The following is a 55,792-nucleotide window of genomic DNA, read 5'->3' as shown; positions in this document are numbered from 1 at the left end:
ACCGCCACCCTAGCCCTCGCCGCACTCGGCAGCGCCGCCCACGCCGCCACCACCCTGACTGTGTTCATGGGCAGCCAGCAGCGCCCCGAGATCTTCCAGCCCATCTTCGACCGTTTCGAGAAGCAGAACCCCAACGTCAGGATCAAGATCGAGACCGGCGGCGCCACCAGCGAAGCGCAGAACCAGTACCTCACCACCGTGCTGGCCGCCAAGGACAACACCCTCGACCTCTTCCTGATCGACGTGGTCCGCACCGCCACCTTCGCAGCCGCCGGCTGGGCTGAACCGCTCGACGCGTACCTGCCCAGCAAGGACACGTACCTGAAAGCTTTCCTGCCCGGCCCGGTCGCTGCCGCCAGCGTCAGCGGCAAGCTGTACGCCATGCCCGCCTTTACTGACTCGCAGTTCCTGTACTACCGCAAGGACCTGCTCGAGAAGTACAAGGCCAAGGTGCCCAGAACCTGGGATGAACTCGCCGCAACCGCCGCGCGCATCCAGAAGGCCGAGGGCGGGAGCCTCCAGGGCTTCAACTTCCAGGGCGCGCCCATTGAGGGGACCGTGTGCAACTTCCTGGAGATGACCTGGACGGGCGGCGGCAGCGTGGGCGACGTCACGGGCCCCGCCGCGAAACAGGGCCTGGGCTTCCTCGTGAACGCCGTGAAGACCAAGCTGGCCCCCGCCGCCAGCGCTGAGATGAAAACCGACGACTCCCGCCAGCAGTTCCAGGCCGGGAACGTCCTGTTCGGCCTGAATTGGAGTTACGCCTGGGCGCACTTCCAGGGCAACAGCCCCCAGCCCACCAAGGTCAAGGGCGACGTGGGCGTCGCTGCGCTCCCGGCCTTCGGGAAGAACGCCACCGCCACCTGCACCGGCGGCTGGGAATGGGGCCTGAACGCCTACAGCCGCAACAAGGCGACGGCTGTGAAACTCCTGCAGTTCATGGCCAGCAGTGACGTGCAGAAGGAAATGGCCGTCAAGGGCGCCTACCTGCCCGTGCGCAAGAGCCTGTATAACGACAAGGCCGTGCTGACCGCCAACCCGCACTTCAAGGCGCTGTACCCGATTGTCACGAAGGCCCGCCCGCGTCCCGTCACGCCCGCCTACCCGCGTGTCAGCGAGATCATCCGCAACAACGTCTCGGCCGCCGTCGCGGGCAGCAAGAGCGTGGACGCCGCCCTGAACGACATGAAGCGTGACCTGGAACCCCTGCTGAAGTGACTCGGATTCCGTCTACTTCTTTGACAGATCGGCACTTCACCGATCTGCCAACTCTACGCCCGGAACCCTCACCGCTCCCTCTCGCATCCGCTCGGATTGAACGGTTTTTACACACCATTCAATCGGAGTCCGTATGACCCCACCCCTGAACTCCTCTCCCTCCCGCCGGGTTCGCCGTGAACCCGGCGAGGGCCTGCTGGCCTTCTTCCTGCTGCTGCCGGCGGCGACGCTGCTGCTGGGCGTGCTGCTGTTCCCGATGCTGACCACCTTCCGCGACAGCCTGTACCTGAACAAGCTGACCGAACCGTGGCTCACGGGCTTCGTGGGTGTCAAGCAGTACGCGCAGATGCTCGGCGACGCCCGCTTCGGCGCGGCGCTGCGCAACACGCTGTTCTTCGGCGTGCTGACGGTCGGCGGGTCGTTCCTGGTGGGCGTCCCCATGGCGCTGGCCGCGCACCTGCCCAGCCGCGCGCGGGACGTGGCCCGCGTGGCCCTGCTGCTGCCGTGGGCGATGCCGCCGGTCATCACGGGCCTGATCTTCGCGTGGCTGTTCAACGCGCAGTACGGCGTGTTCAACGACCTGCTGGTGCGCGCGGGCTTCATTCAGGAGCCGCTGCGCTGGCTCAGCACGCCCGGCCTGAGCGTCCTGGCGATGGTCCTCACCATCGTCTGGAAGACGAGTTCCTTCGTCGCGCTGATCGTGCTAGGCGGCCTGCAGGGCATCCCGAAGGAGATGATCGAGGCGGCGCAGGTGGACGGCGCGACCCCCACCCAGACGTTCTTCCGGGTGATCCTGCCGCTGCTGGCCCCCAGCCTCGCCGTGGCGTTCATCTTCCGCACCATCAGCGCCGTGCAGGTCTTCGACATTCCCTACACCTTCATCCAGCAGGCACCCGCGCAGGGGCTGCTGGAGACGCTCGGCGTGTACATCTACCGCACGGGCATCGAGTTCCTGGACTTCGGGTACGCCGCCGCGCTCAGCGTGGCCCTGTTCGCGCTGAGTCTGGCCGTGACGGCCGTGTACGTCCGCTTCGTGCGGGACGGAGGCAACTCGTGAGTGGCGACACCAGCCCCCAGCGCCTCACGCCCGCGCAGCGCGCCGGGCGGTACGCCGCGCTGGCCGCCCTGATCGTCGGCGGGTTCTTCCCGTTCATCTGGATGGTGCTCACCAGCCTGAAATCAGAGGGGGAACTCCAGAAGTTCCCGGTGCAGTACCTCCCGTCGAAGCTGGACTTCAGCAACTACGCCCGGGTGTTCAGCGAGCAGCCGTTCGCGCAGTTCTTCCTGAACTCCCTGACCGTCAGCCTCCTGAGCACCGTGCTGTGCATCGCCGCCGCCGTGCCCGCCGCGTACGCCCTGGCCCGATTGAACCTGCGCGGACGCGGCCTGCTCATGACCGCCGTGGTCACGTTCAGCATGCTTCCGGTCGTCAGCCTGCTCGTGCCCATGTTCCGCCTGATGCGCGGCGCGAACCTGCTGAACACCTACCCCGCGCTGATCCTCCCCTACGCCGCCCTGAGCCTCCCCATCGGCATCCTGACGCTCGTGGCGTTCTTCAGCGCCATCCCCCGCGACCTCGAGGCGGCCGCCATGGTGGACGGCACCACCCGCGTCGGCGCGCTCACCCGCGTCGTCCTGCCGCTCTCGACGCCCGGCGTCGTCACGGCCGCGCTGCTGGTGTTCGTGAACTCCTGGAACGAATTCCTGCTCGCCCTGAGCTTCAACACCAAACTCTCCATGCGCACCGTGTCCGTCGGCGTGACCCTCTACCAGGGCGAATTCGCGTTCCCCTGGCCGCTGATCGCCGCCGCCGTCGTCGTCGCCACCGTGCCCCTCGTGCTGCTGATCGCCATCTTCCAGCGCCGCTTCGTCGCGGGCCTCACCGCAGGCGGCGTGAAGGCATGAGTGAGGGTGTGCTGCCCGATTCGGCTCAGCTCCTCACGACGCTGGGATCGTGGACGCCAAGAGCGACGGACCTCCTCTCCAACGAGGGAAATATTCTCCACGCCGTCGCGCTGAGTGCCATCCTGTGGCCGCGTTTCATTGAATTCGAGGAGCACGTCATCAGGGCAGACCGCTTCGATCTAGAGAACTTTCGGCAGTGGCAGGAGAGTACCGGCCACAAACGGCAAGCCATCGAGAGCGTCCTGAATCACGTCCACATCTACGATCTGCTGCCCTCAAACGACGAGGCACCTCTAGAAGCCTACGAGTACCTCGCTCAGGTGCTCCTGCGCACCTGGAAAGCCGCGCTGGGCGAGCAGCATCCCACACGTCAATTCCAGTTCCACTACGCCACTGAGCCTGACGAGTACGGCCCCACCGTCTACGTCTGGCAGACCCTGTCAGGAGCCCCCTCATGACCAATCCTTCCCAGTCCGAATTTCTATGGTTTCTTCAGCTGTCGCGTGACGGCGAGTTCATCGGCACGAAGGAGAAACCGCCGCGTAAGCCGACCCTGGCGTACCTGCAGTCGCTGATCAGCACGGCGGGCGAGGCGGGCTTCGAGGCGCTGCTGACCGCCACGAACTACCACAGTGAGCACGAGAACTACACGGCGGCGGTGGCGGCCCTGGCGCGCAGCGCGCCGACCGATCCGGCGCTGCTGATCGCGGTGCGGCCCGGGATGTTCCACCCGGCGATGTACGCGAAGATGCTCGCGACGCTGCAGAACCTGTTCCCGGGGCGGGTGCGGGTGAACATCGTGACCGGCAGCAGCCCGGCCGAGAACGCCATGTACGGCGACCGCGAGGATCACGGCAAGCGGTACGAGCGCACGCGGGAGTTCATGCAGATCCTGCGGCAGCTGTGGACGGCGCCGCCGCCGCAGTCGTTCAGCAGCGACCTGTACGCCTTCGAGAACGCGGTGCTGGACCCGGCGCCCGTGCAGCCGATCCCGCTGTACTTCGGCGGGGCGTCCCCGGTGGCGCAGGGAATCGCGGCGGATCTGGCGGACGTGTACCTGATGTGGGGCGAGCGGGAGGACATGCTTGCCGAGCGGCTGGCGCAGATGCGGGCGCTGGAGGCGCAGACGGGCCGCCCGCTGCGCTACGGGCTGCGCACGCACGTGATCGTCCGCGAGACGGAAGCCGAGGCCCGCGAGGCGGCCGAGCGGCTGATCAGCCGCGTAGACCCGGACGTGCGGGCGGCGTTCGTGGCGAGTCACGCGCACGTGGACGGCGTGGGCCAGAAACGCCAGATCGACATGATGAAGGGCCTGGACGCGGACCTGATGGTCGAACCCGGCCTGTGGGCGGGCGTGGGCATGGCCCGCAGCGGCGTGGGCGTCGCCCTCGTCGGCGATCCGCAGCAGGTGGCCGCGAAGATCCGCCGCTACGAGGACATGGGCTTCAGCTCGTTCATCTTCAGCGGGTACCCGCACCTGGAGGAAGCGCGCCGCTTCGGGGAGCTGGTCATGCCGCTCCTGAAGGGCGGGACGCGCGAGGAACGCGCGATTCACACGGACAAGGTCGCGCCGGTCGCCTGAACTGCCCTGCTCCTCCCCCCTTGTGGGGGAGGTCGGGTGGGGGGTGGCGGGCTGCGCCCGCCGGATTCAGCTGGCGCGCAGGATGACGTGTTCGAGGCGTTCGGCGACGTTCACGAGGTGGTCGCCGAGCCGTTCGAGGTTGCGGGCCATGCGGCCGGCGGTGAGGGCGACGTCGGTGTCCTCGGGCCGTTCGAGCAGGCGGGTGAGGCTGGCGCGCTGCATCTGTTCGTACAGCGCGTCCACCTGTTCGAAGTCCAGGCGCATGACGTCCCGCGCGGCGGTCAGGTCGCGTTCGGCGAAGGCGTACGAGAGCCGTTCGAGCATCTGCGTCAGGAGGCGCACGAGGGGCAGGGCGTCCTGGAGGGTGGCGCTGCGGGTGCGGGGCGCGAAGGTTTCCAGGTCGCGGGCGACGTTGAAGGCGTAGTCGCCCACACGCTCGAGGTTGGTCAGGCTGCGGAAGACCATCAGGTGGAAGGCAAGGTCGTCCTCGGTCAGCGGGGTGGCGAAGGCCTGGAGGCACAGGTCCTCGAGTTCGCGTTCCAGGGCGTCCGTCTCGGCTTCGAGGCGTTCGGCGCGGGCGGTGAGCCCGGCGAATTCGGCGCGTTCGTTGGCGTCGCGCACGGCGTCGAGCTGTTCGAGGGTGATGCTGAGCATCCGCAGGAAGCGCGCGGTGATGGTGGCCGCGCTGCCCGGCGTGGGTGTGCCGGGCGCGCGGTGTGGGGTGGGGTGTGCGCCGCCGTCCATGCCGCCCAGTATGGCGCTGCGTTGTGATGAGGTGGTCAAGGCGGGCGTGACGGGGCGCTTACCGATGCGGGGTCCTGGGTCAGCGGTGGGCGCGGACGGGTCCGAGCGGGGTGAGCCCGGCGGCGCGCAGGGCAGCGCGCAGGTCGTCGGGGGTGGCGCTGGCGTCGTGGGGGCGGGCCTGGAGGGTCAGGTCGCCCAGGCTGGCGACGGGCCAGGCCTGGAGGGTCCAGCCGCTGAGGTGGGGGATCTGGCGGGTCGGGGCGATGACTTCCAGGCTGTACAGCGGGGCGGTGGGGTCGGGGAGGAGGGGGGCGTGCAGGTGGGTGGGGGTGGTGCGGTGCAGGGTGGCAGTCATGGGGTGGACCTCGTCGGGGGCGCGGCCGGGGGTGGCCGGTGATGTCTTCAGGGTGCGCCTGTGGGGGCTGTTCTGACCATCGGTGTGGGCGCTGTCCCCCTCCACTTGTATCGGTTTTCCCGATGCGGGTTCATGGGTGTGCGGCCTACACTGGGGTATGACCCGCGAACGCCCCTCCTCCACCGGCCTGCCGTCGCTGGCGCAGCTGCGCGCCCTGCTGGCGGTGACGGACGCCGGCGGCTTCAGTGAGGCGGCGGCGGAACTGGGCGTGTCGCAGTCCACGCTCAGCGAGGCGATCAGCAAACTGGAGGCCCTGGCGGGGCGGCCGCTGCTGCGGCGCAGTCGGGGGGGCACGCAGCCCACCCCGGCGGGCGAACGCATGCTCGTGCATGCGCGCGCGGCGGTGCAGGCGGCCGGGGACGCACTGCTGGCCGCGCAGGAGGACACGCAGCTGCGCGGCGTGCTGCGCGTGGCGTCGTTCCGCTCGACGGCCACGCACCTGCTCCCGCCGGCACTCGCGGCGTTCCGCGCGCGGCACCCTGGCGTCACGGTGCGCCTGCTGGACGGCGAGGTGGACGGCGGCGGTGAGGACCTCGTCCGGCGCGGTCAGGCAGACGCCGCGATTGTCATTGAGGACAACTGGACGGATCTGCGCCTGACCCCGCTGGTGCTGGACGAGTACCTGTTCGTGGCCCCTGCGAGGCGCGGCACGCACCCGGTCACGCTGGAGGATTTCAACGGTCCGCTGCTCATGGCGCCCGGTCCGAACTCCTGCAACCTGCGCGTGATGGGCTACCTGCGCCGCAGTGGGATGGAACCCAACCCGATCACAGAGATCACCGAGGACAGCGTGATCATGGGCATGGTGGCGCACGGGCTGGGCGTCAGCGTCATGCCCCGCCTGGCGCTGGCCCCACTGCCCGAGGGCCTCGTGGCGCTGCCCCTGCCGGAGCGGCTGATGCGGCCGCTGGCGCTGGCGACCCTCCCGCACCGCGCGAACCTGCCCGTGATCCGGGCCTTCACGGACGCCCTGCTGGACGCGCTGCGCCGCCCGGGCGTGCCTGCGCCGCAACCGGCGGCGGCCTTGCCCGGCGGGGCTTCTCTGCTACATTAGGCGCATGACGACCCTGTGTTGCACCCCGTAGCGGCCCACGCAGCTCAGCGTCCGTGACCGCGCCCCCTTACTGTGTGGCGCGGTTTTTTCTGTTCCCTCAGCTTCTCAGGAGACCCCATGACCCAGCGGCAACCCGATCCGAACATCGTTCTGCACGACACCCTGACCCGCCAGAAGGTGAAGTTCGTCCCCACCACGCCCGGCCGGGTGGGCATGTACTTGTGCGGCCCGACCGTGTACAGCGACGCGCACCTGGGCCACGCGAAGAAGGAAGTGGCGTTCGACGTGATCCGCCGCGCTTTCCAGCACTTCGGGTACCAGGTGCGCTACGTAGCGAACATCACCGACGTGGGCCACCTCCAGAACGACAGCGACAACGGCGAGGACAAGATGCTCGCCCGCGCGCGCCTGGAACAGCTGGAACCCATGGAAGTCGCGGACAAGTACATGTGGTCCTTCGTGCAGGACATGGAAGCCCTGAACGTCTTGAAGCCCAGCATCAACCCCCGCGCCACCGGTCACATCGTCGAGCAGATCCGCCTGATCGAGGAACTGATCGCCCGCGGGCACGCGTACGAATCGGCGGGCAGCGTGTACTTCGACGTGCGCAGCTGGCCCGAGTACGGCAAACTCTCTGGTCGCAGGCTGGACGATCAGGAGGAAGGGACGCGCGAGGCGGTGCGGGAGGAGAAACGCGACCCGCGAGATTTCGCGCTGTGGAAGAACGCCGAACCCAGCCACATCATGCGCTGGGAGTCCCCCTGGGGCGTGGGTTTCCCCGGGTGGCACATCGAGTGCTCCGCCATGAGCCTCAAGTACCTCGGTGAGGGCTTCGACATTCACGGCGGCGGCCTGGACCTGCAGTTCCCGCACCACGAGGCGGAGATCGCGCAGGCTGAGGCGGCCGGGCACGCCTTCGCGCGCTACTGGATGCACAACAACATGCTGACCATCGGCGGCGAGAAGATGAGCAAGAGCAAGGGCAACTTCCTGACCATTCAGGACGTCCTCGCGCAGCACGACCCGATGGTGGTGCGCTTCCTGCTGGTCGGCAGTCACTACCGGTCCATAACGGAATTCAGCGAGGCCGCCTTCGAATCCGCCCGCAGCGGCTACCGGCGCCTGACCGAGGCGCTGCACGAGATCGAGCGCCGCCTCCCAGCGGCCCCCGCCGGGCAGGACGCCGCACTGGACGCCAGAATCGCCGAGCACGTCCAGTCCTTCGAGAATGCCATGCGCGACGACTTCAACACACCCAAAGCGGTCGCTGCGCTGTTCGGCCTAACCACGGACATGAACGCCGCCCTGAACGCCGGGCCCGTCCCGCGGGGCAGCCTGGAACGCGCCCGGGCCGCCTACCGGGACCTGGGCGGAAACGTCCTGGGCCTGTTCGCCGAGACGGGCGCACCCGCGCGCGGGCAGGACGACACCCAGGTCGTCAGTGCCCTGATGGAACTCGTCCTGAAAGCCCGCCAGAACTACCGCATGAACAAGCAGTACGCCGAGTCCGACGAACTGCGCGACACCCTGGCGAAGGTGGGCGTGACCGTGGAGGACACCAAGGACGGCCCCCGCTGGAAGCGCTGAGCGCCCCCGGCACCCCGAGTGGGCCGCGGACGTGCTGAAGGTGAACCCGCGCCTGTACGCGCGCTCATCTGCCCGGAAACGCGCGCGGTACACTCCGGATCATGCTTCCACCCCTCGTCAAACAGGTGCTCGACAACTTCAACTTCGACGTTGACCCGAACCTGAGCCGCGAAGAGAACATCGAGGACGTCATCAAGAGTGCCGCGCTGCTGGCCGGTGCCATCAGCGTGGAACCCATCCCGTTCGCGGACATTCTCCTGATCACCCCCGTCCAGGCGAAGATGGTGCTGCACATCGGCAAGATCTACGGGCACGACGTCACGCCCGAACGCGCCGTCGAGATCGCGCGGGAACTGGGCGTCACCGTCGCGTATGGCCTCGCCGCCCGGCAGGTCATGCGCGGTCTCGCCAAACTGGCCCTGCCACTCATCGGAGGCCTGATCACCGCGCCCGCCGTGTACGGCTGGACCTTCGCGCTCGGCCGCCTCGCACAGAATTACTTCGAGCGACGTACCTACGGCCTGCCTGACAGTCGGCAGGCCCAGGTGCAGGTCGTTCAGGAAGCCAAACGGGACGCCAAGAAGGTATTGCCTACCGCGCAGGACTTCTCGGACCTCGCCAGTGAACTGCGCCGCCGCGCCGAACAGAAGAAATAGGGCAGTTCGTCCAGCGTCCAGTGGGCCGGCGGGCCTTGAGGTGGTTGTCTGTCCAGCCCGGAGGTCAGGTGTTCGCACCCGGGGCAACGGGCCTCTGCCGGGCAGGACCCGAAGTCATCCCAACCGTTGACGGCCCGCCCGTCAACTTCAAGCTGCATTAACACGGGAGGCGCGCCGCTGCACTCGGCGCGCCCCCCAGCATGCCCTTTATTGCAGGTCGAAATCGATGACGGGGGGTTTCGTATCGGCCGCGGGTTCCGGAGCGCGCTGCACGTTCGGTATGGCGACGGGAGCTGTGCGGTCCAGGGGCTGGTGGGGCTGTCCGGGCTTGACCCACTGGGTGGTGACGGCGGGCCCGCCGAGCCGCTGGGGGGGTTTGGGCGTGGCGGCGTGCCGCGCGGCGCGGAGGATGCCGTCCACTTCCTGGGAGCTGAGGAGGCCTTTGGTTTCGAGGAGGCTGAGGATGCCGAGGACGGTTTTGCGCAGGAATTCAGCTTCCACGGCCGGGTCGCGCGTGGAGTCCTGGGTGGTGGGGTCATTCTTGCTGGTCATGCGGCCCAGGGTAGCGCGCGGGTGCTCCCCACGCGGTGACATCGGCGCGTTCCGGGGGCCGGGCCGGGAGGGGGCGCGGCTTACCGCTCGGGTGGTATCCTGCCCAGTGTCTGAAAGCGTGGTGTGAATGGTCACCCACACGGCATAACGTTCGCCCTAGTGTGTTGGCGAGACGGGGCTGAGACGTCGAGGAGGATTGGATGTACCGAGGAAGAGAGGGGCAGTGGGCCTTCCTGCTTCACCGCCTGTCGGGGCTGGCGATTCTGTTTTACCTGATGCTGCACGTGTTCAGCATCGGGTCGTTCATATTCGGTGAGCGCTTCTACATGGCGATTCACGAGACGTACGATCTGTGGCCGTTCCGGGTGGGGCTGCTGTTCGTGACGGCGGGCGTCGTGTATCACGCGTTTAACGGTCTGCGCATCATCGTGATGGACTTCACGGGCTTCGGCGTGGCGTACCAGCGTCAGATGTGGTACGGGGTGCTGCTGATCAGCGTGCTGGCCTTTGTCGGGGCGGCGTGGACGCTGTACCCGCGTCTGGTGGGGGGGTACTGATGATCCGCGCGAGAACCCTGACGGACGCGCGGCAGCAGTCGCACAGCAACTCGGAGCTCAACTGGTGGATCTTCATGCGGATCAGCGGGCTGATCCTGGTGTTCCTGATTCTGGGGCACATCTACATGACGTTCATTCAGGTGAGCGAGTCGGACGCGACGTTCGACGCCGTGGTGAACAAGCTGGCGAATCCCGCGTGGAAGTTCTACGACTGGCTGATCCTGGCGCTGTCGCTGATGCACGGCGCGAACGGCGCGCGGTACTCCATTGAGGATTACGTGCGCAGCCGCCCGAACCGCGCGTGGGTGAAGGGCGTGTTCTTCACCGTGATCGCGCTGCTGCTGGTGTTCGGCACGGTGGGCCTGTTCTCCATCTGAGTTCTTGTTCTCCGCTGCCTGCGGGCGGCTGGTAAAGGAAGTTGACTATGCATCATCGTTATGACGTTCTGGTGGTGGGTGCGGGCGGCGCGGGCCTGATGGCGGCGCTGTACGCCGCGAAGGGCAACGTGAGCGTGGCCTGCATCAGCAAGCTGTACCCCACGCGGTCGCATACGGGCGCGGCGCAGGGCGGGATTGGCGCGGCGCTCGGGAACGTGCAGGAAGACCACTGGGAATGGCACATGTTCGACACCGTCAAGGGTGGCGACTACCTGACTGACCAGGACGCCGCCGAGGTGTTCGCCAAGGACATCATCGACGCCGTGTACGAGCTGGAGCACATGGGCCTGCCGTTCTCCCGTACGCCGGAAGGCAAGATCGCGCAGCGCAAATTCGGCGGGCACACCCGTGACTTCGGGAAGGCCGCCGTGGAGCGCAGCTGCTACGCGAAGGACCGCACGGGTCACATGATCCTTCAGACCCTGTACCAACAGAACGTGAAGGCGGGGACGACGTTCTTCAACGAGTTCCACGTCACGGATCTGCTGATCGAGGATGGCCGCTGCCAGGGCCTCGTGGCGTACGAACTGAGCACCGGTGAGCTGCACACCTTCCACGCGAAGGCCGTGATTCTCGCGGCGGGCGGCTACGGGCGCGTGTTCAAGATCACCTCGAACGCCCTGACCCTGACGGGCGACCTGATGAGCATCTACTACCGTAAGGGCCTGCCGCTGGAGGACATGGAGTTCTACCAGTTCCACCCGACTGGTCTGGCGAAGCTGGGCATCCTGGTCACGGAAGGCATCCGCGGCGAGGGTGGCATCCTGCGCAACGACAGCGGCGAGCGCTTCATGGAACGCTACGCGCCGACCATCAAGGACCTCGCGCCGCGTGACATCGTGTCGCGCAGCATCATCACCGAGATCCGCGAGGGCCGCGGCGTGGGCCGCGACAAGGACGCCGTCAACATCGACCTGACGCACCTGCCGCGTGAAGTGATCGAGGGCAAACTGGCCGAGATCACCGACCTGGCCCGCACGTACCTGGGCATGGACCCCGTCAAGGACCTCGTGCCAATCCAGCCAACCGCGCACTACGCGATGGGGGGGATTCCCACGAACCTCGACGGCCTGTGCCTGAGTGACGGGTCGGGCGGCACCGTGGAAGGGCTGTACGCGGCCGGTGAGCAGGCCTGCGTGTCCCTGCACGGCGCGAACCGCCTGGGCACGAACAGCCTGGGTGACCTCGTGGTGTTCGGCCGCCGCGCCGGGATTGCCGCCGCGAAGTACGCCCGTCAGGTCGAGTACCCCGACATGCCCGAAACCGGTGACGCCCAGCGCGAGAGCGTGGACCTGTTCGAGCGCCTGCGGAGCGGCAGCGGCAAGGAAAACGCCGCCGCGATCCGCAAGGAACTGCAGGAATCCATGATGAACAACGTGGGCATCTTCCGCAACGGGAAGGACATGGCCGCGCAGGTCGACATCATCAAGGAACTCAAGGCCCGCTACCAGGGCGTGACGGTCTCCGACCCGAGCCGCCGCTACAACAGCGAGCTGATCGAGGCGATGGAACTGGGCTTCATGCTCGACTGCGCCGAGGCCATGACCGCCAGCGCCCTGAACCGCACCGAGTCGCGCGGCGCGCACGACCGCGAGGACTTCACCGAGCGGAACGACACGGACTGGCTGAAGCACACCATGGCGTACAAGAACCTGAACAAGGCCGACGACGTCATCATCGGGTACAAGCCCGTGGCCCTGAAGGGCTTCACGCGCGCCTTTGAACCCAAACCCCGCGTGTACTGACGCGGCGGAAGGAATCTCCATGACCCAGACCCATGCACAAGCCAGCAGCGCGCCCGTCAGCGCGGGCGTGCCCATGCTGCAACTGAAAGTCAAGGTCCTGCGCTTCGACCCCGAAAAGGACAAGAAGGCGTACTGGACCACCTACGACGTGGAAGCCCAGCCGGGCGACCGCGTGCTGGACGTCATCAACCACATCAAGTGGTACCTGGAGCCCAGCCTGACGTTCCGCCGCTCCTGCATGCACGGCATCTGCGGCAGTGACGCCATGCTCATCAACGGCCGCAACCGCCTCGCCTGCAAGACCCTGGTGCGTGACGTCGCCAAGAGCGGCGGGACCATCACCGTGGAACCCATCCGCGGCCTGAAGGTCGAGAAGGACCTGCTGGTGGACATGGAGCCGTTCTTCGACTCCTACAAGGCGATCATGCCGTACTTCATCAACGAGTCCCCGGCCCCCGCCGCCGAGCGCATCCAGTCCGAGGAAGAAGCTGAGCGCATGGCGCACTCCTCGAACTGCATCCTGTGCGCGTGCTGCACGACCTCCTGCCCGATCTTCTGGGTGAACGGCTCGTACCTGGGCCCCGCCGCGATCGTGCAGGCGCACCGCTTCATCTTCGACAGCCGCGACGAGGCCACGCAGCAGCGTCTGGGCATCATGAACCAGAACACCGGCGTGTGGCGCTGCCGCACCGCGTACAACTGCACGGAAGCCTGCCCGCGCGACATTCCGATCACGCAGCTGATTGAGGAAGTCAAACGCGCCGTCATGTACGGTCAGGCCTGAGCCCGTCCGGATCACTCCAGCAGCCCCGCCCCGGTGTCCGGTGGCGGGGCTGTCCTCACGCCAGCCCGGCACGGTACCGTGAGGCATGACGGACGCCCTCCCCCACGCTGCCCCCACCCGCGTCATTCCCACCGTGCCGGGCCCGCCCGTGATCGGCAGCGTCACGCGGCTGCTGCCGCACCGACTGCGCGACTTCCTGACCGCCTCGTACCGCGCGCACGGCCCGGTCTTCAACGTGACGGGCCTGGGGCGCACCCTGACCGTACTGGCCGGGCCGGAAGCGAACGTGTGGGCCACCAAGGAAGGGCACCGGAACCTGCGGTCGCGGGAGGCATGGCGGTCCCTGGATCAGGCGTTCGGGGTGAACCGCTCCATGATCAGCCTGGACGGCGAGGAGCACCGCACCTTTCGCCGTACGGAATCCCGCACGTACGCGCGGTCATACCTGAGCGCGCACCTGAACCGGGCGCTGTCGGTCACGGCAGAGGACCTCGCGCCCCTGCGGGCCGGTGATGACCTGCGGGTCGCGGCGTTCTGCAAGGCGGTCATCACCGAGCAGCTGGCGCGGGTCGTGGTGAACGGCACGGCCCGGCCGCACCTGAACGAGCTGCTGACGTTCATACAGACCACCCTGATGGTGCGCGTGACCGGGCAGCGACCCCGCCTGACCGAATCGCTGCCCGGCTTCCGCCGCGCCCGCGCGCAGTCCCTGGCGATGGTGGAACACCTGATCGACGAGCACCGCCGCGTGCCCCCCGCCCCGGGTGGGCGCGACCCGGACCTCATTGACGACCTCCTGGCCGCGCAGGCGGCCGACCCGGCCTTCTGGTCTGACCTGGACCTGCGACTGGCCACCATGGGGGCGTTCATCGCCGGCATGGACACCGCGGCGAACACGCTGGCGTTCGCGCTGTACCGGGTGGGCCGGCACCCGGAACTCCTGCCCGCGCTGGTCGCGGAGGCCGACTTGGCCTTCAGGGACGGGCCGCCCACCCTAGAGGCCCTGGGGGCGCTGCCGCACCTGCACCGCTTCGTGCTGGAGTGCCTGCGGCTGCATCCGATCGCGCCGGCCATGACCCGCACGGCCACGCAGGACTTCACGTTCGCCGGGTACCGCATTCCGGCCGGGCGGCAGGTGATTGTCGGCACGACTGTCCCGCACGGCCTGAACGAGTGCTTCACGGACGCGGACACCTTCGACCCGAACCGGTTCGGGCCGGGCCGACTGGAACACCGCCGCCCCGGCGCGTTCGCGCCGTTCGGGCTGGGCACGCACATCTGCGCGGGCAGCGGCATGGCGGAGGGCCTGATCCTGCTGAACCTCGCGGCAATCCTGCGGACCCTGGACCTGCGGGGCGATCCGACCTACGTTCTGCGGGAGGTGGCCCGGCCAACCGCCACGCCCGACGACCGCCTGACCCTGCGCGTGGCGGCCGTGCGGCACGCGGCGGTCAGTCTGCTCGCGTGACCTCTGGCGTCAGCGGTTCAAGGCTGCCCACGGGCTCCCCGGCCTGACGGGCGTACGCGATCTCCCGGCGGCCAGCGTCTCCGACGTACCCGCCGGGGTTGATGACCAGCACCTCGTCCGCGAGGTCAATCTTGCGCAGGTGCAGCTCACCCAGGCGGCGCAGGGCTTCTTCCCGCTCGGGACGGGACAGGTGCACCAGGGCGTCGTCGTCCCGCTGGCGGTGACTGCCGACACTCAGGACGATGCGGCCCGCCAGCGTCTCCGCGAGGGACGCCGCGTCGAACTCCGCCAGGAAACGCACGCTGCCGCACAGACACACCACACGCGGCCTCTCCCCCACCGGCACGTTCACGCGGCGCCCGTCCGGGCCGACGACCCCCCGGCACCCCACCGGGTGATCGATTCCACCTCCAGATGCCGACTCGCTCCCGCTCGCCTCCGCTCGGTGTGACCGGTTCTGGCGAACCCTCCAGCCCGAGGCCCCCTCTTCAGAACTGGAGGGCGTAGCGGGTGCCCGACCCGTCGAAGCACTCGCCGACGCCGCGTTCCTGCGCGTCCACGGTCAGGGTGCAGGTCAGCAGGGCGGGCGGATCACCGTCCGCGCGGGCGATCAGGTTGCCGGTATAGGCGGGCACCGGGCGGCCACCCTCGACGCGGGTGCTGCCGCCCGTGGAGGTGCGTCCGTCACTGCCGCTGCTCGCGCCGAAGGCCACGCTGAAGCCCAGCCCGCCGGGCAGCGCGCCGCTCCCGATCAGGTACGTGCGGCCGTGATAGACGCGCCCGCCGATGCGGAGGGTGGCATTGTCCGGCGCGAACGGGTCCCCCAGCCGGGGCGTCAGGGTGCCGCGTGTGAACGTCACGGTGCCCTCCTCGCCCGTGCGGGCATTCACGATCCTCCCACTCTGCGGCGCGGTGACCGCAGGTGCACACGCGCCAAGAACGGAGGCCAGCAGCGCAGCGCCGAGCAGAGCATGGGCTGTTCTCATACGCCCAGTGTAGCCCCACCCGTGACGCCGGTTAGGCAATGACCTCGTGGATTTCCAGCACATTCGGGCTGCTGAACGCCTCCCGGGGCAGGGTGCCGCTGCGGGCGTGCCCCTGCCGGAAGGCGTCGCTGGAGGTCCAGGCCTCGAAGTCCTACCGGGAAGCCCAGAAGGTCAGCACCACGAACGGGTCGCCGTCCCGGGTGAGGCGCAGGACGTGGTTGGCGATGAAGCCCGGCATGCCGTCCACCAGTCCGGCCCGCTCGCGGAAGCGCTGCTCGAAGGCGCCGTGGTACTCGGGATTCACGTGGATGCGGTTGGCGACACTGATCATCGTTGAGCCTCCCGGGTGCGCCCTGAGGTCAGCGGGCGAAATCGTGAATGAACTGCTCCTGCTCCTGGGTCTCGATGGCGTGGGGACTGCGGGTGTCGCGCACGAGGCGGATGGCGTCCTCGGGGTTCAGGCCGCCCTGCACGAGCAGGCACGCCGCCGTCAGGCCCGCGCGGCCCAGCCCGCCCCGGCAGTGCACGACCACACTGCGGCCATCAAGCAGGTAGGTCATGAGTTCATCCACGTACGCAGCGAAGTCACGCGGGTCGTGCGGGGCGCGCTGGTCCGGGATGGGGTACGGAGCGACCTCGATCAGTTGCGTCGCCGCAGCGTCATGGTAGCCGTCCATGCCGAGCAGATCGAACTCGAAGTCCTCGATCAGGGGGGCGATGACGTTCGTGCCCGCCTGCGCCAGGGTCCGCATGTCCTGCGTGACGTCACGGTCATGGGTCACGCCGGGCTGGTACACGCTGCCGCCCTTCTTGCCCGGCGCGAACGTTAGGCCCAGCCGGCCGGGCCACAACCCCGTGGGAATCCAGTCCACGCGGATGGGATCGGTGGCGCTGGTCACCGGCTCTCCCTGGCGGGGGCGACCCCACGCCCGGCTTGTCGCGCGTTCACGGGCTGACCTGCTCCGCGAGCCAGCGGGCAGCGTCCAGCGCGTGGTAGGTGATGATCGCGTCCGCGCCGGCGCGGCGCATACCGGTCAGGGTTTCCAGGACCGTGCGGCGCTCGTCCATGAATCCGGCGGCGGCAGAGGCCTTGATCAGCGAGTACTCACCGCTCACGTTGTACGCCACGACGGGCAGGTCGAACTCGCGCTTGAGCAGGTTCAGCACGTCCAGATACGCCAGGGCGGGTTTCACCATCAGGGTGTCGGCGCCCTGTTCAGCGTCCAGGCGAGCCTCACGCAGGGCCTCACGGTAGCCGCCCGCCGGGTCCATCTGGTACGTGGCGCGGTTGCCGACGCTAGGGGTGCTGCCCGCCGCGTCACGGAAGGGACCGTAGTAGGCGCTGGCGTACTTCACGGCGTAACTCATGATGGGCACGTGCGTGAAGCCCGCGTCGTCCAGCGCGGCGCGAATCGCGGCCACCTGTCCGTCCATCATGGCGCTGGGGGCAATCACGTCCGCCCCCGCGCGCGCCTGTGACACCGCGGTCTGCGCGAGAAGGTCCAGGCTCGCGTCGTTGTCGACCGTCCAGGCGTCCGCACCGCTCAGGCCGGGCACCTCGCACAGCGGGCCGCAGTGGCCGTGGTCGGTGTACTCGCACAGGCAGGTGTCCGCGATGACGTTGATGCCGGGCACGCTGGCCTTGATGGCGCGCGTGGCCCGCTGGATGATGCCCTCGTCGGCGTACGCCTGGGTGCCCACGGCGTCCTTGTGGTCGGGGATGCCAAAGAGGATCACGCTGGGGACACCCAGGGCTAGGGCCTCGCGTGCCTGCTGGACGGCACTCTCGATGGAGTGGCGCTGCACGCCGGGCATAGTGGCGATGTCCGTCACGTCCTCGCGCTCATGCACGAAGATCGGGTGAATGAACTGGCTGGGGTGCAGGTGCACCTCGCGGGTCAGGGCGCGCAGGGCAGGCGTGCGGCGCAGGCGGCGGGGACGGTCCATGCCTGTACGCTACCGCGCGGGCGGCGGGACGAATGCAACGCCCCTCCGGACCCACATGGGAAAAGCTCCCCGGTGCGGGGAGCCCTCAGATGCGGCGGAGGTCACGCTCTTCAGTGGCAAGGGGGGCCAACACCACGCCCCTCAACGCCACATTCAACCGCGGTGCTCGTCGAGCACTCGCCTACCTTCAGGACACCCGAGAACACAGCTCGGCCTGCCCGGACGTCCGTCTCAGACGGTGCCGAGCAGGCGGCGCACGGCGAACCGCACGCGGCCCAGGCTGGCCACATCGTCGAACGCGGTGAGGAGCACCTGATTGCCGTGCGGGGTGAGCAACACCGGGCCGCCATCGACGTCCAGAAGAAGTTCCTGCCACTCGGCGGCGTTCAGGTTGCTCTGGAGGCTACCAATCACGGCGCGTCCGGCGGCCACGAGGGTCAGTTCGGTGGGCACGTCGGCTTCCTTCAGGCCGGCCTTCGCGACGACCTTGCCGTCCAGGCCGATCAGGGCAGTGTGCCGCACGCCGCGCACGTCGAGCAGACCGTCGATCATGCCTGCTCCCGGGGCAGGTTCAGGTCCAGGGCCAGGCGGGCAAGGGTCTGCTGGGCGGTGCGGGTGTCGCTGCCGCGCGTCATGGCCGCGCCGACGGTGTAGGGGCCAGTGGTGACGGCCACGACCTCGACGCGTTCGCTGGTGAAGGCCAGGCGGGTGACGTCACCGGTGCCGAGGCGGCGGCCGGTGCGGTCCATGCCCTGACGCAGGGAGACGAGTTCAGCGGCCAGGCCGTCGCCGCCGTCGCCGTGCGCTTCGATGGCCAGACCGTCGGGGCCGACGAGGGCGGCGGCGATGACGCCGGGCAGGGTGCGCAGGGGGTCGAGTTTCACAGCGTGGCCTCCAGTTTGCGGGCGGCGTCGCGGCCGTACAGGCGCGCCTGACCGAGGTTGCTGCGGCCGTCCACAGCGAGCAGCAGGAAGTACTCGGTCTTGATGGGGTGCAGGTACACGCTCAGGCGCTCGCCGCGCAGGTACAGTTCGCGGGGCGCGCCGCCCTGAAGGGTGTCGGTGTAGACGGTGTGCGCGGCGCGGTACAGCCCGGCGTGCTCGGCGACGAGCAGGCTCAGGTCGGCGTCGAGTGTGGCGTGGCCTTCGATCAGGAGGCCGTCGAGGCCCGCGATGGCGGCGGCCCAGGCCCCGTCGACGTCCCGTACCAGTTGCGTGAGTTGATCGAGCATCTGCCGTGCATGATATGCCGCGCGGACTGGTGGATGTGCGGACCTGTGCGGTGTGGCGGTGGGGGCGACCACCCCCCCGAGCAGCGCCGAATTTTTCACGTGCGGAGGCGCCGGGCGAGCACGTCGGACTCATGCCCGATCAGCCCGTGTGCTTTCAGGTAGGCACTCAGTCCGCCCCAGATATCGTCAAGGTGGTTCAGGATGTGTCGGATGTCGTCGGCCCGGGTCAGGACGAACGGGGCGAGTTGCGCCCACTGCTCGGGCGTGTGGCGGGCCTGCTGGTCCCGGTAGAAGTCGGTCAGGGCGGGGCCGCTGGCGGCATAATCGGCGGCCGTCTGGTCGCGGGTCTGCCCGGCGAGTTCACTGCACAGGGCGGCGATCAGGCCGGTGCGGTCCTTGCCCGCGTGGCAGTGAATGAGGACCGGGCCGGGTGGGGCGTCGAGGATCGCGCCCAGGACCGTCACGATCTGGTTGGGCGCGTGGTCGAGCATGGCAGTCATGTGGTCGGCGTTGGTGCGGGCGGCGGCGCTGGCTTCGTTGAAGGCGCGGTGGCGCGACGGGAGCAGGGGCAGGATCAGGTCGGCAGGGTGGCCCAGGAAGGGGGTGGATCGGCCGCGCGTTCGGTGCGGCTGCGCAGGTCGATGATGCGGCTGAAGTTCAGGGCATTCAGGTCGCGCCGACCGTCTGGCGTGAGTCGGCTGAGGTTGTCGCGGCAGGGCAGGTCGGGGAGGCTGCGGCGGAAATTCAGAGGTCCACCGGGAGGCTGTTCGGAGGGGTCATGGAGGGCGCAGTCTGACGTGGTGGCAACTGGGGGTGGGGTGGCTGGAGTGCCGGTGTGGTGCGGGATTTCTGGGGTACAATGGGGTCATTGAGGGAGTCGGTTCTATTACGCCAAGAGCATAATTTCGTGGTAGAATCAATCCATTCCCGGACTGGCCGGGCCTCGACATTCCAGGCTGACGCGGCGCCCCCTCTGGGCCGCAGCAGCCTCACGACTGGAGCCACATGACTGGAATTCACCCCGTTGACATCACCAGTGAAGTCAAGACCAACTTCATCAACTACGCCATGAACGTGATTGTGGACCGCGCGCTGCCCGACGTGCGCGACGGTCTCAAACCCGTGCAGCGCCGCATCATGTACGCGCTGATGCTCGAGGGCCTGTACTCGAACGTCAAGCACGCCAAGTCTGCCTCCGTGGTGGGCGAGGTCATGAAGAAGTACCACCCGCACGGCGACTCCTCCATCTACGACGCGATGGTGCGCCTGGGCCAGTGGTGGAACATGCGCTACCCCATGGTGCACCCCCAGGGCAACTTCGGCTCGATCGACGGCGACCCGCCCGCCGCGATGCGCTACACCGAAGCGCGCATGACCAAGGTCGCCGAGGAAGTCCTGGCCGACCTGGAAAAGAAGACGGTGGACCTCAAGCCCAACTACGACGAGACCACTGAGGAACCCACGGTGCTGCCCAGCGCCGTGCCGAACCTGCTGATCAACGGCGCGTCGGGGATTGCGGTGGGCATGGCGACGAACATCCCGCCGCACAACCTCACCGAGATCAGCAACGGCCTGCTGGCCCTGATCGAGAACCCGAACATCACGCTGGACGACATGATGACCCACGTGCAGGGCCCGGACTTCCCCACCGGCGGGCGCATCAGCCGCGCGGGCATCCGTGAGGCGTACGCGACCGGACACGGCGGCCTGAAGGTGCGCGGCAAGGCCCGCATCGACGAGAAGAACGGCCGCAACCAGATCATCATCAGCGAAATTCCGTATCAGGTGAACAAGACCAACCTGATCCAGACGATCAGCGCGATGTACAAGGCCGGGAAGATCCCGGACATTGCCGCCCTGCGCGACGAGTCCGACCGCAAGGACCCGGTGCGCATCGTGATCGACCTCAAGCGCGGCGCGATCCCCACGCTGGTGCTGAACCAGCTGTACAAGTACACGCAGCTCCAGAGCACCTTCACGATCATCAACCTGAGCATCGTGAACGGCGAGCCGCGCGTGCTGCCCTTGATCGACACCATGCGCTACTTCCTGGAGCACCGCCAGGACGTCGTGACCCGCCGCACGCAGTACGACCTGGACAAGGCGCAGGAACGCGCCCACATCCTCGAAGGTCTGCTGAAGGCACTCGATCACATTGACGAGGTCATCAGCCTGATCCGCGCCAGCAACACCGGCGCCGAGGCCCGCGACTCCCTGATGGCCCGCTTCGGCCTGACCGAGGTGCAGTCCCAGGCGATCCTGGACATGCGCCTGCAGCGTCTGGTGGGCTTGGAGCGCGAGAAACTGCAGGGTGAGTACGACGAGCTGCAGAAGACGATTGCCTTCCTGCAGTCCATCCTGGGCGACGAGAAGCTCCTGTGGCGCGAGATCAAGAAGGAGATCCGCGCGGTCCGTGACAACTACGGTGACGAACGCCGCAGCGCGATCACGCTGCTGGAAGAGGACATCACCAAGGAGGACCTGATCGCCGTGGAGGACATGGTCATCACCATGACCAAGGCCGGGTACCTCAAGCGCACGAAGCTGGACGCCTACCGCGCCCAGAGTCGCGGCGGGCGCGGCGCGAGCGGCGGCAAGCTGCGCGAGGAGGACGTGAACACCCGCGTGTTCGTCGGCTCCACGCACGACTACCTGCTGTTCTTCACCGATCAGGGCCGCGTGTTCCACGAGAAGATCTACGACCTGCCCGAAGCGGGCCGCGACGCCAAGGGCACGCACATCCGCAACCTGCTGCCCAGCCTGCGTGAGGAAGAGAACGTCGCGTCCGTGCTGAGCGTGAAGGGCTTCGAGGAGGCCGGGTGCTTCATCTTCGCCACGAAGAACGGCATCGTGAAGAAGACGCTGATCACCGAGTACGGCAACATCACGTCCGCCGGTCTGATCGCCATCAACCTGCAGCCCGGTGACGAGCTGATCGGGGTGGGCATTGTGCAGGACGGCGACCACGTGGTCCTGGCGACCCGCAACGGCAAGGCGATGCGCTTCGAGAGCGGCGAGGTGCGCGAGACGGGCCGCGCGACGCAGGGCGTGATCGGCATCCGCCTGCGTGACGGCGAGGACGACGCGGTGGTCAGCATGGCGCTGGTGCCCGGTAGTGACGTGGACAGCGAACTGCTCGCGGTCAGCGAGTGCGGCCTGGGCAAGCGCACGCCGGTGGGTGACTACCCGGCCAAGGGGCGCGGCGGCATGGGCGTGATCACGCTGGACGTGACCGACAAGACCGGCAAGCTCGTGACACTGGCGCGCGTGGGCGGCAACGAGGAACTGATGGTGCTGACCGAGAAGGGCACCGTGATCCGCACCCGCGTGGAGGAGGTCCGCGTGACGGGCCGCAACGCGCAGGGCGTGAAGGTGATTAACATTGCCGACAAGGACAGTGTGATCAGTGCCTTCCCGATCCGCCGCGAGGACGAACTCTAAGCGCCAGCGTCTTCTGGAGTCGGGGTGGGCGGTCGTGCGCACCCCGGCTTTTTTCGTCCCGCGGAGGTGAGGCTCCGGTGAGGCCCCGCCTCCTGACCCGGGGACGTCCGAGTCGTCCTGGCGCGGCCCGTCACACCTACAGTCCTGAACCCACTCTGTAACCTGAAGCCAGATTAAAGAAACAAAACTGTTTACAAAAAAGTGACTTTGGGTTACACTGTGACCATGTCGGGAATAGGGCCCCGCGCCCGAGCCCCCGGCCCACGATCCCTCATCCTCGACCGCCCAAGGAGGCGACCCAATGATCAGCAACACCCGCACCCCCAGCACCCGCACCTTCGTGGACACCGTCACCTACCGCCCCGGCGCCGTCATCCTCTACCCCGGCAAGAGCGACATGCTCTACCGCGTCTCCACCGGCCTCGTGCGCGTGCACACCATGGACGACGACGGTAACGGCCTGACCCTGCGCTACGTCAAACCCGGCGAGTACTTCGGCGAGGAAGCCCTGGCCGGCGTGAACCGCGCCTACTTCGCCGAGGCCGTCACGGACTCCAGCATCGACGTCATCAACCCCGCCCTGATGAGCGCCGAGGACAACCTGCACGTCACCACGCACCTCGTGCGGACCCTGGAACGCGCCTACGAGAGCATCTACCGCCTGGTCGGCAAGCGCCTGCGCGCCCGCATCGCCGGTGAGCTGCTGGAACTCAAGGACACCGCGCTGGCCACCCAGCTCGACAGCGGCGAGACCATGATCTACGCCACGCACGACGAACTGGCCGCCGCCGTCGGCAGCGTGCGCGAGACCGTTACCAAGGTCGTCGGGGAACTGTCCCGTGAAGGCGTGATCAGCGCCGGCTACGGCAAGATCACCCTGAAGAACGAGAAGGCCCTGTCCGACATCGCCGCTGCGTAAAACAAGCTGAGCTGGACCGCCGCCTCCCAACCCCGGGGGCGGCGGTTTTTCGTCTGCCCAGTGCCCTGTCCAGCCCTGTTTCTGTACATGTGACACGAATCCTGGACGGTTGGCATTCCCAGCGTGCCCCGCGTGTGCATAGACTCGGGCGATGACCCAGACCTACACCCCCGAACGCCCCCTGCGGGTCGCCGTGATCGGCAGCGGCCCCAGCGGCATCTTCGCCACCGAAGCCCTCCTGAAGCAGACCGACGTGCCCGCGCAGGTGGACGTCTTTGACCGCCTGCCCACGCCGTACGGGCTGGTGCGCTACGGCGTCGCGCCGGACCACCTGACGATCAAGAGCGTCACGCGCGGCTTCGAGAAGACCCTGGCGGATGAACGCGTGCGCTTCCTGGGCAACGTGGAATTCGGCACGGACCTGACCCACGAGGACGCGCTGGCCCACTATGACGCGGTGCTGTACACCGTGGGCGCCAGCAGCGACCGCCGCCTGGGCATCCCCGGTGAAGACCTAACGGGCAGCATGAGCGCCACCGAATTCGTCGCGTGGTACAACGGCCACCCGGACGCCGCCGCGCGCGAGATGGTCCTGAGCGCCAGCGGCGTCGCCGTGGTCGGCGTGGGGAACGTGGCGCTGGACGTGAGCCGCATCCTCGTGAAGACCGCGCAGGAGCTGCACGAGAGTGACATTGCCGCGCACGCCCTGACCGCGCTGGACGCCAGTCACGTGCAGGACGTGTGGGTGCTGGGCCGCCGCGGGCCCGCGCAGGCCGCCTTCACCACCAAGGAGCTGCGCGAGTTCGGGGAGCTGCACGCCGCCGAGCCTGTTGTGAAGCCCACTGAGATCGCGCTGACCGAGACCGAGGAGGCCGCGATCACCGACAACACCAAGAAGAAGAACGTGGAAGTCCTGCGCGACTTCGCGGCCCGCACGCCCGAAGGCAAGGCCCGGCGCGTTCACCTGCGCTTCCTGACCTCCCCCGTCGAGATTCTCGACGACGGCCAGGGCCGCGTGGGGGGCCTGAAAGTCGAGCGCAACCGCCTGGACGAGAACGGCAACGCGGTCGGCACCGGCGAGTTTGAGGTGCTGCCCGTGCAGATGGTGCTGCGCTCGGTCGGGTACCGCGGTGTGCCGCTGCCCGGCGTGCCCTTCGACGAGAAACGCGGCGTGATCGCCAACGACGAGGGCCGCGTGGTGGGCCGCGTGGGCGAGTACACCGCCGGGTGGATCAAACGCGGCCCCAGCGGCGTGGTCGGCACAAACCGCAAGGACGCCACCGACACCGTCGCGCACCTGCTGGCCGACGCGAAGGAAGGCAAGCTGCCCGGCGCCGCCCACCCCACCCGCGAGGCCTTGGACGCCCTGCTGGTCGGCAAGGGCGTGCAGGTGTATACCTTCCACGACTGGCAGGTCCTCGATGCGCACGAACTCGCGGAGGGCAAGGCGCAGGGCCGCCCCCGCGCCAAGGTCGTCCACCGCGAACTGATGCTCGGTCACCGCAAGAGCTGACCCCACCAGCGCAACAGGGCGGCCCCTGAGTGTTCAGGGGCCGCCGTCCAGTCCTCGTGCTGTGCTTAGCTGATCAGGCCTGTGTGGGCGCGCGGCTTCAGGCCCTGCTGACGCACCAGCGTCCGCACTTCCTGGCAGCGGCAGCCTCGGTAGGTGCACAGGAGCCCTTCAGGGTCGCGGTTCAGGAGGCGAACGGTGCTGTCCACAAGGTCGCGCACACGGTACAGGCGCAGGGTGCTCTGCCCGACCTGCACGCTGCGGGCGCGGGCGTGCACCTCAGGCGCGAGGTTGTCAAAATCCGCCGAGCAGTTCGGGAACGCGGTGGGCACCACCTGGCCGTCCAGCGGGACGTACCGCGTCAGGAGCGGCACGCCGGCCAGATGCTCGCCGTAGTGGACGCTGGTGTTGCTGCCGAAATCCACGCCCATCAGCAGGGCGTACCCGTCGAGGTCGTACAGCGCGCCAATCGGCTGATACGGGCTGCTCAGGGACTGCGCCTCGGTGATGCGGCGCGCCTCCTGGCCCAGCGCGATGAAACTCAGGGTGGGATGGAAGGACCGCAGGGCGTCCGCGCGGTCCACGAGTTCCTGCGGCACCCGCCCGATGTCGCGGCTGACCCGCGAATCGCGGTGGAAGCGCGCGTGGGCCGTCGCCGTGGGCCGCGTGAGCAGCGTGGAGTACGTGAACGCCGGGGCGACCACCGTAGCCGCCGCGCGGTCCAGGGCGTCCACGACCGTTCGCGCCCCGCCCTCCAGCTGACCGAAGGATTTCAGGCTGGCGTGCACGATCACGTGACCCGTGCCGTCCAGTCCCAGTGCCCGCAGCCCCTCGTCCAGTTCGGCGGGGGTCACAGCGGAGCGGCGAAGCAGGTTCAGCACGCGTCCAGTCTACTCCGCACAGCCCACGTCAGACACGGGGACCTCCGACCGTCCGGGCAGGCGAAACGGCGCGCAGGTCACCCCGCGCGCCGCTCCAAAACCGGCGTCTCTTACTTCACGAACAGCATCTGGCGGTAGGTCGGCAGCGGCCAGTGCTGCTCGGCAACGACCTTCTCCAGCTTGTCGGCGGCCTTGCGCACGGCGCTCATGGCAGGCAGCACCTGATCGCGCATGTGGTGCGCCTTCTCGTGCACCTCGTCCCCGCCGGTGGCGGTGTTCTGGGCGCTGAGGGTCTGCACGGCGTCGAACAGCTCATCCGCGGCGGCCTCGACCTCGGCGGCCACGCCCCTAACGGCCTTGCTGCCCCCGGCGGCGTGCAGTTCGGACAGGTACTTCACGGCGGCGGGGAGGATCATGGTGCGGGCCATGTACTCGGTGGTCTCGCCCTCGATGTTCACCGTCTTGAAGTAGATGTCGTACATGATTTCCTGGCGGGCGGCCAGTTCACGGTCAGACAGGACCTTGAACTTCTCGAACAGCGCGCCGTTCTTCGCGTCGGTCAGGTGGTGCACGGCGTCCAGGGTGGTGCGCAGGTTCAGGAGCTTCCGGCCGTGCTCGGCTTCCTGGTGCCACTCGTCGCTGTAGCCGTCGCCGTTGAAGACGATGCGCTTGTGGGCGCTGTAGGTGGCCTTCACGATGTCCGCCACGGCGCTGTTCAGGTCCGCGCCGCCGTCCAGCTTGGCCTTCAGCTCGGCCGCCAGGGCGCTCACGGCGTCGGCGACGATGGTGTTCAGGACCGTGATCGGGAAGGAGATGCTCTGGCTGCTGCCCGCCGCGCGGAACTCGAACTTGTTCCCGGTGAACGCAAACGGGCTGGTGCGGTTGCGGTCCCCGGCGTGACGGGGCAGGGGGGGCAGAACGCTGGTGCCCAAGCCCAGCAGGCCGGCCTCGGCGCCGCGTCCACCCTGGCCGCTTTCCAGGCGGTCGAAGATGTCGCTCAGTTCGCTGCCCAGGAAGATGCTGATGATCGCGGGCGGCGCCTCGTTGGCGCCCAGGCGGTGGTCGTTGCTGGCGCTGGCGACGCTGATGCGCAGCAGGTCCTGGTGCTCGTCCACGGCCTTAATGACGGCGGAGGTGAAGAACAGGAACTGCAGGTTCTCGTGCGGGGTGTCGCCGGGCTCGAGGAGGTTCTCACCGGCGTTGGTGCTCATGCTCCAGTTGCAGTGCTTGCCCGACCCGTTCACGCCCGCGAAGGGCTTCTCGTGCAGCAGGGCGACGAGGCCGTACTTGCGGGCGGTGTTGCGCAGAACCTGCATGGTGAGCTGCTGGTGGTCGGCGGCGATGTTGCTGTCCTCGAAAATCGGGGCGATCTCGAACTGGCCGGGCGCGACCTCGTTGTGACGGGTCTTAACCGGAATGCCCAGCGCGTACAGCTGCTGCTCGGCGTCGGTCATGTAGCTCAGGACGCGGTCGGGAATCGCACCGAAGTAATGGTCCTCGAGTTCCTGGCCGCGCGGGGGCTGCGCGCCGAACAGGGTGCGGCCGGTCATGACGAGGTCGGGGCGGCGGTAGTAGTACTCCTCGGCGATCAGGAAGTACTCCTGCTCGGCGCCCAGGGTGCTGCTCACGCGGGTGCCTTCGCTGGCTCCGAAGAGTTTCAGGGCGGGCGTGACGGCCTTGTTCAGCGCCTCGACGGAGCGCAGCAGGGGCGTCTTGGTGTCGAGCGCCTCACCGGTCCAGCTGGCGAACGCGGTGGGGATGCACAGGGTCGCGCCGTTGGCGTGGCGCATGATGAACGCGGGTGATGAAGCGTCCCAGGCGGTGTAGCCGCGCGCCTCGAAGGTCGCGCGCAGGCCGCCCGACGGGAAGGAGCTGGCGTCCGGCTCGGCCTGGATGAGTTCCTTGCCGCTGAAGGTCGCGATGGCGCTGCCGTCGCCGTTGGGGGACACGAACGAGTCGTGCTTCTCGGCGGTCGCGCCGGTCAGGGGGTGGAACCAGTGGGTGTAGTGCGTGGCGCCCTTCTCCATGGCCCAGGTCTTCATGGCGAGCGCGACGGTGTCGGCGATGCTGGGGTCGAGGGTCGCGCCGCGTTCCAGGGTCGCCTGGAGGCTCTTGAAGGTGGGTTTGCTCAGGCGGGCCTTGAGCTGTTCCAGGGTCAGGACGTCGCTGGAGTACACACTGCTGATGATCTGGTCGGGCGTGGCGGTGTCCACGGCGTCCGTGCGCCAGTTCCGGGCGGCGGAGATCACGTCGAAGTCATGGTTCATGTCGCTCCCTGTGCGCGGTGGCTGGGGGGTGCGCGGCGCGCTTGGCATCCCTGATTTCACGCCGCTCCCGTGGTTCCACCGGGCATCACTACGCCCGGAGTATATGAGCCCAGCCTGAAGGCGGTCAACGAATACTTCTGCACAACATGCCGGAATACCGGGACGGTCCGGGGCTTGACAAGCGAGGACGTGCAGTTTGTACACCCCGGATCTGCCACACTGGAATCCGACGCGCAACACTCTGCAGCGCCACCCCAGCACGGGCCGGAGGTCGTAGCATTTCTGGACGCGCCGCCCAGCGCCACCGGAGGTTTCCCAGTCATGACGCCCCAGTCCACCACGCCCCCCACCCGCGACCAGATCCTGCAGCAGCTGCAGGAAGCGGAAGTCAAGTTCCTGCGCCTCCAGTTCACCGATATCCTCGGCACCACCAAGAACGTCGAGGTGCCCAAAAGCCAGTTCGCCAAGGCCCTGAACGGCGACGTGACCTTCGACGGCAGCGCCGTGGAGGGCTTCACCCGCGTCGAGGAAAGCGACATGCTCCTGCGCCCGGACCTGGGCACCTTCCTGATCTACCCTCAGTTCTCCCGCGAGGAAGGCGAACGCGGTAAGGTCGCCCGCCTGATCTGCGACGTGGCCCTGCCCGACGGCACGCCCTTCGACGGCGACCCCCGGCAGGTCCTCAAACGGCAGATCGCGCGCGCGCAGGCCATGGGCTTCGAGATGTTCGTCGGCACCGAACCCGAATTCTTCCTGTTTGAACGCTCCCCCAGCGGCGTCGGCACTACGATCACGCACGACAAGGCCGGGTACTTCGACCTCGCCCCGATCGACAAGGGCGAACGCATCCGCCGCGAGATCACGAACAAACTCGTCGAGATGGGCTTCGAGATCGAAGCCGCCCACCACGAGGTCTCCCCCGGCCAGCACGAGATCGACTTCCGCTACGCGCCCGCGCTGGAAACCGCCGACCGCATCGCCACCTTCAAGTTCGTCGTCAAGCGCGTCGCGCTGGAGTACGGCCTGCTCGCCAGCTTCCTGCCCAAACCGCTCCCAGGCGTGAACGGCAGCGGCATGCACTGCCACCTCAGCCTGTTTAAGGGCGGCACGAACGCCTTCGCGGACCCCGGCGGCGAGCACGGCCTGTCCCGCACCGCGCAGCAGTTCATCGCGGGCCTGCTTGACCACGCGGGCGCAATGGTCGCCATCACGAACCCCCTCGTGAACAGCTACAAGCGCCTCGTACCGGGCTTCGAGGCCCCCGTGAACGTCGCCTGGAGCACCAGCAACCGCTCCGCGCTGATCCGCATTCCCGCCAAGCGCGGCAACTCCACCCGCGCCGAAGTCCGCATGCCCGACCCGAGCTGCAACCCGTACCTCGCGCTGGCCGTCATGCTGGCCGCCGGACTGGACGGCATCGAGCAGGACATGGAACCCGCCCCCGCCATCCAGCGCAACATCTTCAAGATGACCGTGCGCGAGAAACGCCACCACCGTGTCAAGGAGCTGCCCAGCGACCTGCGCGAGGCCGTGGACGAACTGGAAAAAGACGACGTGCTGCGCCGCGCGCTGGGCGAACACGTCCTCGATCACTTCGTGGAAGCCAAGCGAGCCGAATGGCGCGAGTACAACGCCACCGTCCACGCCTGGGAACTCGAACGGTACCTCGACCTGATCTGAGGTGCGACAAGACGAGCGGCAGAGGGGGCTTTCTACTCCCTCTGCCGTTTCTGCATTTCTTACTGGCGGGTGTCGTCGTTGCCGGTCGTGCCGAAGGTCGTGCCGGTGGCGGGCGTCTGGGTGTCGGCCTGATCCTGCCCATCCGTGACGTGCGCAGTGACGGTGTCTGTCTCGGACATGCCGCTGTCGGACACGTCGGTCTGGGCGCTGCGGTCGCTCATGCCGTTCCCGGCGTCGGCGGGCAGGCCGCTCTGCCCCGCACTGTTGTGCCTGTTGTCGTCGCTCATGCCCCACTCTCCCCCACCGGCGACGGGGCGGGGATGAGCGAGGCGTGCGGGAACCTTGATGCGCGAGCCCGGATCAGGCGATCAGAGGATGCAGTTCACCCGTGCTGACCAGCGCCAGCCAGTGCAGCGCGCGGCTGGCGGACACGTACAGCAGGCGGCGTTCGTACTCGGTGCTCTCGTCGTACGTGTCGGCGTTCGCACTGGCCACAATGGCGGCGCTGAACTCCAGGCCCTTGGCGAGGTTCACGGGGAGGATCACCAGGCCGCCCCGGAAGCGGTGCTCCTGCGTGGTGATGGGCTGCGCGTCCGTGTCGAACTCGCGCAGGGCTTCGGCCATGCGTTCGGCGTCCACGCCGCGCCGGGTCACGATGGCGATGTTGGCGTGCCCGGCGGCCTGCGCGTCCTTCACGGCCCGCGCGATCAGCGGGAGTTCCCCGTCCGGCCCGGCGGGCGCCGCATAGCGCTGCACCTCGGCGCCGTCGCGGTCGACGCCCTGCACGGCGGCGGCGCGGTTGTACGTCGCGGCGATCCGCGCACCCAGTTCCGTGATCTGCCGCGTGGAGCGGTACGTGCGGCCCAGCGTGAGGACCTGCGCGCCGGGCAGTTGCGCCTGAACGGCCTCCCAGGAGCTGGGGCCCTTGTAGCCGTGCATGCCCTGGTTCATGTCGCCCAGCGCCGTGATGTGCCCGGGGCGGGTGGCGCGGCCCAGCAGGGCGTACAGCAGCGGGGAATAGTCCTGCGCCTCGTCCAGCACGACGTGATCAAAGGGTTCCAGCGTGCGCCCGTCCAGCCGCCCGATGCCGCCCGTGAACGCCTGCACGGCCAGCATCAAAGGAATCTCCGTGACGTCCGCGTGCGCGCGCCGGGGCGTGGGAATCCCGCTGAGGGGATCGGTGCCCAGCAGCGCAATCTCCCGCTCGGTCAGCAGGCCGCTCGCGGCGAGTTCCGCCGGGCTGCCCAGCAGGCGCCGCGCCTCGGTGATCGGCGTGGTGGTGGCGAAGATGCGGCCCAGCAGGGTCGTCAGCGGCGTGGCCAGCTGCCGGCGCACACTGGCCTCCTCACCTTCCGGGACATTCAGGGTGGACAGCGCCAGGGCCTCGATCGCGCGGCGCATCCCGGCCCGGTAGCCGTCCAGGGGATCGGCGGCGAACACGTCGCGCAGCAGGCCCGCTAGGGCCGCCTCGTCCAGCGTGAACACCTGATCCTCCCGGCCGCGCAGCGCCACGGTTTCGCGCAGGCCCTGCCCGGCCAGCGCCGCGTTAAAGCGGTTCCAGAGGTGCGTGCGGACCACGTCCAGCATCCGCGCGTCGCCCAGCAGTTTCGCCTTGCGCCATGCCAGCGCCCGGCGGGTGTTGTCCCGGTCGGTCAGCAGCAGGCTGAGGGTGCGGTCCGTGACCTCCAGCTTCTCCAGGCCCAGCAGCCCCACCGCCCAGGTTTCCGGCGTCGTGACGACCACACGTTCGATGCCCAGTTCCGGCAGGATGCGCGCTGCATACGTCGCCAGCACCCGGTTCGGCATGAGGACCATGCACGCCTCGGGCCGCGCCCGGTGCGCCCCCCGGTCCGCGTTCGTCATCCACGCCAGCCGGTGGAAGCCGATGGTCGTCTTCCCGGACCCCGCCGCGCCCTGAATGATCACCGGGACGCCCGCCGGGTGCCGCATCGCGTCGTTCTGCTCCGGCTGGAGCGTCTCGACCACGTCCCGCATCCCGGCGGTGCTGCCCTCCTGCAGGCGGCGCAGCAGCACCTCCTCGCGGCCGCCCGTGTCCCCGCCCTGCTCGTCGTCGTACAGGTCGGTGACGCGCAGCAGCGTCTTCTGACTCACGTCCAGCTGCCGCCGCCGCCGGATCACGCCCGCACTGCCGCGCCTGGGCGTCCAGCCAAGCGCCTGCGAGTAGAACAGACTTCCCACCTCGCTGTCCCAGCTGACCACCGTGTGCGGGCCCTTCACGTCCCGGAAGCCGTGCTTCCCGACGTACAGCGTCTGCTCACGCCCCGCCACGCGCACCTTCAAACTCCCGAAGTACGGCTGATGCACGTGCGGGGAGAGCATCGCCGCGAACTCCTCGGCCTGATCCCCCAGGATGATGCTCGTCTCCAAGTCCGCGCCCATCTGCCGGTCGCGGTCCTCCCAGAACTCGATCTGGCGGATCATGGCCGCCACCGTCCCCGACAGGTGTTCCTTCTCCAGTTCAAAATCCGGGTGGGTTTCCGGACGCAATTCCGCAACAGGCATAACGCACAGGATACGGGAAAACAGGAAAGAGGGCACCCGTTCACGCAGGCGTGGACTCGGGACCACACTGGCAGAGCATCATCTGGACGCACGCCTGCGCCCGTATACCCCCCCGGTCGTCGGGTCCGCCTCAGTCGCGACGGGAACGTGAAGGCGAACCTCCGGTGCGCTGGGCGCCTCCGCTCAGCCCTTGACCCTCTCCCCCGCCGTGTTCCACACTGTGCGTCAGGTGTTGATCCGCAGGAGTACCGCGTGACCAGCCACCAGGGAGCGAGCCCGTGACGGTGAGAGTCGGGCGGTGAGGCGGCGCGGGAAGGGCAGCGGGGAGCTGAACACAGACAAAAGTGCCGGGGCCGCGGACTGCGGTGATCGGAACTGGGGTGGAACCGCGCGTGTCCTCATGCGTCCCCAGACGAGCGAGTGCCGGGAACTGGCCGCCGTCTGGGGCTTTTTTCCGTCGTCTCCTCGAAAGGAGCACGTGATGCCTGCAACCTCGATGGAAGAACTCGTCAGCCTGTGTAAACGCCGGGGCTTCATTTTCCAGGGCTCGGAGATCTACGGGGGCCTTCAGGGCTTCTACGATTACGGCCCGCTGGGCGTGGAACTCAAGAACAACATCAAGGCCGCGTGGTGGCGCACGAACGTGTACGAGCGCGACGACATGGAGGGCCTGGACGCCAGCATCATCATGCACCGGCAGGTGCTGCGCCACAGCGGGCACGAGGCGACCTTCAGCGACCCGATGGTGGACAACAAGAAGAACAACAAGCGCTACCGCCTAGACCACCTCGTGAAGGATCAGAAGGCGGACGTGATCGCTAAAGTGGCCGAGGCGATGGGGCAGAGCGCCGAGAACTTCCCGGCGGTCGTGGCGGCGCTGAACGCGAACCCCGCGCGGGCCAGCGAGGCGCTGCGCGCGGCGGGCGTACGGGACCCGTTCAGCGGCGAGATCGGCGAGTGGACGGAGCCCAAGCCGTTCAACATGATGTTCAAGACGACCATCGGCCCGGTCGCGGACGACGAGAGCTACGGCTACCTACGTCCCGAGACCGCCCAGGGGATCTTCACGAACTTCAAGAACGTCGTGGACAGCACCAGCCGCCGCCTGCCGTTCGGGATCGCGCAGATCGGGAAGGCGTTCCGCAACGAGATCACGCCGCGCAACTTCATCTTCCGCGTGCGGGAACTCGAGCAGATGGAGATCGAATTCTTCTGCGCGCCCGGCACCGACGAGGACTGGCACGAGAAGTGGCTCGAAGCCCGCCTGAGCTGGTGGGAGGCGCAGGGCGTGCCGCGCAGCAAGATCGAGATCCTGGACGTGCCGAAAGAGGATCTGGCGCACTACTCCAAGCGCACGTACGACCTGATGTACGACTACCCCACCCTCGGGCACGAGGAAATCGAAGGGATCGCGAACCGCAGCGACTACGACCTCGGCTCGCACACGAAGAACCAGTCGGAACTGGGCCTCGTGGCGCGCGTGGAGGAGAACCTCGACTCGATTGCCAAGCTGACCATCCCCCACCCGGAGACGAACAAGCCGGTCGTGCCGTTCGTGATCGAGCCGTCCGCCGGGGTGGACCGCGCCATGCTGGCGGTTCTGAGCGAGGCGTTCACGAAGGAGACGCTGGAGAACGGCAACGAGCGCATCGTGCTCAAACTCAGGCCGCACCTCGCGCCCATCAAGGTGGCTGTGATTCCGCTGGCGCGCAACAAGGCCGAACTGGTCGACCTGGCCCGCTCCATCAAGAACGACCTGCAGAAACTCGGCCTGGGCCGCATCCTGCTGGAAGACAGCGGGAACATCGGCAAGGCGTACCGCCGCCACGACGAGGTCGGCACGCCCTACTGCGTCACCGTGGACTTCGACACCGTCGGCAAGGGCGAGGACGCCAGCCTGACCGACACCGTCACCGTCCGTGACCGCGACACCCTGGCGCAGGAGCGCGTCAAGATCAGCGACCTCAGCGCGTACCTCCAGGCGAAACTCCGCTAACTCCGTTCAAGGAGGCGGCCCCGCACCCTGATGCGCGGGGCCGCCTCTGCCGGTCGGTCAGTGCTGGTGGTCGCCCATGTCCATGCCACCCATCCCGCCGGGTGCGGGCAGCGGCTGCGCCCCCCGGTCCTTCAGGAGGCGGGTCATCAGGGTAATCTCGGCGCTCTGCGCGGCCTGGATCTGCCGGGCGAGGGCCTGCACCTCGGGCCGCACGCCGCTCTCCAGGGCGGGGGGCACCATCGCCAGCGCGCCCTGATGGTGGCGGGTCATGAGTTGCAGGAAGGTCACCTCGGCCTGCTTCTCCGGCTGGGCGCTGATCCTGGCCACCTCGGCCTGGGTGGCCATGCCCATCATGCGGGCGTGCTCGGCGCTCATGCCCTCTCCGCCCCAGGGGCGGCCCCAGAGGGTCAGCCAGCCGCGCATCTGCCCGATCTGCTCCTGCTGGCCCAGCATGATGTCCAGCGCCAGGGTGCGTAGTTCCGGGTCTGTGGTGGTGTCGCGGACGCGGGTCGCCATGTCTATGGCCTGCGTGTGGTGCTGGATCATCTCGCGCACGAAGCGCACCTCGCGGCTGCCCTCGGCCGGCGGGGTCAGGCGCGGCGCGAGCAGCAGTGCGGCCGCCAGGGCGGCGAGCAGGACAGCGATGAACGGAAGGGCGCGGCGCAGGTTCACGCCCGCGAGTATAGGGGCGCGTTCATGAGGCCCGGTACACTGCCCCGGATGACTGGTGAGAGGTGGCGGAACGTGGCGGGCGGCGTGGCGGTAGGTGCAGGACTGGCCGTGCTGACCGCCTTTCTGGGCGAGGTGCGCGCCCCGCCGGGGCTGCTGCTGGGCCTGATCGTGGCGGGCGGCGTGGCAGGGGCGTTCCGGCCGTCCTGGGTGGCCCTGCGGGTCGGTGCAGGCGCGCTGGCGGTCCTGATCGCCGCCTGCCTTGTGACGCCCGTGCTGCGCGGCCCACTCGGATCCCTGACCCTGCACGAGTCCCCGGTCAGGGCGGACGCCATCGTGGCCCTCGGAGCGGGCGTCCACTGCGGGAGTCGTGAACTGGAGGCCAGCGCCGTGGCCCGCCTGACCGGCGCGCTGGCCCTGTGGCGGGCCGGGTACGCGCCGGTCGTGACCGTCTCGGAGCAGTCGGGCCTGATCGGGCCGCGCGACTGCCCAAAGATGAGCATGCTGGAGACCGAACTGACCCGCGCCCTCTACGGGGCGGGCGGACCCACCCTGGTCACGCTGAAGAACGTCACGACCACCCGCGACGAGGCGGCCCGCGTGCGCGACCTGGCCCGGGCGCGCGGCTGGGCACGGGTGCTGCTCGTCACGTCACCCAGCCACTCGCGCCGCGCCGCCGCGCTGTTCCGCTCGCAGGGCGTGAGCGTCGTCAGCGTACCCGCCCAGGAGTGGCGCTTCGATCAAACCCTGACGCAACCCAGTGACCGCCTCGTGGCCCTGCGCGTCCTCATATACGAGGGCCTGTCGCGCGTGAAGGCGGCGCTGGGCGGCACGCCGGAACGCTGAGGCCCCAGCGCACACTTGGCTGCGCCAGCTTCCCGTACACTGCGCGGTTGTGAGTGAGCGTGTGACGGTGATCGGTGGGGGTCTGGCGGGGTCGGAGGCGGCGCTGGCAGCGGCGCGGCTGGGCGTGCAGGTGCGCCTGCACGAGATGCGGCCCGTGAAGATGACGCCGGCGCACCGCAGCGGCAACTTTGCGGAGCTGGTGTGCAGCAACTCGCTGGGCGGCGAGGGCGAGTTGCAGAGCAAGGGCCTGCTGCAGGCGGAACTGCGCAGTGTGGGCGGCGCGATCGTCGGCGCGGCGGACGCGTCGAAGCTGCCCGCCGGGAACGCCCTAGCGGTGGAACGCGACGAGTTCAGTGCCCGCGTGACGGCGGCGGTGCGTGAGCATCCGCTGATCGAGGTCGTGGAGGGCGAGGTGGAGGCCGTGCCGGACGGGATCGTGGTGATCGCGTCGGGGCCGCTGACGTCGGACGCGCTGGCGGCGGACGTGGCGCGGGTGACGGGCAGTGAGCGTCTGAGCTTCTACGACGCGGCCGCGCCCGTGATCGCCTTTGACAGCATCAATATGGACGTCGCGTGGCGTGCGGGGCGGTACGAGCAGAGCGCGGATTACATCAACTGCCCGTTCACGAAGGACGAGTACCTGGCGTTCTTCGGGGCGCTGGAGCAGGCGCGCAGTCACACGCCGCACGACTGGGAGAAGCTGGAGTTCTTCGAGGGTTGCATGCCCATCGAGGAGATCGCCCGCCGTGGGATCGACACGCCCCGCTTCGGCCCGATGTCGCCCAAGGGCCTGGATGATCCGAAGACCGGGCGCTGGCCGTACGCGGTGGCGCAACTGCGTCAGGAGGACCGCGAGGGCCGCATGTGGTCCCTGGTGGGCTTCCAGACGGGCCTGAAGTGGGGGGATCAGAAGGCAGTCGTGAACCTCATTCCGGGCCTGGAGGGGGCGGAGATCGTCCGGTACGGCGTGATGCACCGCAACACTTACCTGAACGCGCCGCTGGTGCTGGAGTCCACACTGCAACTGAAGGCCGACCCGACGAAGCTGGTTGCGGGCGTCCTGGCGGGCACCGAGGGGTACCTGGAATCCGCGGCGACCGGCTGGCTGGCGGGAACGAACGCGGCGCGCCTCGCGCTGGGCCTCCAGCCCCTGACGCCGCCCGCCGAGAGCATGCTGGGCGGGCTGACCCGTTATCTGGCGAGCGCGAACCCGAAGGGCTTCCAGCCGATGAACGTGAACTGGGCGCTCGTGCCCGAACTCCCGGCCGAGATCAACGAGAAGACCGGCAAGCCCCGCAAGCTCGGCAAGCGCGAGAAGCGCCCGGTGATGTTCCGCCGGGGCCTGAACGCGTTCATGGCGTGGGCGCAGGCGGAGGCGGGCCTGACCGTCACGCCGCCCCCGGTGCGTGAACCGGAAACCGTTGGCGCAGAGGGCTGATCATCAGACGGTCAGGGAGGCCGGGGCGCCTGCCTCGGCTTCCACGTCTTATAAGCCTGGGTACTGCCGCAGTTCGATCCGGTACGTTCCTGCGGCGTCTTCCCGCCAGGCGAGCGTGAGGGTCCCGTTGGGGGCGGTGGTGAGGCTGGGGCTGCGGGCGTCGCGGCGCGGGTCGCGGTTCTGGACGCCCTGGTCGGTCCATGACTGGCCGGTCCAGCGGGCGAGGTGCACCTGCCCGGTGCCGTTCACTTCCTCCACCCAGGCGAGGGCGGCGTGTCCGGCGTCGTCGGTGCTCAGGCTTGGTGCTGAGGCGAAGTTCTGGCTGACCTGCGCGCCCAGTGGGTGCCAGTTCTGCCCGGTCCAGCGGGCAGCGTAGAGGGTGTCCTGCCCGGCGTGGTCCTCGATCCACGCGGCGATGGGGCGGTCCTGCCCGTCAAGGACGAGGCGCGTGGCGGCCACGTACCCGGGCGCGTGGCGGTTCAGCGGTCCGCCGAGCGGCTGCCACGCCTGCCCGGTCCAGCGGGCGGCAAGGACGCGGCTGGCGGTGACCTCGCCCTGAAGCCAGGCCACGACGGGCTGGCCCTTCTGGGTGACGGTCAGGGCGGGCGTGCGGGAGAACTGCGTGCGGTCGTTGAAGCGCGGCCCGCGTACCCAGCTCTCCTGCGTGTCGTTCCAGGTGCGGACCGTGAGCTGGCTGCCGCCGGAGTCGCGCAGCCACTCGCCCCAGGCCAGGAAGGGCTGGCCCTTCCACAGGGCGACGGCGCGGGTGCGGGCGGCGTACGGCAGGTCGTCACCCAGATAGCGGTCCCCCCAGTCGGTCCAGGTGCCGCCGTCCAGGACCCGGAATTCCACGACGTCGTTGTCGGCGTAATTCTCGTTCCAGGCGAGCAGTGCGCCGCCCTGCCCGTCGGCGACGAGGTTCAGGCTGGCGAGGGGGCGCGGCTGGTGGTAGTTGAGGACGCCGCCCAGCGGGGTCCAGCCGCCGGGGCCGCTCACCCAGGTGCGCAGCACCCGCGCGGTGGAACTGCCGCGTCCGCTGCTGAACCGGCCATTGTCGATGATGCCGGCCAGCAGAAGAGTGCCGTCCGGCCGCGCGGTGACCGCGAGTTCCCGCACCGGGGCGCGGGTGTCGGGGGGCGTGAGGGTCTGGGCGAGTCGTTCGCTTCCCCCGGCCAGGGCGGACGCGAGGAGCAGGGCGGCGGGCAGGAGACGCGCAGTGCGGGTCATAGGGGGACCTCCAGATGGGGTGGGGATGGGAACCGGTACGGGCCTCATTGTTCCTCATCGGGTGGTCTGGGCTCCGCGGCCCGCCCTGGCTGGGGGTTTCTCACGTGCTGCACGCACCACGGCGAGCCGCGCGTGTTCTATGGTGTGAGCGTGAAGCTTGACAGGGTGCTGGTGTACGGGTTGGGCCGCAGTGGGCGCGGGGCGGCGCGCTTCTTGGCGGGGGCCGGTGTGCGGGGCGAGTGGCTGGACGCGCGGCCCGCGCCGGACGATGAGGCGCTGATGGCGGAGCTGGGCTGGGCGCGCGGCGACGCGGGCCGCGCGTATGACGTGGTGGTGGCCGCGCCGGGCGTGCCGATTGATCATCCGGATCTGCTGGCCCTGCAATCGCGCGGGGCGGAGGTGATCGGCGAGATGGTCCTGGCCGCCCGTCTGCGTCCCGCCTTGCCGATGGTGGGGATCACGGGTACGGCCGGGAAGGGCAGCACGACGGTGCTGGTCGCGCAGCTGCTGCGCGCGGCGGGCCTGAACGCCCGTGAGGGCGGGAACATCGATCCGCCCCTGCTGGACATCGTGGACAGCGCCGAGGTGGCGGTGGTGGAGCTGTCGAGTTTCCAGCTGGAGCGCGTGCCCGGGCTGCGGCTGCCAGTGGCGGTCATCACGAACCTGGGGGTGGATCACCTCGACCGGCACGGGACGGTCGAGGCGTACCACGCGGCGAAGCGGAACATCACGGCGGGTCAGGGGTCCGGGGACGTGCTGGTTGTCCCGGAAGGTCTGAGCGTGCCGACCCGGGCGCAGGTGCGGCCCTTCACGCCGCAGTGGATCGCGCTGGCGGACGGCACGCCGGTGATGGACGCCTCCGAACTGCCCGAGGGGGTGCACCCGGCGAACGCGGCGGCGGCGGTGCTGGCGGCTGAGGCGCTGCTCACCCACCTGGGCCGCCCGGTGGATGCGGGTGTGCTGGCCGGGGCGTTGCGCGCGGCGCAGCCGGTGTCCGGGCGCTTCGAGACGGTCGCCCGCATCGGGAACGTGCGCTTCGTGGAGGATTCGATTGCCACGCGCACCATCGCGGTGCAGGCCGCATTGGAACGCGCCGCCACGCCGGTTGCGTGGCTGGTGGGGGGCCGGGACAAAGGCGCGGACCTCGCCCCGCTGCGTGAGGCGGCGGCCGGGCGGGTGGCACAGGTGATCGCGTTCGGGGAGGACGGCGAGGCGCTCGCCCGGGGCCTAGGTCTCCCCTACCGCGCTGTGGTGGGCGCGGACGGTGAGGCGACCATGCGCGCCGCCGCGCAGGCTGGACTGGACGCCCTGGGTGGGCCAGAGGGTGAGGGCACGGTGCTGCTGGCCCCCATCGGTACGAGCTTCGATCAGTTCCGGGATTACAAGGCGCGGGGCGAGGCGTTCCGCCGGGCGGCGCTGGCCCTGGTGGGCGCGGAGGTGCGGGCGTGAGTATCCAGCTGATCATCGCGCAGGTCATGCTGCTGTGCCTCGGGGTGCTGGGCGTGGCGACGGCCGAGCCGGACATGATCGCCGATCATGGCCTGAAGGCGGTGGGGGCGCTGGTGTTGACGCTGCTGGTCGCCCGCCTGCGGCCCCGCGCGTTCCTAAAGCTGGGCCCGGCGGTGTGGGCCCTGACCCTGCTGCTGCTGCTGCTGGTGCCGTTCATTGGGGTGGGCACCGCTGAGAGTGAAGCGACGCGCCGCTGGCTGCAGTTCGGTCCGATCCGCTTCCAGCCGTCCGAGATGGCCAAACTTGGTCTGGTCCTCATGCTGGCGTCGTTCTTCGCGCGGCGGGGCGTGCACAACAAGCTGATCAGCGCCACCCTGATGATCCTGCTGACCACGCTGCTCGTCGTGATCGAGCCGGACCTGGGCACCAGCGTCCTGATGTTCGGGCTGGGCATCATCGTGATGTACGCGGCGGGCGTGCGGATCAGTAACATCAGCGGGCTGCTGCTGGCCCTGACGATGATGGTCATCCCGGTCTTCGGCATCTACCTGGAGAAGCATCCGTACATCAAGGACCGCATCGGCGCCCACCAGAATGCCGAGCAGATCCGGGAGTCCGGCCTGAATCAGATCGGACTGGCCCACCGTGACCTGAATTTCGGGGGTATTCCCGGTCAGGGTCCGGATGGGCTGCGGTACGTGTACTTCGGCGATCACACAGACCTGATCGTGGCGTCGGTGGGGTTCTCGGCGGGGCTGCTGGGCGTGGCGATGCTGCTGTTCGCGTACTGGCTGATCGTGGTGACCGCGCTGGACGTGGCGCACCTGGCCAGTCGCGTGCGGCCCATGACGCCGGAGATTCACGGGGCGAGCATCCTGGCGATCGGGGCGATGTTCATGATCGTGGGGCAGGCGTTCGTGAACCTGTGCGTGGCAGCCGGCATCTTCCCGGTGACGGGGGTGCCCCTCCCGCTGGTCAGTTACGGCTTTTCCAGCATGCTGACCATGAGTGTCGCGCTGGCCGTCATTCACTCCGCAATGCGTGAGGTGCGCCGTCAGCTGAGTGGGCTCGAGGATCCGGTTTCGGCCCCGCTGCCTGCCGCGACCGATTGACGAGGTGATCGGGAAGGCCCCCTCCGGACTGGAGGGGGCCTCGTGCTGACTGGTCTAGTTCAGCCGGGAATGCGGATGCGGTCGCCGGGGTGAATCAGGTCGGGGTTGCTGATGTTGTTGTAGTGCGCGATCTTCTTGTACTGCGAGGCGTCGCCGTAGTATTTCTCGGCAATGGCGGAAAGGCTGTCGCCCGCCTTGACGGTGTACACGGTGTCGCCGGATTCCTGGTCCTTGTCCTTGGCGAGCTCCTTGGCGCCCTGAGCGACACGCACGCCGCTGAGGTCCACGCCGCTGACACCCTCGACACCGCGGGCTACCTGTTCCAGGAGGCGCTGCTCGTGGTCGTTGTCCACCACGCCGCGCAGGATGATGCTCTTGCCGCTCTGCAGGACGTCAATGGGGTCATCGGCCAGTTCGCCGTTGCTGCGGATGGCTTTCAGCACGGCTTTGGCGACGCGGCTGCTATCCTCGATCTCCACGTCCATATCCTGCGCGGCCTGGGCCGGCTGGGCGTTCATGTTGCCGGTGGTCGGCGCGATTTCAGTGACGCTGGGGGTGGGGGCGGCCGGGGCGGGCTGGGCGGGTGCCGCGGCCTGCTCCTGCGCGGTCACGCCGCTTAGGTCGACGCTCTTGACGCCGTTGATGCCCTCCGCGATGACGCGGATGAGGTTCAGGTAGCGGTCGTTGGGGACCATGCCGGTCACGGTGACCGCGCCGCCGCGCTCCTGGACCTTCAGACCGAGGTCTTTCAGGCGAGGTTGTTCGTTCAGCGCATCCTGGACACGCTCCGCTGTGCTCTTTCCGAAGGGCCACATGGGCCGAGCGTACCCCGGCGTTCGGCAGGCTCACGGTTGCGTTCAGGTTCAGTAAAGTCAGGTTCTCACGGGCTGGCGGGCAGGTTGGGGTCCTGCACCCAGCGGTGCAGGAGGGCCGAGGCGTCCGGGCCCAGCCGCTGGCGCGTCAGGGCGAAGAGGTCAGCGGTGCGGGTGGGCCGGGCGGCGCGCGTGCGGGTGTACTCGTGCAGGAAGGCGCGGAAGGCCTGGTCGCCGCTGTGCGTGCGCAGGGCGTGCAGGGCGAGGGCGCCGCGGGCGTAGGCGCTGGCGTCGAACATCTGGGCCTGGGTGGTGGCGATCAGGGGCCGCGTGCCGCGCTGCAGCTGACTGCGCCAGCGGCTCACGAGCGCGGTGGGGTCCTCTCCTTCCGCTTCGGCCCAGAGCAGCTCGGCGTAGGTGGCGAAGCCCTCGTTCAGCCAGGTGTCGCTCCAGTCGGCCAGGGGGACGGCGTTCCCGAACCACTGGTGGGCGAGTTCGTGCACGATCACGCGGACCTGACTGGACCTGACGGGCATGGTGGACAGCGTCGCCGTTTCCAGCGCGGGCAGGTCGGACGTGACGACCGCCGACCCGTAGGTCTGAAAGGGGTAGGGCCCAAACCAGTCGGTCAGGACGCGCAGCATCTGATCGGTCCGGTCGTAGGGGGCGCGGATGTCGGCGGGCACGCTGCTGGGGAAGTAGTCGTGGCGCTCGATCACCCGGCTGCCGCTGGTCAGGTCGGGGCGGCGCACGTGATCGAGCTGCCCCACGTGAACACTGAGGGCGTAGGTGGGTACCGGGGTGGTCAGGGCGTAGGTGACGGTGTGGGTGCCGTCGGGGTTGAGCTGGTCGCGCTGAAGCTGCCCGCTGGCGGCGGCCGTGACGCCCTGCGGCACGGTGAGGTGGGTGGTGAAGGTGGCCGGGTCGGAGGGATGGTCGTTGCAGGGCAGGAAGGTGTGGGTACCGTCCGGCTCGCTGAAGGCGAAGTTCGCGCCCGGCTGGGTGGACGTGGCCGGGACGCTGTGCCAGCCGAGACTCATGGGAAGGGTGGGGTCCGGTTTGCCGGCGGGCTCGCCCTCGCTGGTGACGGTGATGGTGGCGCGCTCGCCCCGTTTCAGGGGCCACTCGATGATGAGTTTGTCGGTGCTGTCGTCGCGGTGGAAGGGGACGGGCGCGCCGTTCCAGCTGGCCGAGCGAATCTGGGGACCGGCGTAATCCAGCTGGACTGACGTGAGGTCGGTGTCCGCCCGGGCCAGGACGGTGACGGCGCTGCGCAGCCCGGGTGTGCCGGGCTGTGGAATGTCGAGGCGCACGTCGTAGTGCAGGACGTTCAGGCCAGGCTGCCCCAGCTGGGGGTACAGCGAGTCCAGCAGCGTGTCTGTGTGAGAGGGCGTTGGGACGGCCTGACCGGTGGTCAGGAGGCACATGAGTGCGCCGGTCCGAATGAGCCGTGGCATGCTGCGTTCAGCTTAAACCGGACCGGCTTCTGGGGCCGTCCACCGGGTGTGTTGGGCTGGTTCTCACCTGTGCGGCTTGCGCTCAATGCGAGAAGGCATGATCGTTCTCGAACGCCCGAATGCATTGGGCGCAATTTGATTGCTCCGACAATCATAATTCTGGCAATGATATAGACAGGTCAGCAGTGATTCATGGCAAAGATTTCAAGTTCTTTCATGAGCAACGCATTGACAGACCATCAAGCCCCTCATAGAATTGCCGCATCTCAACACCCAACCCCCGAGCACTCCAGGCTCGCGGGTCACTTATATCCGGAGGACACATGAAGAAATCCGCACTGAGCCTGACCGTTCTCGCCGCCCTCGCCCTGGGCACCGCCTCCGCCCAGACCACCATCAAGATCGCCAGCCTCAGCCCCCTCTCCGGCGGCCAGAGCGACCTCGGCACCCAGATCCGCAACGGCGCCCAGCTCGCCGTCAACGAATACAAAGCCCAGTTCAAAAAACTCGGCTTCGACCTCGTCCTCGTCCCCTACGACGACCAGGCTGACCCCGCCACCGGCACCGCCGCCGCCCGCAAGATCGCCGCCGACCGCCAGATCCTCGCCGTCGTCGGCACCCTCAACAGCGGCGTCGCCATCCCCGCCAGCGCCGCCCTGGTCGCCAGCAAGGTCGCCATGGTCAGCCCCGCCAACACCGCCAACGGCGTCACCGACCGCGGCCTGAGCAACATGAACCGCATCGTCGCCCGTGACGACGCGCAGGGTCCCGCCGGCGCCAACTTCATCAGCGGCAACCTGAAAGCCAAGAAGGTCTACGTCCTCAACGACAAGACCGCCTACGGCGAAGGCCTGGCCAAGGAAGTCGAGAAGGCCCTGAAAGCCAAGGGCGTGACCGTCAGCGCGAACGAAGGCACAGAGGAGAAGAGTGACTTCTCCAGCATCGTGGCCAAGATCAAACTGGCAAACCCCGACGCGATCTACTTCGGCGGCATCTACAACCAGGTGGGCGTGTTCATCAAGCAGCTGCGCGAAGCGGGCCTGAATACCCCCGTGGTGGGCGGCGACGGCCTCGACAGCGGCGAACTGCCCGTGATCGTCGGCGAGGCGAACGCCAACAACATCTACTTCACGACCGTGGCCGCGCCCCTGAGCGCGCTGCCCGCCGCGAAGGTCTTCGCCACCAACTACAAGAAGACCTTCAACGACGACGCCCAGGGCTTCGGCGCCTTCGGGTACGACGCCGCCAAGGTGGTCGTGCAGGGCGTGCTGAACGCCGTGCGGGCCAATGGCAACAAGGCGCCCAGCCGCGCGCAGGTGGAGAGCGCCATCCGCAAGGGCAGCTTCACCGGCCTGCTCTCCGGCAACGTCAGCTTCAACTCCGCCGGTGACCGCAAGGCCGCGACCCTGTACGTGATGAACGTCACCTCCGGGAAGTTCAAGCTCAGCACCAGCATCCCCGTCAAGCCCGTCAAGCAGTGACCGTCCGGGCGGTGTGTATAGACGCGCCGCCTGCCGGGCAATCAACCTCCCCGTACCATCCTGGGGCCGGGCCGCGTGCCTGGCCCCTTCCCTTGGTTCAAACAGCTGTTTGATCGGCGGGGCCGGACAGCAGGCCCGCAGCGCTTCGTGATACGCGCTACCATTCGAGCTAACTGACGCAAAACTGACTGATTGCCCAGCTAGATCCTCACGGCACTTGCCGTGACGTCCGCACTGCGTTTCTCCGTTTCCTGTGGCGCCGCCCCCTCTGCTGTCGTTTCCACCGGCCTGCGCCCCCACCCCATGAAAGGAGTTGAGCTGCTTTGGACCTATCCACTCTGCTGCCCTTCCTGGCGAACGTGATCGTCGGGGGGCTCGTACTGGGCTTTGTGTACGCCATCATCGCCCTGGGTTACACCATGGTGTACGGCGTACTCCAGCTCATCAACTTCGCGCACAGTGAGGTCTTCATCACGGGCGCCGTCGTTGGCTTTGAAGTGTTCCGTATCCTCGCGCCCGTCAACATGAACGGGTACCTGAAACTGCTGATTGCGCTGCTGGCCGCCATGCTCATCTCGGGCCTGCTGAACGTGGTCATCGAGCGCCTCGCCTACCGGCCCCTGCGCAACGCCCCGAAACTGGTGCCGCTGATCACCGCGATCGGCGTGTCCCTGATCCTTCAGGACGTGCTGCGCGTCATTGAGGGCTTCCAGGGCCGGTTCGACCTGACCTACACGCTGCCTGCTGGCTTCGCCGCGAAATTCTGCAGCGCCGAGAGCAGCTGCGCGCCCCTGGGCAACTTCCTGCGTCAGATTGGCGTGGACGTGCAGCTCAAGGACGTGATTCTGGTCGTGGTGGCGCTGGTCAGCCTGGGCGTCCTGAACTACCTCGTGAACCGCACCCGCCTGGGCAAGGCGATCCGCGCCGTGGCGCAGGACCGCGTCACCGCGGGCTTGATGGGCATCGACGCCAACCGCATGATCAGCGCGACCTTCCTGATCGGCGGCGCGCTGGGCGGCATCAGCGGCGTGCTGTTCGGCATGAAGTTCGGCACGGTCAACGCCTACAGCGGCTTCGACCCGGGCATCATCGCCTTCACGGCCGCCGTACTGGGCGGGATCGGCTCAATCCCCGGCGCCGTGCTGGGCGGCCTGACCCTGGGCGTCATCCAGAACCTGATCGGCGTGATGAACGTGTTCGGTGGGGCCCTGCACCTCGCGAACCTGGAAGCCATTGACGCCAGTTACCAGCGCATCGGGGCGTTCATCGTGCTCGTGCTGATCCTGATCTTCAAACCCACCGGTCTGCTCGGCAAGAGCAACGTGGAGAAAGTATGACCGCCGCCACCCTCAAGAAACCGAAGGCGACCGGGCCCGACCGCACGATCCTGCTGGTGCTGTTCTTCATCGTGACCAGCGCGTTCCTGCTGATCTCGCACAACGGCGATCTGCTGCCGCAGCTGGGCAGCGTGGGCACCGCCCTGCGCAACCCCATCGTGGAAGCCCTGATGGTCAGCCTGTTCCTGGCGAACATCCTGTTCGCGTACCTGTGGCGCGCCGCACCCTGGGCGAAGGCCCTGGTCGGTGTGGGTAGCCTGCTGTTCGTGCTGCCCATGGCCGGGCGTGAGGACACCAGCCTCCTCGACCTGAGCATCCAGATCATGATCTTCGCCGCGCTGGCCCTGGGCCTGAACATCGTGGTGGGCCTCGCGGGCCTGCTTGACCTGGGGTACGTGGCCTTCTTCGCCGTGGGCGCGTACACCTGGGGCATCGTGGGCAGCCCGCGCTTCGCGGAGATCCTGAAGTACTTCGGCGAGAACCCGGGCGGCACGAACTCCGGCACGCTGGCCATCGGGCTGGTCCTGACCGCCGTGACGGCCGCGAGCATGGTGTACATCAACCGCCTGACCGCCCGCACCGCTCCCACAGCCGCGACCGCCTGGAGTTTCCGGCTGGCCAGCGTGGGTCTGGTCGCTGGCGTGATCCTGACCGTCCGCGCGCTGCTGGTGCTCCTCGCGCCACAGGCAGACGGGCTGGCGGGCGGCCTGAACGCCGGGTTCTTCTGGCTGTTCCTGGCGCTGAGCATCTTCGCTGCGGCCGCCGTGGGCGTCCTGATCGGCCTGCCGGTCCTGAAACTCAAGGGCGACTACCTGGCGATCATCACGCTGGGCCTGGGTGAAGTGATCCGCGTGCTGGCCAACAACCTGGACCTGTACACCGGCGGCTCGCAGGGCATCACGCCCATCAAGAGCGCCTCCGTGCCGTGGTTCGACGCGGCGGCGGGCGCGCTGGGCTTCACCGAAGACCAGTACTACCTGCTGTTCCTGTACGTGCTGGTACTGATCATGATCGGCCTGATCCTGACCGTGAACGTGCGCCTCGACAAGAGCCGCATCGGCCGCGCGTGGGTCGCCATCCGTGACGACGAGGTCGCCGCGCAGGCCATGGGCGTGCCCCTGATGCAGACCAAGCTGATCGCCTTCGCGACCGGCGCAAGCTTCGCCGGGGTCATGGGCATGATCTTCGCCGCCAAGCAGCAGTTCATCAGCCCCGAGAGCTTCGTGCTGAACCAGAGCATCGCGATTCTGTCCATGGTCATCCTTGGCGGCATGGGCTCGTTCCCCGGCGTGATCCTGGGCGCGACCGTCGTAACGCTGCTGAACCTGCGCATCCTGCCCGGCCTGGGCGAGGCCACCGCGAACCTGGGTATTCCGCAGCAGGTGAACCCGGGCCAGCTGCAACGCCTGATCTTCGGCGCGATTCTGGTGACCATGATGCTGCTCAGGCCCGAGGGGCTCCTGCCCAACCGGCGAAGGCAGCTGGAACTGCATCACGACGAGAACCAGGAAGACGAGAGCGCCCAGGGCAACGCCGGCGCCCTCACGAACGCCAGCGGCGACGTGTACAGCGCCGGGCTCGCCCCGGTGAAGGAAGACGACAAGGCAGGGGGCAGCAGGTGAGCGGCAATATCCTCGAAGTGGCGGGTGTTACGAAGGTCTTCGGTGGTCTGACCGCCGTGAATGACGTGACCATGAACATCCCCGACCGCAGCATCGTCAGCGTGATCGGGCCCAACGGCGCGGGCAAGACCACCTTCTTCAACATGATCACCGGCATCTACGAGCCGACCAAGGGCACCATCCGCCTGGACGGCCGCGAGCTCGTGGGCCTGCGCCCCGATCAGGTGACGGAAGCCGGGATCGCGCGCACCTTCCAGAACATCCGCCTGTTCTCCACCATGACCAGCGAGGAGAACATCATGGTGGGCCGCCACAGCCGCCTGAAGAGCGGGTTCCTGGACGCCGTGCTGCGCACCAAGAAGTTCCACGACGGCGAGCAGGAGGCGCGCGACGCCGCGCGGATCATGCTGGACTTCGTGGGCCTGGGCAAGTGGCGCAACGAACTGGCCACCAACCTCCCCTACGGGGACCAGCGCAAGCTGGAGATCGCCCGCGCGCTGGCCACCACGCCGAAGCTGATCCTGCTGGACGAACCGGCTGCCGGGATGAACCCCCGCGAGACCGAGGACCTGAAGGCCCTGATCCGCCGCGTGCGTGATGAACTGGGCGTGACGGTCTGCCTGATCGAGCACGACATGCGCCTCGTGATGACCCTGTCCGAGCACATCACCGTGCTGGACTACGGCAGCCTGATCGCCGAGGGCAAACCGCACCAGGTGCGGAACGACCCGCGCGTGATGGAAGCGTACCTGGGCCGCGGCGCCGCCGCCGGCGATTACGGGAAGGAAGAACGCCCCCATGCCTAAGCCCATGCTCGAACTCGACAACATCCACACGTACTACGACCACATTCACGCCCTGAAAGGCATCAGCCTGACCGTGAACGAGGGTGAGATCGTCGCCCTGATCGGCGGGAACGGCGCCGGGAAGACCACCACGCTGCGCACCATCAGCGGCATGATGAAACCCCGCACGGGCACCATGACCTTCGAGGGTCAGACCATCGCCGGGATTCCCGCGCATCACATCATGCAAAAGGGCATCAGTCACGTGCCCGAGGGCCGCCGGATCTTCAAGGACATGAGTGTCCGCGAGAACCTGGACGTGGGCGCATACACCGTGACCGACCGCAGCGTGATCGAGAACCGCATCCAGGAGGGCTTCGGGTTCTTCCCACGCCTGAAGGAACGCGAGCATCAGCTGGGCGGCACCATGTCGGGCGGGGAGCAGCAGATGCTCGCCATTGCGCGCGCGCTGATGGTCGCGCCCCGCCTGCTGCTGCTGGACGAGCCCAGCATGGGCCTGTCCCCCCTGTTCGTGGAGGCGATCTTCGACATCATCGTAAAGCTGAACAAAGAGCGCGGCACGACCGTGCTGCTCGTGGAGCAGAACGCGAACATGGCGCTGCAGATCGCGCACCGCGCGTACGTGCTGCAGACCGGTGAGATCAAACTGTCCGGCAACGCCTACGACATCGCCATGGATGAGAGCGTCCGCAAGGCGTACCTCGGCGAGGAGTAACCCCAGCGCATCGGAACCGACCCTCCGGGAAACCGGGGGGTCGGTTGCTATATCGGGCGGCAGGTGCAGGCGGCGCGACAGGGGGGGCGATCACCCATCTGCGGCAGCAGGTGAACGGCGGGTCGGTTAGGCTGAATTCCGATGCGTCTCAAGTTCAGTCCGGTGCTGGCGGCCCTTCTCCTGAGCGGGTGCGCGCCGGTGCAGTCGGTCGTGAATCCAGTCCAGCTGCCCGCTGCCACGGACTTCGGGGCGCACGCGAACCCGATGGAGTGGTGGTACGTGAGCGCGTATCTGCCCGGCGAGGGGCTGGCGCTGCACTGGGCGCAGTTCCGGGTGCAGGACGCCCGGCTGCCTGCGGCGCTGATGATCTCGCACGTGGCGGTGACGGATCTGCGCACCGGACAGCCGACGTTCCTGGAGCAGCCTGCCGGGACGGGTGAGGTGGCCTCTCCCCCACTGCGGCTGAGGCAGGGGGCGTGGACGCTGACGCAGGCGGGCCCTGAGCCGACCGCGCCGCTGGCCCTGAAGGCCGGGCCGCTGGAGCTGACGCTGACGCCCGTGAAGGGGCCGGTGCTGCACCCGCCGGGGTACAGCGGCAGCGCTGAGACGGGCGTGCTGTTCTACCAGGGGATCACGCGGCTGGATCTAAGCGGCACGGTGAACGGGCGCGCGGTGCGGGGGCAGGCGTGGCTGGATCACCAGTGGGGGAACCAGATTCCGGGCCGCTCGGCGCTGTGGGACTGGTTCAGCGTGCATCTGGGGGACGGGCGTGACCTGATGGTGTACCGGGTGCGCCGCCCGGACGGGGGTGTGGCGCAGCTGATCGGCAGCGTGGTGGACGCGGACGGGCGGGCGCGGGCTGTGCCGGGCCTGCGGGCCGAGCCGGGTGAGGTGTGGACCAGACCCAGCGGGCGCGCCTACACGCTGGGCTGGCGGCTGGTATCCGACGAGTTCGACCTGGGTGTGCGGGTGGTGCGGCGTGAACAGGAGCTGCTGAGCCGCAGCACCCGCATCGCGTACTGGGAGGGGCCGATTGAGGTGAAGGGCACCTGGGCGGACGGGCCGGTCACGGGGACCGGCATGATGGAACTCGTCAGCGGACCCTGGACCCCGTGAGGTTCATCGGTGTGGTCGGATGGCGGCGTGGGGGGTGGGCTTCATTTCTTGCAGGTGAGGTTCACGCGGAAGCTGGGGTCCTTGACGTAGTTGACGGTCTTGTACAGGGTGCTGCCGCCGCGACGCAGGGCACTGACGTCCACCGGCACGATGAGCTTGACGGGCGGATTGGCCTGGATCTGGGCGTTGGTGGGCGTGCCGCCCTGCCAGGAGAACGGCAGGTCCATGACCAGGCCCGCGCCGGGGGGCAGGTCGGTGCCGGTCCTGAATGCGGAGGCGATGCCGGACAGGCCGATGTCCTTGGTGCTGCCGTCTTTCAGGGCGAGGCTGACGCCCTGCTCAATGCCGGTGTTGGCGAGGTTCAGGACCTGTTTGCCGCCGTTGCGGAACTCGGTGGTGACCACCCAGCCGTAGTAGTTGCCGTTTCCGGCGTCCGGGACGTACTTGACGGCGGTGACGCGCAGGCGCCAGGTGCCGTTGAACAGCCATTCGTTCAGGCAGCCTTCCGCCGCGCCGAGCTGGTTGCTGCCGCCCGCAGCGGTCAGGGCTTTTTGCAGCTGATCCAGGGCGACGTAGGTGCGGCCGCCGACCTTGACGCTGTCGAGCGTGGTGGGCTGGCCACCGATGGTGACGGTGGTCTTCTGCGCGGCGGCGGTTGTGACGGTGAGGCTGAGGGTGGTGAGGAGCAGCGTGGCGAGGGTGCGCGTCATGGGTGGGCCTCCTGTGGGGTGCTGGTCTGAGGGCAGTGTGCGGTGGGAGGCGTTGCAGGGGCGTTGCGTGCCGGAGGGAGAGTTCAGCACCTTTCTTAATCCGCAATAAACTTGACATGACTGCACTCAAGTTTCAGAATAAGGCCACCTATGAACTCCCCTCACTCACACCCCACGGAGGCCCCACTTGAACCCTGAACGCTTTACCGAGGCCAGCCTGCAGGCCCTCCAGGCCGCGCAGGGGCTCGCGCAGCAGAGCGGGCACCAGAACCTCACCCCCGCGCACCTGCTGCGCACCCTGACCGACAACGACACCGCCGCCCGCGCCCTGACCCTGGCCGGCGGCGACCTGACGCAGATTCGCGCCGCGCTGGACGCCGAACTGGCCAAGCTGCCGCGCGTGCAGGGCGGCGAGGGTCAGCTGTACCTCGACCCCGCACTGGCCCGCGCCTTTCAGAAGGCCGATACCCTGGCCGGGCAGCTCGGCGACTCGTTCGTGGCCGCCGACGCCCTCCTGCTCGCCCTGCGCGGCGAGTACCGCGGCAAGGGGCTGCCCACCGAAATCGACCTGAACCGCGCCGTGAACGAGCAGCGCAAAGGAAAGACCGTGACGACCAAAACCAGTGAACAGCAGTTCGACGCCCTCGCCAAGTACGGCACCGACCTCACGCAGCGCGCCCGCGACGGCAAATTCGACCCCGTCATCGGCCGCGACGAGGAGATCCGACGCGCCATGCAGATCCTCCTGCGCCGCACGAAGAACAACCCCGTGCTGATCGGCGAACCCGGCGTGGGCAAGACCGCCATCGCCGAGGGGCTCGCGATCCGCATCGTGAAGGGCGACGTGCCCGACGGCCTGAAGAACAAGCGCATCGTCAGCCTGGAAATGGGCAGCCTGCTGGCCGGCGCGAAGTTCCGCGGTGAATTCGAGGAACGCCTCAAGGGCGTCATCGACGAGGTCATCGGCTCGGCGGGCGAGGTCATCCTGTTCGTGGACGAGATCCACACCATCGTCGGCGCGGGCAAGACCGAAGGCAGCCCCGACGCGGGCAACATGCTCAAGCCCGCCCTGGCGCGCGGTGAACTGCACCTGATCGGCGCGACGACCCTCAGCGAGTACCGCGAGATCGAGAAGGACCCCGCCCTGGAACGCCGCTTCCAGCCGGTGTTCGTGAACGAACCCAGCGTGGAGGACACGATCTCGATCCTGCGCGGCATCAAGGAGCGCTATCAGGTCCACCACAACGTGGAGATCACCGACCCGGCACTGGTCGCCGCCGCGGGGCTCTCGCACCGCTACATCACCGACCGGCAGCTGCCGGACAAGGCCATCGACCTGATCGACGAGTCCGCCGCGCGCCTGCGCATGGCGCTGGAGAGCAGCCCCGAACGCATCGACCAGCTCGAACGCCGCAAGCTCCAGCTGGAGATCGAGCGGGAAGCCCTGAAGCGAGAGAAGGATCAGGACAGCCAGAACCGCCTGCTGGACATCGAGGGTGCCCTGAAGGGCATCACCGACGAGCTGGCCGACGTCCGCGCCCGCTGGGAGGGCGAGCGGCACGAGGTCGCCGCGCTGCGCGAGAAGCGCGAGGCGCTTGATCAGGTGCGCACCGACATGGAGAAGGCCAAGCGCGACTACGACCTACAACGCGCCGCCGAACTGGAGTACGGCCGCCTGCCGCAACTGGAGAAGGAAGTCACCGAGCTGGAGCAGAAGCTCAAGGGCGCCGAGTTCGCGCACACCCAGGTGACCGAGGAGGACATCGCGTCCGTCGTGAGCCGCTGGACCGGGATTCCCGTGAACAAGCTGATGGAGGGCGAACGCGAGAAACTCCTGAAGCTGGAAGAGCAGCTGCATGGCCGCGTGATCGGGCAGGACCGCGCGATCGTGAGCGTCGCGGACGCCATCCGCCGCAGCCGCGCCGGGCTCAGTGACCCGAACCGGCCGCTGGGCAGCTTCATGTTCCTCGGGCCGACCGGGGTGGGCAAGACCGAGCTGGCCAAGGCCCTCGCGGAGTTCCTGTTCGACAGTCAGGACGCCATGGTCCGCATCGACATGAGCGAGTACATGGAGAAGCACACCGTCGCCCGCCTGATCGGCGCGCCTCCCGGATACGTGGGCTTCGAGGAGGGCGGCCAGCTGACCGAGGCCGTGCGCCGCCGTCCCTACGCCGTGCTGCTGTTCGACGAGATCGAGAAGGCCCACCCGGACGTGTTCAACGTGCTGCTGCAGGTGCTCGACGACGGCCGCCTGACCGACGGGCAGGGCCGCACGGTGGACTTCCGCAACACGCTGATCATCCTGACGAGCAACATCGGCTCGCCGCTGATCCTGGAGATGCAGCACCGCGGTGAGGACGCCACCGCCATCCGCGACGCCGTGATGGGCGAGTTGCAGGGCCACTTCCGCCCGGAGTTCCTGAACCGCGTGGACGACATCATCGTGTTCGACGCGCTGACGGCCGCCGACCTGCACCGGATCGTGGACATTCAGATGCGCGGCCTGATCCGCCGCCTCGCCGAGCGCCGCGTGAGCCTGCACCTGACCGGCGCCGCGAAGGACCGTCTGGCACAGATCGGGTACGACCCGGCCTTCGGCGCGCGCCCCCTGAAACGCGCCATCAGCCGCGAGATCGAGACGCCGCTGGCCCGCGAGATCCTCCAGGGGAACGTACCGGACAACAGCAGCCTGACCGTGGACTACGACGGTACGAACTTCCAGTTTCAGACGGGCGCGCTGAACTGAACCAGCTACAACGGAGGGGGCCGGGTCTGCGTGATCCGGTCCCCTCTTCCCTGTTGCGGTTGCCCGGTCAGGGCTCGCGGGGGCTGTCTTTGAGCGCGTGAATCATGAGGCGCAGAAGGCGGCCCAGGTCAGCCTGTTCGGTCGCGGTCAGGCCGGAGAGCATGCGCTGCTCGACCTCGCGAACGGCGGCGCTGGCCTGGGCCCGCAGCGCGTGGCCGCGGGGTGTGAGGGTGGTGGGCAGGACCTTGCCGACGCTGGCTTCGGGCGCACGTTCCACCTGCCCGTCGCGTTCCAGGGCCTGGAGGAGGACGTTCATGGACTGGCGGGTCACGAAGGTGCCGCGCGCGAGGTCGGAGTTGGACAGGCCGGGGCGCTGGGCGAGCAGTTCCAGGCAGGCGTAGTGGGTGACGGTCATGCCCAGGGGCCGCAGAACGTCGTCCATGGCGGTGCGCAGGGCGCTGGCGGCTTCCTTGAGCAGGTAGCCGGGGGAGGTGTCGAGCTGAACCTCAGGCGGATCTTGACGCATGTCAGGAGTCTGACATAGAATCTTCGTGTCAGATAACTGACACAAGGAGGAGTGTCCATGCCCGTGACCGGCCCAGACTTCATCTCGATCCAGGTGCGCGACCTCACCGCGTCGCAGGCCTTCTACGAGCAGTACCTCGGCCTGCGCCGCTCGCCCGCCGGGCCGCCCCACGCGGTCGTGTTCGACACGCAGCCCATCGCCTTCGCCCTGCGCGACCCCGCGCCCGGCACCGACCTGAACGCCCTCGCACAACCCGGCATCGGCACCGCCCTGTGGCTCCACGCCACCGACGTGCAGGCCATCCACGACGCCCTTGCCGGAAGCGGGCACCGCATCATCACCGCGCCCATCGACGGCCCATTCGGCCGCACCTTCACCTTCGCCGACCCGGACGGCTACCACATCACCCTGCACGACCGCGCCTGACTCGGCGCTTCACCTCCCCACCGGTCAGGTACGGGGGACGGTGCGGGTAAGCAGCAGGCCCAGCACGAGCAGACTGGCGCACACCTCGACCAGCAGCGACCAGCCGCCAGCTGCCCAGACCCAGCCGCCGAGGACACCCACGACGCTGCTGCCGGCGTAGTACGCGAGCAGGTACAGGGCGCTGGCGTGGCCCTTGTCACGCCGGGCGAGCTGGCCAACGCTGCTGCTAGCCACCGAGTGCGTGACGAAAAACCCGACGGTGATCAGCGTGACACCCAGGATGATCACAGGCAGGGGGCTCAGCAGCGTCAGGGCGAGGCCCGCGCCGCTGAGCAGCAGGCCGGTCAGGAGCAGGGGGCAGCGGCCCTGACGGTCGGCCAGGCGCCCACCCCAGCCCGACGCGGCGGAGCCAAGCAGGTACGTCAGGAAGATCAGGCTGATGGCCGCGGCGCTCAGGCCGTACGGCGGGGCGTGAAGGCGGAACCCCAGGTAGTTGAACGCGGCGACCATGACGCCCAGGTTCAGGAACCCCAGCGTGAACAGCGCGCCCAAGCCCGGGGTGCGCAGGTGCGCAGCCCAGCGGCGCAGGTGCTCGCGGGCCGGCGCGGCGGGACGCGGCTGGAAGCCACGCGATGGGGGGAGCAGCAGAGCGAATCCGGCGGCGCTGAGCAGGCCTGCGCCTGCCATGACGAGCAGCGCCGCGTGCCAGGAGGTGACGCCCGCCAGCAGGCCGATGCAGACGCGGCCCATCATGCCGCCGAACGCGGTGCCCCCCACGTACTGCCCCATGGCCGCGCCCAGGTCGCGGGGGTGGATCTCCTCGGCAAGGTACGCCATGGCGACGGCGGGTACGCCGCCCAGCGCGAGACCCTCCAGCGCGCGGCACAGCAGCAGCAGCGTCCAGGTGGGGGCGAGGGCAGCCAGGCCGTTCAGCAGCGCGGCGGCTAGCAGCGAGGTCAGCATGACGCGGCGGCGGCTGAAAGAGTCCGCGACGGCACTCATGATCAGGATGGACAGGGCGAGACACCCGGTCGTCAGGGACAGGCTCAGGGCGCTCTGCGCGGGCGTCACGTGAAAGTCGCGGGTGAAGGCGGTCAGGAGCGGCTGCGCGCAGTAGATCAGCGAGAAGGCGCTGAACCCCGTGAGGAACAGCGCCGCGCCGATCCGGCGGTACTCGGGTGTGCCGCGCCGCACCTGCGCGCCCGTCAGGGT

The 55,792-nt window shown here is 68.4% G+C and carries 53 protein-coding genes and 1 pseudogene (2 of these 54 only partly in view); 30 read left to right on the top strand and 24 right to left on the bottom strand.

The features are described 5' to 3' along the window. The 5 genes from IEY63_RS13110 to IEY63_RS13090 all read left to right on the top strand — a co-directional run. Positions 1–1,218, top strand: partial view of an ABC transporter substrate-binding protein gene (locus tag IEY63_RS13110; protein WP_189069456.1) — the 3' portion only. Its footprint begins 21 nt before the window's first position; 1,218 of the gene's 1,239 nt are visible here — the last part of the coding sequence; its start codon lies beyond the left edge, outside the window; it ends in the stop codon at positions 1,216–1,218. A 133-nt stretch (positions 1,219–1,351) separates the two neighbouring features. Beyond that, positions 1,352–2,275, top strand: a complete 924-nt coding sequence (locus tag IEY63_RS13105) for a carbohydrate ABC transporter permease (RefSeq protein ID WP_189069455.1) — start codon at positions 1,352–1,354, stop codon at positions 2,273–2,275. After that, positions 2,272–3,123, top strand: a complete 852-nt coding sequence (locus tag IEY63_RS13100) for a carbohydrate ABC transporter permease (RefSeq protein WP_062157804.1) — start codon at positions 2,272–2,274, stop codon at positions 3,121–3,123. Before IEY63_RS13105 ends, IEY63_RS13100 begins: the two co-directional genes overlap by 4 nt. Next, complete coding sequence (locus IEY63_RS13095; protein WP_189069454.1) at positions 3,120–3,581, top strand: hypothetical protein; 462 nt, start codon at positions 3,120–3,122, stop codon at positions 3,579–3,581. The genes IEY63_RS13100 and IEY63_RS13095 overlap by 4 nt, the downstream gene beginning before the upstream one ends. Continuing rightward, positions 3,578–4,705 carry an LLM class flavin-dependent oxidoreductase gene (locus IEY63_RS13090; protein ID WP_189069453.1) on the top strand — a complete coding sequence of 376 codons (1,128 nt, stop codon included), beginning with the start codon at positions 3,578–3,580 and terminating at the stop codon, positions 4,703–4,705. The genes IEY63_RS13095 and IEY63_RS13090 overlap by 4 nt, the downstream gene beginning before the upstream one ends. A 66-nt stretch (positions 4,706–4,771) precedes the next feature. Here IEY63_RS13090 and IEY63_RS13085 read toward each other — a convergent pair whose 3' ends face one another. Further along, positions 4,772–5,359, bottom strand: coding sequence for a phosphate signaling complex PhoU family protein (locus tag IEY63_RS13085; protein ID WP_229784704.1), 588 nt, complete (start codon positions 5,357–5,359; stop codon positions 4,772–4,774). Positions 5,360–5,528: 169 nt separating this feature from the next. Then, a complete protein-coding gene (locus tag IEY63_RS13080; protein ID WP_189069451.1) occupies positions 5,529–5,804 on the bottom strand; it encodes a hypothetical protein in 276 nt (91 codons plus the stop codon). A 157-nt stretch (positions 5,805–5,961) separates the two neighbouring features. Here IEY63_RS13080 and IEY63_RS13075 point away from each other — a divergent pair, with 157 nt between their 5' ends. The 3 genes from IEY63_RS13075 (at position 5,962) to IEY63_RS13065 (ending at position 9,161) form a co-directional block, all read left to right on the top strand. After that, positions 5,962–6,918 (top strand): LysR family transcriptional regulator, encoded by a 957-nt coding sequence (locus IEY63_RS13075; protein WP_189069450.1) that lies wholly within the window; start codon positions 5,962–5,964, stop codon positions 6,916–6,918. Positions 6,919–7,035: 117 nt separating this feature from the next. Continuing rightward, positions 7,036–8,505, top strand: coding sequence for a cysteine--tRNA ligase (gene cysS / locus IEY63_RS13070; protein WP_189069449.1), 1,470 nt, complete (start codon positions 7,036–7,038; stop codon positions 8,503–8,505). Positions 8,506–8,606: 101 nt separating this feature from the next. After that, positions 8,607–9,161: a YcjF family protein gene (locus IEY63_RS13065; RefSeq protein WP_189069448.1), complete on the top strand. Its 555-nt coding sequence runs from the start codon at positions 8,607–8,609 to the stop codon at positions 9,159–9,161. Between the two features lie 207 nt (positions 9,162–9,368). Here IEY63_RS13065 and IEY63_RS13060 read toward each other — a convergent pair whose 3' ends face one another. Next, positions 9,369–9,713 (bottom strand): hypothetical protein, encoded by a 345-nt coding sequence (locus IEY63_RS13060; RefSeq protein ID WP_189069447.1) that lies wholly within the window; start codon positions 9,711–9,713, stop codon positions 9,369–9,371. 200 nt (positions 9,714–9,913) lie between these two features. Here IEY63_RS13060 and sdhC point away from each other — a divergent pair, with 200 nt between their 5' ends. The 5 genes from sdhC (at position 9,914) to IEY63_RS13035 (ending at position 14,704) form a co-directional block, all read left to right on the top strand. Beyond that, positions 9,914–10,270 carry a succinate dehydrogenase, cytochrome b556 subunit gene (sdhC, locus tag IEY63_RS13055; protein ID WP_189069446.1) on the top strand — a complete coding sequence of 119 codons (357 nt, stop codon included), beginning with the start codon at positions 9,914–9,916 and terminating at the stop codon, positions 10,268–10,270. Continuing rightward, entirely contained in the window at positions 10,270–10,647 is a 378-nt protein-coding gene (locus IEY63_RS13050; protein ID WP_189069445.1) for a succinate dehydrogenase hydrophobic membrane anchor subunit, read from the top strand. The genes sdhC and IEY63_RS13050 overlap by 1 nt, the downstream gene beginning before the upstream one ends. Positions 10,648–10,694: 47 nt before the next feature. Next, on the top strand, positions 10,695–12,452 hold the full coding sequence (sdhA, locus tag IEY63_RS13045) for a succinate dehydrogenase flavoprotein subunit (RefSeq protein ID WP_189069444.1): 1,758 nt from the start codon (positions 10,695–10,697) through the stop codon (positions 12,450–12,452). A 19-nt stretch (positions 12,453–12,471) separates the two neighbouring features. Next, positions 12,472–13,236: a succinate dehydrogenase iron-sulfur subunit gene (locus IEY63_RS13040; RefSeq protein WP_189069443.1), complete on the top strand. Its 765-nt coding sequence runs from the start codon at positions 12,472–12,474 to the stop codon at positions 13,234–13,236. An 85-nt stretch (positions 13,237–13,321) separates the two neighbouring features. Next, entirely contained in the window at positions 13,322–14,704 is a 1,383-nt protein-coding gene (locus tag IEY63_RS13035; RefSeq protein ID WP_189069442.1) for a cytochrome P450, read from the top strand. On the opposite strand, the gene IEY63_RS13030 is transcribed toward IEY63_RS13035, so the two are convergent. The 10 genes and pseudogenes from IEY63_RS13030 to IEY63_RS22620 form a co-directional block, all read right to left on the bottom strand. Further along, on the bottom strand, positions 14,688–15,005 hold the full coding sequence (locus tag IEY63_RS13030) for a hypothetical protein (RefSeq protein ID WP_229784697.1): 318 nt from the start codon (positions 15,003–15,005) through the stop codon (positions 14,688–14,690). The genes IEY63_RS13035 and IEY63_RS13030 overlap by 17 nt on opposite strands. A 187-nt stretch (positions 15,006–15,192) precedes the next feature. Beyond that, the gene (locus IEY63_RS13025) at positions 15,193–15,690 is read right to left on the bottom strand and encodes a hypothetical protein (RefSeq protein WP_189069441.1); all 498 of its coding nucleotides are present in this window, start codon (positions 15,688–15,690) and stop codon (positions 15,193–15,195) included. 31 nt (positions 15,691–15,721) lie between these two features. Continuing rightward, a pseudogene (locus IEY63_RS13020) lies at positions 15,722–16,021 on the bottom strand (antibiotic biosynthesis monooxygenase family protein). A gap of 28 nt (positions 16,022–16,049) precedes the next feature. Then, positions 16,050–16,589, bottom strand: coding sequence for a cyclin-dependent kinase inhibitor 3 family protein (locus IEY63_RS13015; RefSeq protein ID WP_189069440.1), 540 nt, complete (start codon positions 16,587–16,589; stop codon positions 16,050–16,052). A 46-nt stretch (positions 16,590–16,635) separates the two neighbouring features. Further along, positions 16,636–17,637 carry a porphobilinogen synthase gene (hemB, locus tag IEY63_RS13010; protein ID WP_189069439.1) on the bottom strand — a complete coding sequence of 334 codons (1,002 nt, stop codon included), beginning with the start codon at positions 17,635–17,637 and terminating at the stop codon, positions 16,636–16,638. A gap of 231 nt (positions 17,638–17,868) precedes the next feature. Further along, positions 17,869–18,189, bottom strand: coding sequence for a roadblock/LC7 domain-containing protein (locus IEY63_RS13005; protein WP_189069438.1), 321 nt, complete (start codon positions 18,187–18,189; stop codon positions 17,869–17,871). After that, entirely contained in the window at positions 18,186–18,521 is a 336-nt protein-coding gene (locus IEY63_RS13000; RefSeq protein WP_189069437.1) for a roadblock/LC7 domain-containing protein, read from the bottom strand. The genes IEY63_RS13005 and IEY63_RS13000 overlap by 4 nt, the downstream gene beginning before the upstream one ends. Beyond that, positions 18,518–18,868, bottom strand: coding sequence for a roadblock/LC7 domain-containing protein (locus IEY63_RS12995; RefSeq protein WP_046844572.1), 351 nt, complete (start codon positions 18,866–18,868; stop codon positions 18,518–18,520). The genes IEY63_RS13000 and IEY63_RS12995 overlap by 4 nt, the downstream gene beginning before the upstream one ends. A gap of 95 nt (positions 18,869–18,963) precedes the next feature. Next, on the bottom strand, positions 18,964–19,368 hold the full coding sequence (locus IEY63_RS12990; protein WP_373290916.1) for a tyrosine-protein phosphatase: 405 nt from the start codon (positions 19,366–19,368) through the stop codon (positions 18,964–18,966). A 74-nt stretch (positions 19,369–19,442) separates the two neighbouring features. Beyond that, on the bottom strand, positions 19,443–19,529 hold the full coding sequence (locus tag IEY63_RS22620; RefSeq protein WP_373290919.1) for a hypothetical protein: 87 nt from the start codon (positions 19,527–19,529) through the stop codon (positions 19,443–19,445). A 344-nt stretch (positions 19,530–19,873) separates the two neighbouring features. On the opposite strand from IEY63_RS22620, the gene gyrA reads away from it, so the two are divergent. From gyrA to IEY63_RS12975, 3 genes are all read left to right on the top strand, one after another. After that, positions 19,874–22,309, top strand: coding sequence for a DNA gyrase subunit A (gene gyrA, locus IEY63_RS12985; protein WP_189069436.1), 2,436 nt, complete (start codon positions 19,874–19,876; stop codon positions 22,307–22,309). A 301-nt stretch (positions 22,310–22,610) separates the two neighbouring features. Continuing rightward, positions 22,611–23,228 carry a helix-turn-helix domain-containing protein gene (locus tag IEY63_RS12980; RefSeq protein ID WP_189069435.1) on the top strand — a complete coding sequence of 206 codons (618 nt, stop codon included), beginning with the start codon at positions 22,611–22,613 and terminating at the stop codon, positions 23,226–23,228. Between the two features lie 151 nt (positions 23,229–23,379). Beyond that, positions 23,380–24,741 carry a ferredoxin--NADP reductase domain-containing protein gene (locus tag IEY63_RS12975; protein WP_189069434.1) on the top strand — a complete coding sequence of 454 codons (1,362 nt, stop codon included), beginning with the start codon at positions 23,380–23,382 and terminating at the stop codon, positions 24,739–24,741. Positions 24,742–24,806: 65 nt separating this feature from the next. Here the strand turns inward: IEY63_RS12975 and IEY63_RS12970 are convergent, their stop codons facing one another. Next, on the bottom strand, positions 24,807–25,619 hold the full coding sequence (locus tag IEY63_RS12970) for an AAC(3) family N-acetyltransferase (protein WP_189069433.1): 813 nt from the start codon (positions 25,617–25,619) through the stop codon (positions 24,807–24,809). 110 nt (positions 25,620–25,729) lie between these two features. Then, entirely contained in the window at positions 25,730–27,886 is a 2,157-nt protein-coding gene (locus IEY63_RS12965) for a glutamine synthetase III family protein (protein WP_189069432.1), read from the bottom strand. A 321-nt stretch (positions 27,887–28,207) separates the two neighbouring features. Here IEY63_RS12965 and glnA point away from each other — a divergent pair, with 321 nt between their 5' ends. Beyond that, positions 28,208–29,566, top strand: coding sequence for a type I glutamate--ammonia ligase (glnA, locus tag IEY63_RS12960; protein WP_188844636.1), 1,359 nt, complete (start codon positions 28,208–28,210; stop codon positions 29,564–29,566). Between the two features lie 59 nt (positions 29,567–29,625). Here glnA and IEY63_RS12955 read toward each other — a convergent pair whose 3' ends face one another. Together IEY63_RS12955 and IEY63_RS12950 are read right to left on the bottom strand one after the other, a co-directional pair. Then, positions 29,626–29,853 carry a hypothetical protein gene (locus IEY63_RS12955; RefSeq protein WP_189069431.1) on the bottom strand — a complete coding sequence of 76 codons (228 nt, stop codon included), beginning with the start codon at positions 29,851–29,853 and terminating at the stop codon, positions 29,626–29,628. 73 nt (positions 29,854–29,926) lie between these two features. Next, positions 29,927–32,089 (bottom strand): HelD family protein, encoded by a 2,163-nt coding sequence (locus tag IEY63_RS12950; protein WP_308425230.1) that lies wholly within the window; start codon positions 32,087–32,089, stop codon positions 29,927–29,929. A 481-nt stretch (positions 32,090–32,570) separates the two neighbouring features. Between IEY63_RS12950 and IEY63_RS12945 the strand changes: the two genes are divergently transcribed. Then, positions 32,571–34,085, top strand: coding sequence for a glycine--tRNA ligase (locus IEY63_RS12945; RefSeq protein WP_189069430.1), 1,515 nt, complete (start codon positions 32,571–32,573; stop codon positions 34,083–34,085). A gap of 57 nt (positions 34,086–34,142) precedes the next feature. On the opposite strand, the gene IEY63_RS12940 is transcribed toward IEY63_RS12945, so the two are convergent. After that, a complete protein-coding gene (locus tag IEY63_RS12940; protein WP_229784696.1) occupies positions 34,143–34,757 on the bottom strand; it encodes a DUF305 domain-containing protein in 615 nt (204 codons plus the stop codon). A gap of 48 nt (positions 34,758–34,805) precedes the next feature. On the opposite strand from IEY63_RS12940, the gene IEY63_RS12935 reads away from it, so the two are divergent. Next, positions 34,806–35,600 (top strand): YdcF family protein, encoded by a 795-nt coding sequence (locus tag IEY63_RS12935; RefSeq protein ID WP_189069429.1) that lies wholly within the window; start codon positions 34,806–34,808, stop codon positions 35,598–35,600. A 49-nt stretch (positions 35,601–35,649) separates the two neighbouring features. After that, positions 35,650–37,038 carry a methylenetetrahydrofolate--tRNA-(uracil(54)-C(5))-methyltransferase (FADH(2)-oxidizing) TrmFO gene (gene trmFO, locus IEY63_RS12930; RefSeq protein WP_268239661.1) on the top strand — a complete coding sequence of 463 codons (1,389 nt, stop codon included), beginning with the start codon at positions 35,650–35,652 and terminating at the stop codon, positions 37,036–37,038. Between the two features lie 48 nt (positions 37,039–37,086). Here trmFO and IEY63_RS12925 read toward each other — a convergent pair whose 3' ends face one another. Continuing rightward, entirely contained in the window at positions 37,087–38,265 is a 1,179-nt protein-coding gene (locus IEY63_RS12925) for a hypothetical protein (protein WP_189069428.1), read from the bottom strand. A gap of 150 nt (positions 38,266–38,415) precedes the next feature. Here IEY63_RS12925 and murD point away from each other — a divergent pair, with 150 nt between their 5' ends. Together murD and IEY63_RS12915 are read left to right on the top strand one after the other, a co-directional pair. Continuing rightward, entirely contained in the window at positions 38,416–39,714 is a 1,299-nt protein-coding gene (gene murD, locus IEY63_RS12920; protein ID WP_229784695.1) for a UDP-N-acetylmuramoyl-L-alanine--D-glutamate ligase, read from the top strand. Continuing rightward, a complete protein-coding gene (locus IEY63_RS12915; RefSeq protein WP_189069427.1) occupies positions 39,711–40,826 on the top strand; it encodes an FtsW/RodA/SpoVE family cell cycle protein in 1,116 nt (371 codons plus the stop codon). The genes murD and IEY63_RS12915 overlap by 4 nt, the downstream gene beginning before the upstream one ends. 59 nt (positions 40,827–40,885) lie before the next feature. Here the strand turns inward: IEY63_RS12915 and IEY63_RS12910 are convergent, their stop codons facing one another. Then, entirely contained in the window at positions 40,886–41,641 is a 756-nt protein-coding gene (locus IEY63_RS12910; protein ID WP_189069426.1) for a BON domain-containing protein, read from the bottom strand. Between the two features lie 65 nt (positions 41,642–41,706). Then, on the bottom strand, positions 41,707–43,095 hold the full coding sequence (locus IEY63_RS12905) for a M1 family metallopeptidase (RefSeq protein ID WP_189069425.1): 1,389 nt from the start codon (positions 43,093–43,095) through the stop codon (positions 41,707–41,709). A gap of 323 nt (positions 43,096–43,418) precedes the next feature. On the opposite strand from IEY63_RS12905, the gene IEY63_RS12900 reads away from it, so the two are divergent. From IEY63_RS12900 to IEY63_RS12875, 6 genes are all read left to right on the top strand, one after another. Then, positions 43,419–44,576: a branched-chain amino acid ABC transporter substrate-binding protein gene (locus IEY63_RS12900; RefSeq protein WP_189069424.1), complete on the top strand. Its 1,158-nt coding sequence runs from the start codon at positions 43,419–43,421 to the stop codon at positions 44,574–44,576. Between the two features lie 323 nt (positions 44,577–44,899). Beyond that, on the top strand, positions 44,900–45,913 hold the full coding sequence (locus IEY63_RS12895; RefSeq protein ID WP_189069423.1) for a branched-chain amino acid ABC transporter permease: 1,014 nt from the start codon (positions 44,900–44,902) through the stop codon (positions 45,911–45,913). Further along, positions 45,910–47,535 carry a branched-chain amino acid ABC transporter permease gene (locus IEY63_RS12890; RefSeq protein WP_189069422.1) on the top strand — a complete coding sequence of 542 codons (1,626 nt, stop codon included), beginning with the start codon at positions 45,910–45,912 and terminating at the stop codon, positions 47,533–47,535. Before IEY63_RS12895 ends, IEY63_RS12890 begins: the two co-directional genes overlap by 4 nt. Then, positions 47,532–48,341, top strand: a complete 810-nt coding sequence (locus IEY63_RS12885) for an ABC transporter ATP-binding protein (protein ID WP_229784694.1) — start codon at positions 47,532–47,534, stop codon at positions 48,339–48,341. The genes IEY63_RS12890 and IEY63_RS12885 overlap by 4 nt, the downstream gene beginning before the upstream one ends. Further along, entirely contained in the window at positions 48,334–49,056 is a 723-nt protein-coding gene (locus IEY63_RS12880; RefSeq protein WP_229784693.1) for an ABC transporter ATP-binding protein, read from the top strand. The genes IEY63_RS12885 and IEY63_RS12880 overlap by 8 nt, the downstream gene beginning before the upstream one ends. Positions 49,057–49,197: 141 nt before the next feature. Next, positions 49,198–50,172 (top strand): lipocalin-like domain-containing protein, encoded by a 975-nt coding sequence (locus IEY63_RS12875; RefSeq protein WP_189069421.1) that lies wholly within the window; start codon positions 49,198–49,200, stop codon positions 50,170–50,172. A 41-nt stretch (positions 50,173–50,213) separates the two neighbouring features. Here the strand turns inward: IEY63_RS12875 and IEY63_RS12870 are convergent, their stop codons facing one another. Next, positions 50,214–50,882, bottom strand: a complete 669-nt coding sequence (locus tag IEY63_RS12870) for a hypothetical protein (RefSeq protein ID WP_189069420.1) — start codon at positions 50,880–50,882, stop codon at positions 50,214–50,216. 187 nt (positions 50,883–51,069) lie between these two features. Between IEY63_RS12870 and clpB the strand changes: the two genes are divergently transcribed. Then, positions 51,070–53,628, top strand: coding sequence for an ATP-dependent chaperone ClpB (clpB, locus tag IEY63_RS12865; RefSeq protein WP_189069419.1), 2,559 nt, complete (start codon positions 51,070–51,072; stop codon positions 53,626–53,628). Between the two features lie 67 nt (positions 53,629–53,695). Here the strand turns inward: clpB and IEY63_RS12860 are convergent, their stop codons facing one another. After that, positions 53,696–54,154: a MarR family winged helix-turn-helix transcriptional regulator gene (locus IEY63_RS12860; RefSeq protein ID WP_189069418.1), complete on the bottom strand. Its 459-nt coding sequence runs from the start codon at positions 54,152–54,154 to the stop codon at positions 53,696–53,698. Positions 54,155–54,211: 57 nt separating this feature from the next. Here IEY63_RS12860 and IEY63_RS12855 point away from each other — a divergent pair, with 57 nt between their 5' ends. Then, positions 54,212–54,580, top strand: coding sequence for a VOC family protein (locus IEY63_RS12855; protein ID WP_189069417.1), 369 nt, complete (start codon positions 54,212–54,214; stop codon positions 54,578–54,580). Between the two features lie 24 nt (positions 54,581–54,604). Here IEY63_RS12855 and IEY63_RS12850 read toward each other — a convergent pair whose 3' ends face one another. Next, positions 54,605–55,792: the 3' portion of an MFS transporter gene (locus tag IEY63_RS12850; protein ID WP_189069416.1), read on the bottom strand. 33 nt of this gene lie beyond the right edge of the window; only the last 1,188 of its 1,221 coding nucleotides appear in the window; its start codon lies off the right edge, out of view — the gene reads right to left on this strand; the stop codon is at positions 54,605–54,607.

Origin of the sequence: Deinococcus radiotolerans (assembly GCF_014647435.1) — a bacterium.
Taxonomy (GTDB): Bacteria; Deinococcota; Deinococci; order Deinococcales; family Deinococcaceae; genus Deinococcus; species Deinococcus radiotolerans.
This window is presented reverse-complemented; position numbering and strand designations above follow the sequence as displayed.

What these genes read in the sequence shown, in the direction of transcription:
- IEY63_RS12900 (WP_189069424.1), top strand. Translation starts at nt 43,419, where the DNA reads ATGAAGAAATCCGCACTGAGCCTGACCGTTCTCGCCGCCCTCGCCCTG.
- IEY63_RS13025 (WP_189069441.1), bottom strand. Translation starts at nt 15,690, where the DNA reads ATGAGAACAGCCCATGCTCTGCTCGGCGCTGCGCTGCTGGCCTCCGTT.
- IEY63_RS12905 (WP_189069425.1), bottom strand. Translation starts at nt 43,095, where the DNA reads ATGCCACGGCTCATTCGGACCGGCGCACTCATGTGCCTCCTGACCACC.
- gyrA (WP_189069436.1), top strand. Translation starts at nt 19,874, where the DNA reads ATGACTGGAATTCACCCCGTTGACATCACCAGTGAAGTCAAGACCAAC.
- IEY63_RS12880 (WP_229784693.1), top strand. Translation starts at nt 48,334, where the DNA reads ATGCCTAAGCCCATGCTCGAACTCGACAACATCCACACGTACTACGAC.
- sdhA (WP_189069444.1), top strand. Translation starts at nt 10,695, where the DNA reads ATGCATCATCGTTATGACGTTCTGGTGGTGGGTGCGGGCGGCGCGGGC.
- IEY63_RS12870 (WP_189069420.1), bottom strand. Translation starts at nt 50,882, where the DNA reads ATGACGCGCACCCTCGCCACGCTGCTCCTCACCACCCTCAGCCTCACC.
- IEY63_RS13040 (WP_189069443.1), top strand. Translation starts at nt 12,472, where the DNA reads ATGACCCAGACCCATGCACAAGCCAGCAGCGCGCCCGTCAGCGCGGGC.
- IEY63_RS13060 (WP_189069447.1), bottom strand. Translation starts at nt 9,713, where the DNA reads ATGACCAGCAAGAATGACCCCACCACCCAGGACTCCACGCGCGACCCG.
- IEY63_RS12925 (WP_189069428.1), bottom strand. Translation starts at nt 38,265, where the DNA reads ATGACCCGCACTGCGCGTCTCCTGCCCGCCGCCCTGCTCCTCGCGTCC.
- IEY63_RS12910 (WP_189069426.1), bottom strand. Translation starts at nt 41,641, where the DNA reads ATGTGGCCCTTCGGAAAGAGCACAGCGGAGCGTGTCCAGGATGCGCTG.
- IEY63_RS12875 (WP_189069421.1), top strand. Translation starts at nt 49,198, where the DNA reads ATGCGTCTCAAGTTCAGTCCGGTGCTGGCGGCCCTTCTCCTGAGCGGG.
- IEY63_RS12950 (WP_308425230.1), bottom strand. Translation starts at nt 32,089, where the DNA reads ATGCCTGTTGCGGAATTGCGTCCGGAAACCCACCCGGATTTTGAACTG.
- IEY63_RS13095 (WP_189069454.1), top strand. Translation starts at nt 3,120, where the DNA reads ATGAGTGAGGGTGTGCTGCCCGATTCGGCTCAGCTCCTCACGACGCTG.
- IEY63_RS12860 (WP_189069418.1), bottom strand. Translation starts at nt 54,154, where the DNA reads ATGCGTCAAGATCCGCCTGAGGTTCAGCTCGACACCTCCCCCGGCTAC.
- glnA (WP_188844636.1), top strand. Translation starts at nt 28,208, where the DNA reads ATGACGCCCCAGTCCACCACGCCCCCCACCCGCGACCAGATCCTGCAG.
- IEY63_RS13050 (WP_189069445.1), top strand. Translation starts at nt 10,270, where the DNA reads ATGATCCGCGCGAGAACCCTGACGGACGCGCGGCAGCAGTCGCACAGC.
- IEY63_RS12995 (WP_046844572.1), bottom strand. Translation starts at nt 18,868, where the DNA reads ATGCTCGATCAACTCACGCAACTGGTACGGGACGTCGACGGGGCCTGG.
- IEY63_RS12955 (WP_189069431.1), bottom strand. Translation starts at nt 29,853, where the DNA reads ATGAGCGACGACAACAGGCACAACAGTGCGGGGCAGAGCGGCCTGCCC.
- IEY63_RS13085 (WP_229784704.1), bottom strand. Translation starts at nt 5,359, where the DNA reads ATGCTCAGCATCACCCTCGAACAGCTCGACGCCGTGCGCGACGCCAAC.
- IEY63_RS13065 (WP_189069448.1), top strand. Translation starts at nt 8,607, where the DNA reads ATGCTTCCACCCCTCGTCAAACAGGTGCTCGACAACTTCAACTTCGAC.
- cysS (WP_189069449.1), top strand. Translation starts at nt 7,036, where the DNA reads ATGACCCAGCGGCAACCCGATCCGAACATCGTTCTGCACGACACCCTG.
- IEY63_RS13075 (WP_189069450.1), top strand. Translation starts at nt 5,962, where the DNA reads ATGACCCGCGAACGCCCCTCCTCCACCGGCCTGCCGTCGCTGGCGCAG.
- IEY63_RS12980 (WP_189069435.1), top strand. Translation starts at nt 22,611, where the DNA reads ATGATCAGCAACACCCGCACCCCCAGCACCCGCACCTTCGTGGACACC.
- IEY63_RS12890 (WP_189069422.1), top strand. Translation starts at nt 45,910, where the DNA reads ATGACCGCCGCCACCCTCAAGAAACCGAAGGCGACCGGGCCCGACCGC.
- IEY63_RS13105 (WP_189069455.1), top strand. Translation starts at nt 1,352, where the DNA reads ATGACCCCACCCCTGAACTCCTCTCCCTCCCGCCGGGTTCGCCGTGAA.
- IEY63_RS13080 (WP_189069451.1), bottom strand. Translation starts at nt 5,804, where the DNA reads ATGACTGCCACCCTGCACCGCACCACCCCCACCCACCTGCACGCCCCC.
- IEY63_RS12990 (WP_373290916.1), bottom strand. Translation starts at nt 19,368, where the DNA reads ATGACTGCCATGCTCGACCACGCGCCCAACCAGATCGTGACGGTCCTG.
- IEY63_RS13035 (WP_189069442.1), top strand. Translation starts at nt 13,322, where the DNA reads ATGACGGACGCCCTCCCCCACGCTGCCCCCACCCGCGTCATTCCCACC.
- IEY63_RS12945 (WP_189069430.1), top strand. Translation starts at nt 32,571, where the DNA reads ATGCCTGCAACCTCGATGGAAGAACTCGTCAGCCTGTGTAAACGCCGG.
- IEY63_RS12855 (WP_189069417.1), top strand. Translation starts at nt 54,212, where the DNA reads ATGCCCGTGACCGGCCCAGACTTCATCTCGATCCAGGTGCGCGACCTC.
- IEY63_RS13090 (WP_189069453.1), top strand. Translation starts at nt 3,578, where the DNA reads ATGACCAATCCTTCCCAGTCCGAATTTCTATGGTTTCTTCAGCTGTCG.
- IEY63_RS12965 (WP_189069432.1), bottom strand. Translation starts at nt 27,886, where the DNA reads ATGAACCATGACTTCGACGTGATCTCCGCCGCCCGGAACTGGCGCACG.
- IEY63_RS12935 (WP_189069429.1), top strand. Translation starts at nt 34,806, where the DNA reads ATGACTGGTGAGAGGTGGCGGAACGTGGCGGGCGGCGTGGCGGTAGGT.
- sdhC (WP_189069446.1), top strand. Translation starts at nt 9,914, where the DNA reads ATGTACCGAGGAAGAGAGGGGCAGTGGGCCTTCCTGCTTCACCGCCTG.
- hemB (WP_189069439.1), bottom strand. Translation starts at nt 17,637, where the DNA reads ATGGACCGTCCCCGCCGCCTGCGCCGCACGCCTGCCCTGCGCGCCCTG.
- IEY63_RS12975 (WP_189069434.1), top strand. Translation starts at nt 23,380, where the DNA reads ATGACCCAGACCTACACCCCCGAACGCCCCCTGCGGGTCGCCGTGATC.
- IEY63_RS13005 (WP_189069438.1), bottom strand. Translation starts at nt 18,189, where the DNA reads ATGATCGACGGTCTGCTCGACGTGCGCGGCGTGCGGCACACTGCCCTG.